The organism is Sphingomonas dokdonensis (assembly GCF_002197685.1).
In the GTDB taxonomy this organism is placed as follows: Bacteria; Pseudomonadota; Alphaproteobacteria; order Sphingomonadales; family Sphingomonadaceae; genus Sphingomonas; species Sphingomonas dokdonensis.
Genome location: NZ_NBBI01000001.1, coordinates 280,780 through 334,413 on the forward strand (window position 1 = coordinate 280,780; position 53,634 = coordinate 334,413).

The window sequence follows — 53,634 nt, forward strand, 5'->3', positions numbered from 1 at the left end:
CGCCGCGATGCGACCGGCGTGGCGGTGTCGGAGGCAGAAATCGCTGCTGCGCAGCGTTGGGCGGCCGAGCGCCTGCGGCTGGTCGTCGAGCCGGGCGGGGCGGTGGGGCTTGCCGCCGTGCTGGCCGGGCATGTCGCGCCGGCACCGGGCCTCGCGGTGATCCTGTCGGGCGGGAACGTCGACATTGCGGCTTACGCCCTGGCAATCGCCGGCTGACGAACGCCGGCAGACAAACGGCGGAGGTCGCCGGCTTTGCCGATGCCGGCGTCGGCGCTAGAGCCGCGCCATGGATATGATCGCCAACGCCGCGCCAGCCATCGCCATGCTCGCTGCCTTCGCCTGCGTGCTGGGTGGCGGCTGGCTGATCCGCACCGGCAGCGATGCGAAGCGCGGCTGGCTGATGATCGTCATGGCGATCGTGCTGGTCGCCAATGTCATGATCTGGACGCTCTGACCGGCGAATTACTGACACAAGGGTAAGTTCGCTTCTTTCCCGACCTCTTTCGATGCGTTAGGCTCGCGCAAAAGAGAGGATCGTCCATGAGCGAGCATGTCGACGTTATCATCGTCGGGGCGGGGTTGTCCGGCATCGGCGCGGCGCATCATCTGCAACAGCGCTGCCCCGATCGCAGCTACCTGATCCTCGAGGCGCGGCAGGCGATCGGCGGCACCTGGGATCTCTTCCGCTATCCCGGCATCCGCTCGGACAGCGACATGCATACGCTGGGCTATAACTTCCGGCCGTGGACCAAGGCGAAAGCGATCGCCGACGGCCCCTCGATCAAGGAATATATCGAGGACACCGCGCGCGATGGCGCCATCGATCGCCACATCCGCTTCGGCCATCGCGTCGTCGGCATGGAATGGTCGACCCCCGATGCGCGCTGGACGGTCCGGGTGGACGGGCCTGACGGCGAGACCACCTTCACCTGCTCGTTCCTCCACATGTGTTCTGGCTATTACGATTACGAAAAAGGCCATACCCCGCACTTCGAAGGCCAAAACGTGTTCGAAGGCAGGCTGGTCCACCCGCAATTCTGGCCGGAGGATCTCGACTATTCGGGCAAGAACGTCGTCGTGATCGGCAGCGGCGCCACCGCCGTCACGTTGGTCCCCGAAATGGCAAAAACCGCCGCCAACGTCACCATGCTGCAGCGCTCGCCCACCTATGTCGTCTCCCGCCCAGGCCAGGACGCGCTCGCCAATTGGCTGCGCGCCAAGCTGCCGAGCAAGGCGGCCTACGGCGTAACGCGCTGGAAGAACGTGCTTTTCGGTATGATCTTCTATCGCATGACGCGGCGCCAGCCGGAAAAGGTGAAGCAGAAGCTGCTCGATGGCGTGCGCGAGCATCTCGGTCCCGACTACGACGTCGGCACTCATTTCACGCCGCGCTATAACCCTTGGGACCAGCGCCTCTGCCTGGTCCCCGACGCCGACCTGTTCGACACGATCAAGGCCGGCAAGGCGAGCGTCGTCACCGACACGATCGATCGCTTCACACCCGGCGGAATCCGCCTCGCGTCGGGCCAGGAACTGCCCGCGGATGTGGTCGTCACCGCCACCGGGCTTGAGGTGAAGCTGCTGAGCGGCATCGAGCCGATCGTCGACGGCGAGCAAAAGAACCTTGGCAAGGCCCTGCAATATAAGGGAATGATGTTCTCTGACATCCCGAACCTGTCGTTCACCTTCGGCTACACCAACGCCTCCTGGACGCTGAAGGCCGATCTTGTCGCGATGTACCTGTGCCGCCTGCTCAACACGATGAAGAAGCGCGGCATGCGCCAGATCACGCCGCGCGTCGGCGATGAGGCGATCACCGAAGAGCCCTTCGTCGACTTCAGCTCCGGCTACATCCAGCGCGTCGCCGACCGCCTGCCGAAACAGGGCAACAAGAAGCCCTGGCGCCTCAACCAGAACTACGCGCTCGACGTGATGGCGCTGCGTTTTGGCTCGGTCGACAACAGCCTGGAGTTCTCCAACCCCGAGGCGCGAGCACGCATCGCGGCCTGACGGCTCCCTCTTTCGCTCGGCGGCGAACACGCTATGGCGCGCGTCGTTGCAGCAAAGGAGAATGCCGCCGTGTCCGACGTGCTGATCCTCACCACCGGTGGGACGATCGACAAGCTCTATTTCGATGCGCTGAGCACCTATCAGATCGGCGAAAGCGTGGTGGATCGCGTGCTTCGCACCGCTCAGGTAAAGCTGCCGTATCGCGTGGCCGAGGTGCTACGAAAGGACAGTCTGGAACTGACCGATGACGACCGTGCGCTGATCGCTCAGACGGTGGCGGATGCGCCCGAGCGCCGCGTCATCATCACGCACGGCACCGATACGATGACGCATACGGCGCAGGCGCTGGCCGGGCTTCGGGGCAAGACGATCGTGCTGGTCGGTGCACTGGCGCCGGCGCGTTTCGCCGAGAGCGATGCGACCTTCAACCTCGGCATGGCGCTTGCGACGGCGCAAGTCGCCGCACCCGGCGTGTGGATCGCGATGAACGGGACGATCTTTGACGGACTGCGAGTGCGCAAAGATCGCGCGGCAAACGCCTTTGTGGCGGTAGACTAGGCGATCACGAGCGAGGGGGGCGGGCGCCCTGCACCCGCCGTTCTGAAAAGCGCGCGGTCTAGGCGGCTGGTGCGTATTCGCGCCGGCCGCAGCAGATCAGCGTTGCGCGAGGCTCACAGCGGCGATCGGCTCCGGGAAATCGAGTGCGCCACACTTTTTCGTCTGCCACTCGCCGCGCTTTGACCAGCAAACATTATCGAGGTTGGGCACGCGCGAGCTCGCATGGAACGAGCGCGGGAACAACTGCTCGCCCCATGGCGACAGGCTGTTGCGCAGCTCGCGCATCTTTTCCTGCGCCAGCGTGCCGAAGCTGCCGCGCGGCGTGTAGAGCGAAGCACGCCCGATCTTCGCCGCCGTCTGGCAGAAATTATACTGCGACGACACGGCGTTGAAGCTGGAATAGGTACGCGTACCGAACTGATCGAGCGCCGACTGGCCGGCCTTGGCGCTGGCGTTGGTGCGTTTGAAATAGGCGGTCAGCGTGTCGTAGGTGTCCTTCAACTCCGCGCGATGATCGGTCAGCACGGCGTTGTAATTGTCCACGGCAAGCAGCGTCGGCTCGAACTGGCATTGCAGCGCCGCGACGTTCAGCGCCGCGCGCAGCGTCCAGGCCAGCCCGGCCTTTACTTCCTTTTCGGTCGCGCCCGGCAGCGGCTGCGCGATGCCCGGTTCATCCCCGCGCACAACAGTGCCGGACAAATCCTTGGACTTCATGAAAAATTGTGCGGATGCAGGTGCCGATCCCACCATCGCGGCTGCTGCCAAGCCAAGCCCGACGAACCGCAACCCAACCATTCTCATGATATTCCCCCGACGCAACGTGCGGGATTCATACGCGTTTTCTCGGAATCCGCCAAGACCGTTCGTCATCTCGATCGCACATTCGGGCGCTACGACGAGCGGCAGACACGAAAAGGGCCGCCCGGTCGCCCGGGCAGCCCCTTGAACTCCGATAAATCGAAGCGACGATTACATCGCGTTCGTGGAGTTCATCATCATCATGTCGTTCGACATCATGGTGTCGTTCGCCATCATGCCGTCGTTCATTGCGCCGTCAACCGCCGTCATGTTGTCGGTCATGGTGTCCATGCCCTCGGTCGCGTTCATGTCGGTGATGGTGGTGTTGTCGACCGTGGTTTCGGTCTGCGAGCCGCAAGCCGAAACGGCGAGTGCAGCTGCGGCAATGGCCGAACCAGCCAGGATCTTCGAGATAGCACGCATGGAAAGCTCCCTAGAAAGTGGATTTGGACGGCGGACGGATCCTTAATACCCAAATCAGAGTGGATATTAGTCACAGAACGCCGCCCCCTCAAGCCTCGTTTTCACGCTCACAAGTAAGGCTATCGAGGAAAGCGCCGGACGTTAACGCCAGCGCGGCGTCAAAGGTTTCCATGGCATGGCTCGCGCCCAGCGCCTGCGCGCTTGTAACGGGGTATTCGGCGAGGCCGCACGGCACGATCCCGCCGAAGTGCGACAGGTCCGGCGACAGGTTCACCGAGAAGCCGTGCATGGTGATCCAGCGGCGCACGCGCACGCCGATCGCGCCGATCTTCGCCTCCTGCCCGCTTGCATCATGCGTCCAGATGCCGACGCGGCCCGGCGCGCGAAAAGCGGAAATGCCCATTTCGCCCAGCGCGGCGATCACCCAGCCTTCCAGCGCATGGACGTAGCAGCGCACGTCGCGCCCGCGCTTGGCGAGGTTCAGCACCAGATAGCCGATCCGCTGACCAGGCCCATGATAGGTGTACCGTCCGCCGCGTCCCGCCGCGACCACCGGAAAGCGCGGGTCGATCAGCTCCGCGCTATCGGCACTGGTGCCGGCGGTATAAACCGGCGGATGTTCCAGCAACCAGACCAGCTCGCCCGCACTGCCCGCCGAAACGGCGTTGGCCCGCGCCTCCATTTCGGCAAGCGCTGCGGCATAATCGGTCAGCCCAGGGCTCGTCCGCCATTCGATATCGTGGATGTCGGTCACCCAACGGCAGATGTGGCGGGCGGAGGCGATTGGCAAGCTGCCACCCGATCGGGTAGCGTCCCGGCCATGAAATATAGGCAAGATAGACCATGATCAGCATTGGCGAGATTTGGGATCGCACGATGCGCGTGATTGCAGGGCGGCTCGGCATCCTGCTGACCCTGGCGTTTCTGCTGATGATCGTCCCGCCGGTCGTCCAGGCGGCATTGGAGACGGTCGAGGGTACGTCATTCGGCCTGCGATCTGCGCAGCTGGCGGTGTCGCTGATCGTATTCCTCGCCGCGTCGATGGCGATGATCGCGATGACGGCGGTGGCGAGCGATCCGGCGGTCGATCGGGAGGCGGCGCTCGCCGCTGGGCGCGCCCGGCTCGGCCCGTTCATCGGCGTGTCGCTGGTCGTTGGCCTGGCATTTGGCTTGGCGGTTCTGCCCGGTGCGGTGCTGCTGGGCATGGCGCGCTTCGATCTGGCGCAGGCGCGACTGGCCGGTTCGCAGGAGGGCGTGAACCTCGTGCTGCTCGGCTTTGGCTTGCTGTATTTTCTGGTGCTGTTGCCCGTGATGCTGTGGGTTGCTGCACGGCTGGTGCCGCTGGGCGCGGTGATCGTGAACGAACGTCGCGGCGTCGGTGCGATCCGGCGATCGTTCGTCCTGACCCGCGGGACGGGCATGAAGCTGATGGGCGTGCTGATCCTTTACGTGGTGGTGTTCCTGGTGGTCCTGACGGCAGCGACGTCGGTGATCGGCATCGTCGCACGCTTGCTTGCCGGCAGTAACGGCGCAACGGTCGTGGCGCTGGCCGTTGCTTTGGCGACGGCGCTGGTCACCGCGGCGTTCAGCGTTCTACAGGCGGTCTTTGCGGCACAATTCTACCTCGCCGCGCAAGAGGCGCACGACCCGGCATGACCATTACCTTTGCCCGCCTGCTGGCGGATGGCTGGGCCGTCTTCCGGCGGGAGGCCGAACTCGTGCTCGCGCTGGCCGGCGCGCTGATTTTCTTGCCGGCACTTGCGGTCCAGCTGCTGTGCGATCCCATGCCGCCGCTGCCCGCGCAGCCGTCCGACGAAGCGGTGATGACACGTTGGGTGGAGGCGGTGTCGATCTGGGGGCAGGGCAACGCCATCTGGTATTTGCTGGCGGATGTGGTCGGCATGGTGGGCCTCGCCGCCATCGCCGTGCTGCTCGTGGTGCCCGGCCGCCTGACGGTGAACGAAAGCCTCGCCGTGGTGATGCGCCGTCTTGGGCGGTTCGTCCTGCTCAACCTGCTCGTCGCCATTCCGGTGGGCCTTGGCATGTGGCTTTTCATCCTGCCCGGCCTGTATCTGCAGGCGCGGCTGATCGCGGCCGTGCCGGTCGTGGCAGGGGAGAGCGCGCAGAGCGCCGCACGCGCACTCGGCCGCAGCTGGCGGTTGACGGCGCCGGTCGGTTGGGCGGCGCTGGGCGCGGTGGTGATGCTGTTTATGGCGCAATGGCTGGCGATCAGCCCGCTGTTCTCGTTCGATGCCTGGCTGCGTCAGCCCGGGCACGACAATCCGTTCCTGATCGCGCTGGTCGCGGCGCTCCTGTCGGGCGCCGGTACGATCTACAATGTCGGATTGCTGATGCTCGGCGTAGCGACTTACCGGCGGTTCGCCAGCAAGGGGATGTGAGGCGCGAGATCAGCCGGCAGCAACCCGGCGATCCGCGGATCGGCAAACGTCTCGACCGTGCGCTTGATCGCGACAAATCCCTGTGCACGATAGAAGTTTAGCGCCGACGGATGGTCCAGCGTGCAGGTATGCACCACGACGCGCGCTACGCCGGGGCGCCAGCAGCGCGCCATCGCCTCGCTCATCAGCCAGCGCCCGTGGCCATGCCCCGCCAGCTCGGGGATCAGGCCGAAATAGGATAGCTCGCACGCAGCGTCATGACGAAAGTCGAGCTCCACCATGCCCACCTCGATCCCCCTCGGATCGGTGGCGGCATAGATCTCGATCGCCGGATCGTGGATGATCGCCAGCAAGTCATCCTCCGGCATCGCCAGCCGCGAAAACCACAGCCACGGCGCGCCGATCCGGCGGAACAAGGCGCGGTACGCGTCGGCGCTCGGCCGTGCCCAGCGGTTCAGCCGAAAGGGCGAGGGCGGCAGCGGCCGCAACGGCGGCTTGCGGGTCATCTCCAGCGTGGTGACGATCGTCGCCAGCTGGTCGTCGGGAACCGCGGTCAGGCCCATGTCGCGACTGGGGGCAGGCTCATCAGGATCGCATCGATGTTGCCGCCCGTCTTCAGACCGAACAACGTGCCCCGATCATACACCAGGTTGAATTCGGCATAGCGCCCGCGCCATTCGTTGCGCTGCGCGATATCCTGATCGGTGAAGGGCATGTTCATGCGCCGACGCACGATTCGCGGATAAGCGTCGAGAAACGCACGCCCGACATCCTGGGTGAAGGCAAAGTTATCGGCGAAGTCACCCTCGAGGTGATCGTAGAAAATGCCGCCGACACCGCGATGCACCTTGCGATGCGGAATGTAGAAATACTCGTCCGCCCATTCCTTGAACCGCGGGTAATGTGCGGCATCATGCGCGTCGCAGGCGTTTTTCAGCGTGGCGTGAAAGTCGTCCGTGTCCTCGTCGATCGGCAGCGGCGGGTTCAGATCCGCCCCGCCGCCGAACCACCGCTTGGTAGTCGCCAAGAACCGCGTGTTCATGTGCACCGCCGGCACATGCGGGTTCGCCATATGCGCGACCAGGCTGATCCCGGTGGCAAAGAAGCTGGGATCCTCGGCCGCGCCGTGAATTGTCTTGCCGAACTCGCCCTCGAACCGGCCGCCCACCGTGGACACGTTGACGCCGACCTTCTCGAAGACGCGACCCTTCATCACCCCGCGCACGCCGCCGCCGCCGGGCGCGCCCGAACTGTCGTGGCGGTCCCACGGCGTATACACGAACGCGGCCGTCGACCCGGCCTCGCGCTCGATCGCCTCGAACTCGGCGCAGATGCGATCGCGCAGTTCCTCGAACCAGGTGCGGGCGACGGTTTGCTCGGTGTCCAGCGTGATCATGGCGGGCTGATACGGGCTGGCAGGTCCGGCTGTCGAGATGCCGATCGCCGCTACGTCAGCCTCGGCCTCTCACGGGATCGCTCGCATGCCGCTTGTCTGTCGAAGTGATTCGGCCAGCATGATGCCCGCGCTCACCGCGACGTTGAGCGAGCGAAAGCCCGGTTGAAGCGGGATGCGCACCGCCAGATCCGCCGCGGCATGGACATGGTCGGGCACGCCGGCGCTCTCGCTGCCGAACAGCAGAACGTCATCGGGCTGAAAGCGTGCCGCCCACAGATCAACGGCGCCGCGCGTGGTAGCGAGAATCAGCCGGCCGTGCCGCGCGGCATTGAAAGCCTGCCAGTCGGCGTGGCGGGTAACCTGCGCTGAGCCGGCATAATCCATCGCCGATCGACGAAATGCACGGTCGCTCCAGGGGAAGCCCATCGGCTCGATCAGGTCGACGGGGGTGCCGAAACATGTGGCTGTTCGCACGATGGTTCCGACGTTTCCGGCGATGTCCGGCTCAAACAAAGCGATGCGCATCGGTGCCCTTTATCCTGCCCGAGCATCGCCAACGGGATGAAGGCTGGATGAACCAAGGCAAAAATCACCATTGGCAGGGCGGGGGTGCGCAGCTATCAACCCGCCGACCCCGCGGGTAAAGGGGGGTTTTCAGGCGGGCGTCGGGGGAGGCTCTTTCCATTTGCGCTCCCCGCCGGGGCCGGTTGGACAAGGGTTGGTGAATGGCGACGGTCGACAACACAGTTACTCCGGGCGATTATCCCGCCCGTCATGAAGAGGACGGGCATGATCCCCGTCGCCGCGATTTCATCAATATCGCTGCCGTGGCCTGGGCCGGTGTCGGCGCAGGCGTCATCGTTCTGCCGCTCATCAATCAGATGAACCCGTCGGCGGACGTGCTCGCGCTATCCACGACCGAGGTCGACATCAGCAAGATCGAGCCGGGGCAGGCGATCAAATCCACCTTCCGCAAGCAGCCGCTGTTTGTGCGCAATCTGACGCCCAAGGAGATTGCGGAGGCCGATGCGGTGCCGGTCAGCTCGCTGCGCGATCCGCAGACGCTGGAAGAGCGCACCAAGGTCGGCAAGAAGAACTGGCTCATCACGCTGGGCGTCTGCACCCACCTCGGCTGCGTGCCGCTGGGCGCGGGCGAGGGCGAGAACAAGGGGCCGTTCGGCGGTTATTTCTGCCCGTGCCACGGGTCGGCCTATGATACGGCCGGTCGCATTCGCCAGGGTCCTGCACCGAGCAACCTGCACGTTCCCGATTACGCATTCACGTCCGACACTGTCGTGACGGTCGGTTGAGGTAGCACGAGATGAGCTTTCCCTGGGCCAAGCATTATGAGCCAAAGCAGCCGCTGATGCGGTGGATGGACGAGAAGCTGCCGCTGCCGCGCCTCGTCTACAACGCTGTCGGCGCCGGCTATCCGGTGCCGCGCAACCTCAACTATTTCTGGAACTTCGGCGTGCTCGCCGGCGTCGCACTGGTGTGCCAGATCGTCACCGGCATCGTGCTGGCGATGCATTATGGCGCCAACGCGCTGGTCGCGTTCGGCTCGGTCGAGCACATCATGCGCGACGTGAACGGCGGCTGGTTCCTGCGTTATGCGCACGCCAACGGCGCCTCCATGTTCCTCGCCGTGGTGTATATCCACATCGGTCGCGGCCTTTATTACGGCTCGTACAAGGCGCCGCGCGAGATGGTGTGGCTGCTCGGCGTTGTGATCTTCCTGCTCATGATGGCCACCGCCTTCATGGGGTACGTGCTGCCGTGGGGCCAGATGAGCTTCTGGGGCGCGCAGGTGATCACTGGCTTCTTCTCGGCCATTCCGTTGGTTGGCGAGCCGATCCGCATCCTGTTGCTGGGCGGCTATGCGCCGGACAATGCCGCGCTGAACCGCTTCTTCTCGCTGCACTATCTGCTGCCGTTCGTGATCGCAGGTGTCATCATCCTGCACATCTGGGCGCTGCACATCCCGGGTTCGAACAACCCGACCGGCGTTGACGTGAAGGGCGAACAGGACACGGTGCCGTTCCACCCGTATTACACGGCCAAGGACGGTGTCGGCGTTGCGGTGTTCTTCCTGATCTTCGCCGCGCTGATCTTCTTCTCGCCGAACCTGCTGGGTCACCCGGACAATTACATCGAGGCGAATCCGCTCTCGACGCCTGCGCACATCGTGCCCGAATGGTACTTCCTGCCGTTCTACGCGATCCTGAAGAGCTTCACCGCGGATTTCATCCTGACGGGCAAGCTGTGGGGCGTGCTGGCGATGTTCGGCTCGATCCTGCTGCTGTTCTTCCTGCCGTGGTTGGACTCGTCGCCGGTGCGTTCGGCCAACTATCGCCCGACCTATCGCTGGTTCCTCGTCGTCCTGCTCGTCGACGTGCTGATCCTGGGGTATATCGGTGGTGCAGAGGCATCGGCACGCAACGTCATCATCGGTCAGATCGCGACGGCATATTACTTCGCGCACTTCCTGATCATCCTGCCGCTCGTTTCGCGTACGGAGCGTCCGCGCCCGCTGCCGAATTCGATCACCGAAGCGGTGCTCGCCAAGCATGGCGGGACGTCGCCTGCCCAAACCGCGCTGGCGCACTGAGCCGATACGGGGAAATAGAAGAAAATGGTTCGTACCATCGCACTCCTGATCGGCGCGGGTTTCGTGTTCGTGCTCGGCATCGCGCTGTTCGGGACGGTTTCGACCGCGATCTCCGATCCGGCGCCGGAAACCGCGGAACACGAGTTCCACTTGCATCCCAAGGACGCCCACCTTCCGTCGGCGGGCCTGGTCGGCAAGTTCGATCGCCAGCAGCTGCAGCGTGGCCTCAAGGTGTATCAGGAGGTTTGCGCCGCCTGCCACAGCCTGAAGTTCGTATCGTTCCGCGACTTCGAGCAGCTCGGTTACAGCGAGGGCCAGGTGAAGGCGCTCGCTCAGGCTTGGCCGATCGAGCAGCCGAGCGTGAACCCGGACACGGGCGAAGCCGCGACGCGCAAGAACATTCCGTCGGATCGCGTGCCGAGCCCGTATCCGAACGAAGTGGCCGCACGCGCCGCGAACAACAACGCGCTGCCGCCCGATCTGTCGCTGATGACCAAGGCACGTCACGATGGCGCGAACTACGTCGCTTCGCTGCTGACCGGTTATCAGAACCAGCCGGCCGAGCTGCTGCGCAAGTTCCCGGACGCCAAGACGCCGACGGGGCTGCACTACAACCCGTATTTCGCCAACCTCAACATCGCCATGCCGCCGCCGCTCACGTCGGACGGGCAGGTGACCTATGACGATGGTACGCAGCCGACCAAGCAGCAGATGGCGAACGACGTTGCCGCCTTCCTCACCTGGACAGCCGAACCGAACCTCGAATCGCGTCACGGCGCGGGTCTGGCGACGGTGATCTTCCTCGCGATCTTCGTCTTCCTGACGATCGGGGCGTATCGCAACGTGTGGCGGGGCGTGAAGCACTGATCGCCCGCACGTCGATCTGACGGCTTAGAACAAGGCCCCGTTCGCAGCCCGCGAGCGGGGCCTTTTCGTTGCGCCTCACTCGCGTGGTGGTTTCCAGCCGACGTGGTTGCCCGGCACGGGCTCGCAGGGCATGACCCATTCCATGACCAGCAGCGACAGCCAGCCGCCTCACACGGCACGCGACGATCTTGGCCACGCCAACGAGGATCTGAAGGCACTCATCCGGACCATCCCGGACTTTCCCAAGCCAGGTATCGAATTTCGCGACATCACCACGCTGCTGCTCGATGCAAAAGGCTTGGCAACCGCGATCGAGCGTATGGCGGCTGCGACGCACGGACCGGTGGATCTCGTCGCCGGCATCGAGGCGCGCGGCTTCCTCTTCGCTGCGGCGCTGGCGGTGCCGCTGAAGGCCGGTGTCCTGCTTATCCGCAAGGATGGCAAGTTGCCGGGCGCCACGATCGCAGAGGATTATACGCTGGAATATGGCACCGATCGTATCGCCATCCATGCCGATGCGTGCGCGCCCGGGGCGACCATCCTGTTGGTCGACGATCTGATCGCGACCGGCGGCACGGCACGCGCCGCCATCCGCTTGTTGCGCAAAGCCGGCGCAACAGTGACGCAAGCGCAGTTCGTCGTCGACCTGCCGGATCTTGGCGGTGCTGACCGGCTGCGCGAAGACGGTATAGAGGTAAGCGCGCTGGTTTCGTTCCAGGGCCATTAAGGAACTTCGCTTTATTGATCTCGTTCTGAAAACACCGCGGCGCGTAACGGCCGCTTCTCCATTGTGCGGGAGTTGGACGATGATCTTCAAGCGCCTCGGACTGATCTCTTTACTCGGCGGCCTCGCCTTCGGCACCGCGGCCTGCACCGATGGCTACGGCTATGGCGGCGCTTCGCTTGGCTACGGCTCGGGCTATTATGCCGATCCTTATTATGCCGACGCCGGCTGGGGCGGCTATGGCTATGGCGCGCCGGGATACGGCGGCGTTGGCTTTGGCAACACCTTCGGCTGGTATAACGACTTCTATTATCCCGGCACCGGCGTGTACGTGTACGACCGGTTCCGTCGACCGCATCGCTGGAACAACGCGCAGCAGCGCTATTGGCAGTCGCGCCCCGGCTGGAACCGCCCGGGCGCGCGCGCCAACTGGAACGACTTCCGCCGCGATTATCGTGCCGAGCGTCGTGACTATCGCGGCGACCTGCGCGATAACCGCCGGGACTATCGCAATGGTGCGATCAACCGCGAGCAGTTCCGCGAAGGGCGGCGCGACGCCCGCCGCGAGTTCCGTCGTGACGTCCGGCAGGACTATCGCGACCTTCGCCGAGAGAACCGCGCCGACGGCATCCGTACGCCACGCCAGCCGCGCGCCACGCGTATGCCGGGCGTGAACCGCAACCCCGGCTTCAACCGTGGTGGTGGCTTTAACCGTGGTGGTGGCTTTAACCGCAGCGGCGGCCGCGGCGCAGAACCGCGCGGCAACAACCGCCCGCGGTAATAGCAGGCTGAGCGTTGCTCGGCCGGCCTAGCTGGTCGGCCGAGTGGCGATCAGCCCGTTCGAGATCATCGACATGACGGCCACGTTGTCCTGGTTGAACACCGTCATGCGGCTTTTGAAGATTCCCATCTCGGGCCGCGACTGCGACTGGCGCTTCTCGATCACCTCGGTTTCGCAGCGCAGCGTATCGCCCGGATATACCGGTTTCAGCCAGCGGAGTTCATCGACACCCGGTGAACCAAGGCCCGCCTGCTTGTTGTTCTTCAAATTGGCGACGATCATCGACATCACCATCGCGCAGGTATGCCACCCGCTTGCCGAGATGCGGCCGAAATGCGTCTGCGCCGCCGCCTCGTCCGACAGGTGAAAGGGCTGGGGATCGTAGCGCGAGGCGAAGTCCATCACCTCCTCGCGCGTCACATGATAGCTACCGAAGCTCGCCTTCGCCCCAACGGCGATATCTTCGAAATATTGCATGCTCTCTCCCCTTATCGGCGCAGCACGGGTCGAAACACCGCGTCCGTTCCGTCCAGCCTAGGGTCGCCCGGCAGGCCGAGCAATGTGCGAAGCAGCGGCGTCACCGCAACATTGTCGAAAACCGGCAGCTGGCGTCCGTGCGCGAATGCCGGACCATTGGCGATGAATAGCGCCCGCATGCTGGGGCCGAGTGGATCAAAGCCGTGGGTGCCGCGCGCATAGCTTTGGGTCGGCGCGGTCTTCAGCAGCTCCCAGCCATCTTCGGCGAGGCACAAAAAGGCCGGGATGCGCGGATTAGTGCCGTAATGAAACCGGACAGGGATATTCTCCTTGCGCCAGCATTCCATGTGCGGGTGCGGCTTCAGCAGCGCCGCCGCGACCGCCCCCTCGCGCCCCGGCAGCGGTTCGAAGGTGGCATAAGGTCCGCTCTCGACGATCCGCGCGTCGCTTGCCGAGACGATCCGATCCAGCGGCACAACCCGCTCGCTGGAGGTGGCGGCCATGCCATGGTCGGCGACGATCACCAGATTGGCCGGCTGGCGCAGGTCGGCGAGACCCGCCACCAGTTCGCCGATCTGGCGATCGACCTCGGCGATCGCCGCCTGCACTTCGGGCGAATCCGGCCCGGCGCGATGCCCCTCGGTATCCACCACGTCGAAATAGGTGGTGACGAAGCGCGGGCGGATCGCCGTCGGTCGGCGCAGCCAGTCGATCACCTGCCGCACGCGGTTCTCGCCTGGCATCTGCTGGCTGAATGCCTGCCAATCGCTCGGCCGCGTGCCACCGGTGATCGTGTTCGGCCATTCCGCCGCGCGCGTACCGCCCCAGGCAACGGTGGAGCCCGGCCAGTACATCGATGCGGTGCGGATGCCCGCGCGCTCGGCGCTCACCCAGATCGGCTCGGCGGCGTTCCACCAGAAGGGATCTTCGGTGGCCATGGTGAAGGTTTCGCCGGGACGGGCGGGATCCTCCATCGAATTGGCGGTTATACCGTGGCGATCGGGACGCAGCCCCGTCACCAGCGTCCAGTGATTAGGGAACGTCTTGGACGGAAAGGACGGCCGCATCGGCCCCGACACGCCGCCCGCGGCCAGCCGCGACAGGTTCGGCGTTATCCCGCGCGTCAGATAGTCCCAGCGGAACCCGTCGATGCTGACCAGGATCGTGACCGGCGCCCGCGCCTCCGTTTGCGCGCTCGCCGCCGCATAGGGCGCCGGCGCCGTGGCGGGCGGCAGGGCAGGGGGCGTTGCGGGATACGCGGCGCAAGCGGCAAGCGACAGCGCCGCGCACGAAGCGGCGGCAAGAGCGGGAATCAGGCGACCAAACATGGCGCCCAATTAGCGATCTGATTGCCCGGTGTCGCCGCCTTCATTGTCTCGGCAGCGAGAGGTAGGGGGCGCCCCACATCGCCTGTGCCGCGGCAAGCCAATCAGCGCGCCGGTGTCGCCGCCGCAGCCGCCGGCGTGGCGGGCTGCGTCGGGGTCACCCGCCAGATCACGTTGCCGACATCGTCCGCCACCAGCATCGCGCCGGTCTTGTCACCGATCACGCCCACCGGACGGCCTTGCGCCTCGCCATCGGCATTGAGGAAGCCAGTGAGAACGTCGATCGTTTTCGCTCCCGGCTGCGGCCAGCCCTTTTCCGTAAACGGCACGAAAACGACCTTGTAGCCCGACGGCGGCACGCGATTCCACGACCCATGCTCACCGATGAACGCGCCAGTGGCGAACCGATCGCCCAGCTTCACGTCACCGGCGAAGGTGAGCCCCAGTGCGGCGACGTGCGGCCCCAGCGCATAATCGGGGCGCTTCGAATATTGCTGGAGCTGCGGATTGGCCGGCTCCACCCGCTTGTCGGGATAGCCGCCCCAATAATACCAGGGCCAGCCGAAATGGTCGCCCAGCTCGATCGCGGTCAGGTAATCGGGCACGATATCCGAACCCAGCATGTCGCGCTCGTTCACCACCGTCCACAGTTGCTTGGACTGCGGGTTGATCGCCATGCCGTTGGGATTGCGCAGGCCCGCGGCATAGACGCGCGAATTTTTGTCGTTGGGCCAGACCTGCAGGATGTTCGCGCGCCGACGCTCCAGATCGAGGCCCTTCTCGCCGATGTTCGAGGCCGAGCCGACCGATACGTACAGCGTGCGCCCGTCCTCGGCCGCGATCACGTTGCGCGCCCAATGGTTCTCGCCGCCCGGCAGCTTGATCACTTCCTCGGGCTTGGCGTCGATCTTGGTCGCGCCTTCGGTGTAGGGTACGCGCACCAGCGCATCGGTGTTGCCGATGTAAAGCTGCCCGTCGAACAACGTCATGCCGAACGGCGAGTTGAGCCCGGTCATGAAGACCGAGCGGAACTCGGCGCGGCCATCGCCATCGGCATCGCGTAGCAGCGTGATGCGATTGGCAGACGGCACGCCGGCACCGGCGCGGCCCATCAGATAGCCCATCACCCGGTCGACGAAGCTGCGCCCGCGCGGCGGCGAGTTGGTTTCCGCCACCAGCACGTCGCCATTGGGCAGGCGATACATCCAGCGCGGGTGATCGAGGCCATCGGCAAAGCGTGCCACGGTCAGCCCGGCGGCGGCCTGCGGCTTGCCCCCGGCGGGCCAGCCCACCGCATCGGCGACGTTTACGGTCGGGATCATCTGGCTACGCGGGCTGGTGATCTTGGGCCGCTGCCCGGTAACTTCCGCCACGTCGAGCCGTGCCTTGTCCGGCCAGCTGAGCCAGACGAAGATACCGATGCCGACCAGCACGATCAGGCCAAGCACGATCAGGATGTGTTTGCGCATGATCGAAGAGATAGCCATGAGCGGGCGGCGGGGGAAGGGTCGTTAGCGCGCCGCCACCCACGCACCTGTCCCATGCTGGTCGCCGGCGGCAGATCAGGCCAACAGCGTATCCGCGAGCAGCAACAGCAGCTTGACGTCCATCGCCAATCCTTCGGCCCGCTTCTGCGCCACAAAGGCGGGCAGGTCGGCCCGTGGCACGACATGCACCACGATGTCCTCCTCCGCATCGCCGCCGCCCGGCCCCACCTTCACCAGGTCGCGCGCGCGCACCAGCGTGAAGCCCTCGCTCACCATCCCTGGCGAGGAATGGAAGATCCCCAGCGGCTCGATCACGCCTGCGCGATAGCCGGTTTCCTCCTCCAGCTCACGCCGCGCGGCGTCCTGCAACGGCTCGCCCGCCTCGACGTCGCCGATCAGCCCGGCCGGCAGCTCCAGGCACGCGCGCCCCAGCGGCACGCGATATTGCTGCACCAGAATCACCTCGTCGGCATCGGTGATCGCCACGATTACCGCCGCACCGATCCCCCGGCACCGCGAGGCATATTCCCACTTGCCCTGCTTCACCATTTTGATGAAGCGGCCCTCCCACATCGTCTCGGCCGCGGTCGTCTCGTCGGTCATAGCTCGATCAGCCGGTCGGGCAGTTCGTTGGGGTTGCCGGCGCTGCGCGGAAAATGCTCGGCCAGCACGACGCCGATCTCCGCCACCGCCGCCGCCATGCCGTCACCCGGCCGGCGGTCCTTCACCGCCTCCAGCAGCGCAGCCATCGCATGGCCCCATACGTCGGCGGAGACGCGGCCGTGGATGCCCGCCTCCGCCACGATCTCGGCGCGATGTTCATCGAGGCTGAGGTACAAGAGCACGCCGGTCGCCGCCGCCGTGCGATGCTCCGCGGCGGCACGAAACAGCGTCAGCGCGCGCGCATGTACGCGCCGCGTCTTGGTCGCCCCCGGTGTCAGCGCCATGCGCAGCGCCGGAATCGCGAGCAGGTAGCGGACCAGCAGAAACGTCACCGCTGACAGCATTGTCGCCACCGTCAGTGCGACGCCGGTGGAGACATGCTCATTCCACTCCCCGCCGGTCAGCAGGTGCACGGCGTCCACCGCACCGGGAAAGGTCGCCAGCAGCGCCAGCACCAGCAGCATCGCCAGCACCGCCCAGTGCAGCCCCACGTCATGGTAAGCGTCCGACCGGCGCGCGACGATCGTCACGATCTCGCCGTCGGTGTGTCGCTCCGCCGCCGCCACCGCCGCGGCGACCTTGGCATGATCCTCCTTGGACAGGCGCATTACCAGCTCCCCGAGGCGCCGCCGCCCCCAAAGGAGCCGCCACCACCGCCGGAAAAGCCGCCGCCGCCCCAGCCACCGCCGCCGGAGCCGCCGCCCCAGCCGCCACCGCCGCCCCAATCGTCGTCATCGCGGTTGTGCAACGCCGCGCTCGCGATGTTCGCGGCAACGTTCCACAGGATCACCGATCCCAGGCCGCTGCCGCCACCACCGCGATACCGCTGGCCCTTGGCCCCGCCGCGCCGGGCGAGCGACAGAAACACGAACAGCGCCACCATGCCCCAGAACACGAGGCCTAGCGGAATGCCGCCGCCTCCGCTGCGCCGTTGCCGCGGCTGGCTCGCGTCGAACTCCTTGATCGCCGCCTCCAGTCGCGCCTGCGCCTCCTCCGGCGAGGCGCGCAACTGCGCCTCCAGCGCGTCCGCGCCCACCACCACGCCTCCCGCCATGTCGCCAGCCTTGAAACGCGGCAGGATCTGCTGGTTGATGATCACGCTGGTCAGCGCATCGGTCAGGATGGGTTCGAGGCCATAGCCCACCTCCACCCGAACCTTGCGATCGTTCGGCGCCACCAGCAGGATCGCGCCGTTGTTCACGTCCTTCAGGCCGACGCCCCAGGCGCGGCCCAGCTTGTAGCCATATTCCTCGATCGGATAGCCTTCGAGGCTCGGCACCGTGGCGACCACTAATTGCCGCTTCGTATCGCGCTGCACCGTCTCGAGCTTGCTGGTAAGCTGCGCCTCGACCTCGGGCGGCAGGATATTGGCCGCATCCACTACGAAGCCAGTGAACTTGGGAAAGGTCTGCGCACCCGCAGGCACGGCGAGCGCCAGCAGCAAGGGCAGCGCAATCAGCAAGGCAACAAGCCATGCCCGCCACCATGCGGTACGGTCGAGCGGCTGCGCGATGCGAGCCGCCCTGACGTCCGTCGAAGCGCGCATCGCGACGATCAGCTGCCGAAATCCACCTTGGGCGCGGTATCGGCGCCCGGCGTCGTCGCCTCGAACGGGACCTTCGGTTCCGCGCCATAGAAGATCTTGGCGCCGATCGCGTCGGGGAAGGTGCGGATCCGCGTGTTATATGCCTGCACTGCCGAATTGTAATCGTTGCGCGCGATGGTGATCCGGTTCTCCGTGCCCTCCAGCTGGCTCATCAGCGTCGTGTAATTCGCCTGACTCTTCAGCTCGGGATAGGCCTCCTGCAGCCGCTGCAGCGACAGGGTCAGCCCCGCCTGCGCCCGCTGATACGCCTGCATCTTGGCCGGATCGTCCAAGTCGTCGCCCGACACCTGCACCTGCGTGGCGGAGGCGCGTGCCTGCGTCACCTCGGTCAGGATCTCCTTCTCCTGCGCGCCCGCCGCCTTCACGGTGGACACCAGATTGGGGATCAGGTCCGCGCGGCGCTGATACTGGTTCTGCACATCGGCCCAGCGCGCCTTCACGTTTTCCTCGGCGGTCGGCACGCTGTTGATGCCGCAGCCGGCAAGGCTGGCGGACAGCGCAAGGAGGACAACAGGGCGAAACGTCATGGGCTTGGCTCTCCAGTTACTGTGTCACGCATATAGGACAGTTGCGCCGCTTGGCGAAGGGGCAATCCGCGATTACGCTGCCCGTCAACAGAAAGGGATGGGCGGTGTTCAAGGAATTCAGGGCATTTATCGCGCGTGGCAACGTGCTCGATCTCGCCGTTGCGGTGATAATCGGGGCGGCATTCGGCAAGATCGTCACGTCCTTGACCGAGGATGTGCTGATGCCGGTGATCGGCACCCTTTTCGGCGGTCTGGACTTCTCCAGCTACTTCATCGTGTTGGGCGAGGTGCCGGCCAAGCTGCAAGGCTCCACCGATTATGTCGCGCTGAAAAAGGCCGGCGTGCCGCTGCTCGGCTATGGCGCCTTCATCACCCAGGCGGTCAATTTCGTGATTGTCGCCTTTATCATCTTCATGCTGATCCGCACGGTGAACCGCGCCGTTGCGCTGTTCGAACATGAAAAGGCGCAGGCGGCCGAGGAGCCCAAGGCAGAGCCGACCGACATCGCGCTGCTCCGCGAGATCCGCGACGAGCTGAAAGCGCGCCCTAAGGTTTGACGCGCATCTTTTCTGTAAATGGCGGCTCAGGCGGCCGCCATTTCCTCCGCCGTCGCATCTGCCAGGCTGGTGCCGTCGAGGATGCGTGCCGTTTCGTCGCGCACCCGCGCCATGGCATGGCGGATCGCGCAATCCGCCTCGCTCTTGCAATCCTTGCACGGGCGATAGGCGGTGCGGCTGACGCAAGGGACCAGCGCCAGCGGCCCCTCGATCACCCGGATCACTTCGCCCAGCGAAATAAGATGCGCCGGCCGCGAAAGGACATAGCCGCCCATCTTGCCGCGCTGGCTGTGCAGCAGGCCGGCATCGCGCAGATCGGCCAGGATCAGTTCCAGGAACTTGCGCGGCACGTTTGCCTCGGCCGCGATGCGGTTCATCGGAATGGGTGGGCCACCAGCGGGCATGGTGGCGAGGAAGATCATCGAGCGGAGGGCATAACGGGAACGCTGGGTAAGCATGATACTCTGTTATATGCACCCGCATTATGGCGACTGAAAGGCGCCCCTTTCAACTTTCTGCGCGCGCGCCTATATCGGTCGGGCTCGCGGGGCTTGCCCCACGGCTATGGCGATAAACGCCGGTGAAGAATAGGCACAGCGGACCCGGGGGCAGTACCCGGCGGCTCCACCATCGCTTCTGCTTTCAGCAGGATCGTTGACGGGGCCGAACCAGGATCGACGTGTGTTGAAAGACACTGGCTTTTGCTCGGAATGGGACCACCGCGACGGCCCATACACAAGTGCCAACGATAACGAAGCACTCGCGATTGCGGCGTAACCTGACGGCTTAACGGCCTAAGGTTATCCCAAAATAGCGCGGTTGGACCGCACCGGGCAACAGAAGCGGATTCCAGCGGCACGGGGAGCGCCGGGCAACAGAAGCTCCCCACCTTCGCACGGCTCGACGAGCGAGGGTGGGGCAGGGCGCAAGACCTTGTCTTCCGCGCCAGCGCGCGCAAATAGGCCCGCATGGCGATCTCCAGCGTTCCCGGTCACCCATCCGATCACCGCGCCCGGCTCGGCAGCGCAGTGGCAGCCCGCCTCGATGCGGACTCGCGCGCGATCAAGCTCCCGACCGATCAGGCCGCGGCGTGGAAGATCCCCAACTATCTCGATGTCGCGACGTGCAAGCGGCTGGTGGCGATGATCGATGCGAACCGTCGCCCCTCGACGCTTCTCTCCGACCATGGCGACACCACCTTTCGCACCTCCGAAAGCTGCGACATGAACCGCCGCGCGCCCGATATCCGTCCGATCGACGAAGGGCTGGCGCACCTGCTCGGGCTAGACCCGGATTGGGGCGAGACGATGCAAGGTCAGCGCTATGCCCCCGGCCAGTATTTCAAGGCGCATCACGATTACTTCCACGAAGGCGAGACCTATTGGCCGGCGATGAAGGCGTCGGGCGGGCAGCGCGTGTGGACCGCGATGATCTTCCTCAACGACGTGGAGGAGGGCGGCGCGACCTGGTTCCCGCAGGCCGGCGTGCGCGTGAAGCCCAAGCGCGGCACCTTGCTCGCCTGGAACAACATGAACGCTGACGGTAGCCCGAACACCGCGACGCTGCACGAGGGAACGGCGGTCAGCGAAGGCGTGAAGTACATCATCACCAAATGGTTTCGCGAGGCGCCCTGGACGCCGGGCATGGCGGAATGATGCACGTTCTGGGCGTCGAACGCTCGATCCTCGGCCAGCCGTGGCGATGGCGCGCGACCGCTGCGGACAATTTGGCGCCACACGATCTCGTCACGCAATTGCTGCTCGCGCGCGGCTGCACGCGCGAGGCGCTGGACGATCACCGCACCCCCTCGATCCGGGCCTTCATGCCCGATCCGTCGATCTTCCGCGACATGGATACCGCCGCCGATCGGCTGGCCGACGCGGTCGAGCGGCGCGAGAGCATCGCGATCTTCGGCGACTATGACGTCGACGGCGCCACCTCGGCGGCGCTGATGATCCTGCTGCTGCGCGCGCTCGGAGTAGAGGCGCGGGGCTACATCCCCGATCGCCTGCTCGAAGGCTATGGCCCGACCGCTGCCGCCATGACGCGGCTGGCGCATGAGGGCGCCTCGCTGATCGTCACGGTGGATTGTGGTGCACAGGCATTCGACGCACTCGCCGCGGCGCGCGCCGCGCCGGTCGACGTGATCGTCGTCGATCACCACCAATGCGCCAGTGAGTTGCCGCTGGCGCATGCCGTGGTGAACCCCAATCGTCTAGACGAGGGGGAGGGCGCCGCGCACGGCCACCTCGCCGCGGTCGGGGTCGCCTTCCTGCTCGGCGCCGCGCTGCTGCGCACCTTGCGCCGTCGCGGCTTCTTTGCCGCCCGCCCAGAGCCCAAGCTGCTCGACCTCCTCGATCTCGTCGCGCTCGGCACGGTCGCCGATGTCGCGCAGCTGCGCGGACTCAACCGCGCCTTCGTGGCGCAGGGGCTGAAGGTCATGGCGGCCCGCCGCAACATAGGCCTTGCCGCACTGATCGAGGCTGCGCGGCTCACCCGCGCGCCGACCGCGACCGATCTCGGCTTCGCGCTCGGCCCGCGCATCAACGCCGGCGGCCGCGTCGGCCAGGCCGACCTCGGCCTGCGCCTGCTCACCACGCGCGATCCGGCCGAAGCACGCCGCATCGCCGCCGAGCTCGACCGGCTGAACGAGGAGCGCCGCGCGATCGAGGCCGCGGTGCAGGCCGAGGCGGAGGCGAGCGACGCCTCCGGCCGCCGCGTCACCGTGGTTGCCGGCCAGTCATGGCACCCCGGCGTCATCGGCATCGTCGCGGGCCGACTGAAGGAAAAGCTTGGCCAGCCCGCCATCGTGATCGCGATTGATGAGGCCGGCGTCGGCAAGGGCTCCGGCCGCTCGATCCCCGGCGTCGATCTCGGGCAGGCGGTGCTCGCCGCCAAGGAAGCCGGGCTGCTCGTGGCCGGCGGCGGTCACGCCATGGCCGCCGGACTCACGATTGCGGCCGAACAGGTGCCGGCTTTCGCCGATTTCCTCGAGAACCTGCTCGGCGATCGCGTGACAGCGGCGGTGGCGGACCGCGCGTTGCTGGTCGATTCCGTCCACGCCCCCGGCGGCGTCACCCCCGATCTGGTCACCGCGATGGAGACGGGCGGCCCCTATGGCATGGGTTGGCCAAGCCCGCGCGTCGCGATCGGACCGGTGCGGCCGATCAAGGTCGACGTGGTCGGCAACGGCCATGTCCGTGCGATCGTCGCGGGCGATGACGGTTGCAGCCTGAAGGCGATGGCATTCCGCGCCGCCGACACGCCGCTTGGCGTCGCGCTGCTCGGCGCCGCCTCGCACCGCAAGCTGTGGCTCGCTGGTCGCGCCAAGATCGACGATTGGGCACAGCGCCCCTCCGCCGAGCTTCACATCGACGATGCGGCCTGGGCCGACTGACGCCCAAGTAGCGGAAAAGAAAAAGCGGCGAAGCGGCGCCGCGGCGATTGACAGCTGCCAAGACCCCCTCTAGCAGCACCCCCCGCTGGCCCCTTCGTCTAGCGGTTAGGACGCGGCCCTTTCACGGCTGAAACACGGGTTCGATTCCCGTAGGGGTCACCAGCTTTCGCCCGATCGCACCGTTCGGCGCCACAGGGCGCAAGAACGGGCAATCGGGGAGGATGCGTGGCTTTCGATCTTAGCGGGCGCACCGCGCTCATCACCGGCGCATCGTCGGGCCTCGGCGCTCATTTCGCGGAAATCTTTGTTGCTGCCGGCGCGCAGGTCGTGATCGGCGCACGCCGTGTCGATCGGGTGGAAGCACTCGCGGCTAAGCTGGGTGACAAGGCGCTGCCAATCGCCATCGACGTCACCGACGAAGCCTCGATCGCCGCAGCCTTTGATGCCGCCGAGGCGCATTTCGGCACCGTCGATACCGTCATCGCCAACGCCGGCGTCGCAAACGGCGGCCGCACCGTCGATGTCGAGCCCGCGAAGCTGCGCCAGACGATCGACACCAATTTCACCGGCGTGCTGCTGACGGCGCGCGAAGGCGCCCGGCGCATGATCGCCGCTGGGTCACGCGACAGCGGCCGCGGCCGCGTCGTGCTGGTCGGCTCGATCACCGCACACGTCACCGGCCATGGCGACAGCGCCTATGCCGCCTCCAAGGCTGCCGTCGCGCACCTCGGCCGCAATCTGGCCCGCGAGTGGGTGCGGCAGGGAATCAACGTCAACGTGATCCAACCCGGCTACATTCAAACGGAAATTGCCGGCGACTGGTTCGAAAGCGAGGGCGGCGCCAAGCAGATCGCCGGCTGGCACCGCCGCCGCTTCATGCCGATCGACGTGCTCGACCCGCAGCTTCTGTATTTCGCCTCCGATGCAAGCGCGATGGTGACCGGCTCGGTGATCGACATCGACGACGGCCAGTCGCTCTGACGCGCGCCCGCGCTTGAACAGGCGGGGCACGAGCCGCTAGGCCGGCGCGCATGGCAACGATCGATCTCAACGCCGATCTGGGCGAAGGCTTCGGCCCGTGGACGATGGGTGACGACGCCGCGATGTTCGCGCTCGTCACCAGCGCCAATGTCGCGTGCGGCGGCCACGCCAGCGATCCCGAGACGATGTTCCGCACATTGTCGTTGGCGCGCGAGAACGGCGTCAGCGTCGGCGCACACCCCAGCTACCCCGATCTCGCCGGCTTCGGCCGCCGCCGCATGCCTGCCACGACCACCGAGGTCGAGCGTTTCGTCGCGGCGCAAACCGGCGCGCTGCTCGCTATTGCCGCGCTCGCCGATCACCCCGTGCGCTACGTGAAGCCGCATGGCGCGCTCGCCAATGTCGCCGCTGCCGAGCCGGACGTCGCGGCGGCGATCGCCCGTGCGGTGCGCGCCATCGACCGCGACCTGGCCGTGCTCGCCATCTCTGGCACCTGTCTACAGCAAGCGGCCGACGATGCAGGGCTGCGCGTCTTCAGCGAGATCTACGCCGATCGCGGCTACACACCTGCCGGCCAACTCGCCCCGCGCGGCACGCCCGGCGCGGTCATCCACGACGCTGATGCGGCTGCCGAGCGCCTCATCACGTTCTTCGACAGTGGCCTAATGCCGACGATCGACGGCGGCGCGATCCGCCTCGCCGTTGATTCGATCTGCGTCCACGGCGACAATCCCGCCGCCGTCGCAATGGCGCAGCGCGTGCGGTCCGCGTTGGAGGCGCGTGGCCTGACGATTGCGCCCTTTATCGCACCCGCATGACTGCCCCCACGTTCCGCCCCGTTGGCAGCGGCGCCGTGCTGGCGGATTTCGGCGGCGCGATTGACGACGACATATTCGCCCGCGTGATCGCGCTCGACCGGGCCTTGTCTGCGCAGCCACCCGTGGGGCTGCTCGAGACGACGCCAGCCTATACCAGCCTCTTGATCGTCTTCGATCCACTCCTAACCGATCACACCGCCGTCGCGCAGCACCTCCAATCGCTTGACGTCCCACCCGCCGACCTTGCCGCGGCCACTACGCACGCCATCCCGGTCTGCTATGAAGGCAACGCGGCCCCGGACATCGACGCCGTCGCCGCCACGCTCGGCCTGTCGACCGAGGCGGTGATCGCCGCGCATCTCGCCGGAGACTATCGCGTCTTCATGTACGGCTTCGCGCCGGGTTACGCCTATCTCGGCGGCGTGCCGGACGCGCTGCAACTCCCGCGCAAGGCGACAGCGGTGCGCGGCCACAAGATCGGCAGCGTGATGGTCGCCGGTCCGCAATGCCTGATCACGACGCTGGAGATGCCCACCGGCTGGTGGGTGATCGGCCAGACGCCCGCGCGCGTGCTCGACGCCGGATCCGAAAAGCCTTTCCTGTTCGAACCCGGCGACCGCGTCCGCTTCACCCGCATCAGCGAGGCAGCGCTCCATGGCTGAGGCGCGGCTGCGGATCGAGGCCGCCGGGCCGCTCACCAGCCTGCAGGACGCCGGCCGACCCGGCTGGCGGCGCTTCGGCGTGCCGCCCTCCGGCCCCGTAGATCGCCGTGCCTATGCGGCAGCGGTCGCCGCCACCAGCGGCCACGCCACCGCGATCGAATGTTCGCTTGGCGGCATGACGCTGGTTGCCGAAGGCCAGCCGCTGTCGATCGCGATCACCGGCGCGGTTACCGCAGAGGTCGACGGCGTGGAGATCGGCGGCTGGTGCGCGGTGACGCTGCCGCCCGGCGCGCGCTGCCGCATCCGCGAGGCGGGTGGCAACTGGGGCTATGTCGCCGTCGCCGGGCTGATCGAGGCGCCCGCGTGGCTCGGCAGCACCGCAACGCACTTCCTCGCCGGCCTCGGCGGCGGTCGGATCGCGGCAGGCATGTCGCTCGTCGTGCAAGACGCGCGCGGTGACCTCGCCTCCTTCACCATTCCTCAGCCACCCGAGGCGCAGCCGATCCACGTCGCGCGCGCGATCCTCGGGCCGCAGCACCGCTTCTTCGCGCCCGACAAGCTCGGCCAGCTCGACACCGCGCGCTTCGCCGCCAGCGCGCGCTTCGATCGGATGGGGCTTGTGCTCGACGGCCCGCCGCTGCCACCGCTCAGGGTCGATATGCCGAGCGAACCGGCGGTTCGCGGCGCGCTCCAGATCGATGGCGATGGCCGAATGAGCCTGCTCACCGCCGACCATCAGACCACCGGCGGGTATCCAAGGATTGCTGTCGTGATCGATCCAGACATCGATCGCGTGGCGCAGCTACCGGCCGGCGCGCCGATCCGACTGGCCTTGATAACGGCCGAGGAGAGCGTGTCGCTCACCCGCGCCGCGCACGATGCGACCGCGCGATGGCTGGCGCAGGTGCAATCGCAGGTCCGCCCGCGACCACCTTTGCTCGCCGCCAATCTCGTCGATGGCGTGGTGGCCACGCGCTAGAACGCTGCGCGCAGCGATCAGGCAGGCGCGCAGCGTAACGAACGGCGCCCGATCAGCCCGGCTTCTTCGCCACACCCACCAGCGACGGGCGCAGCAGGCGATCGCGGATCATCCAGCCGGACTGCATTTCCTGCACGATCGTGCCCGGCTCCGCGTCCGACGGCATTTCCACCATCGCCTGATGGCGATTAGGATCGAGCATCTGGCCCATCGCCTCGATCTTGGTGAGGCCGTGGCGCTGGAACACGCTGGTCAGCTCGCGGCCGGTGGCTTCCAGGCCGGTCACCAACCCCTTGAACTTGTCGTCCTCGCGCAGCTCGGCGGGGATCGCCGCCAGTGCGCGCTCCAGATTGTCGTTCACGCTCAGCACGTCGCGCGCGAACGACGTCGCGGCATAGGCACGCGCGTCGGCGGCGTCCTTTTCGGCGCGTCGGCGCACGTTCTGGATCTCGGCCTGCGCATACAGCGTCTGCTGCTTGGCCTCGGCCAGCTGGCCTTCCAGCTCGGCCACGCGGTCATGCTCGGCCACCTCGGGGGCGCTAGCGGCGGTTTCCTCGCGCAGATCCTCGCCGCCGTTGGTGCCGGGGGTGTTCGCTTCGGTATCGGTCATCGTTTCCCTGTCATTGCTGGCCGCTCAACCCATCAGCCGGGCGAGCGTTGCGGCCGTGAAATCCACCATGGGCACGACACGGGCGTAGTTCAACCGCGTCGGCCCGATCACCCCCACCACGCCGACCACCCGCCCGTCGCTGCCGCGAAAGGGCTTGGCAATGACGGAGGAGCCCGAAAGCGCGAACAATTTGTTCTCCGCGCCAATGAAAATGCGCGTCGCATCGCCCGCGCGCGCCGAATCGAGCAGCGCCGCCACCTCCTGCCTCCCATCAAGGTCGTCGAGCAGGTCGCGTACCCGGTCGAGGTCCGCCGCCGCGGCATCGTCCAGCAGCCGCGCCTGGCCGCGTACGATCAGCACCGGGCGCCGTTCGCCATCCTCGCTCCACACGGCGATGCCACGCTCGATCAGCGCGCGCGCCGCGCTGTCCACCGCTGCGCGGCCCTGCGCCAGCTCGCGATCGATCCGCGCCCGCGCCGCCGCCAGCGTCAGCCCGGACAAGGTCGCCGACATGTAATTGCCCGCCTCTATCAGCGCGCTCGGCCCGACGCCCGGCGGCAGATCGACGACGCGGTTCTCCACTCCGCCGTCCTCGCTCACCAGCACGGCCAGCGCCTGGCCGTGCGACAGCGGCACGAAGCCGATCGAGCGCAGCACCTGTTCGTGCTTGGGCACCATCACCAGCCCCGCGCAGGCGGACAGGCCGGACAGCGCAGCGGTCGTGGCCGCCAGCGCTTCCTCCACCGGGCCGCCGAGGCCGGCGCGCGACTCGATCGTCGCGCGCTCCTCCGCGGAGGGCTCTAGCGCCTGCATCATGCCATCCACGAAAAGGCGAAGGCCAAGCTCGGTCGGCATTCGCCCCGCCGAGGTATGCGGCGCGGCGAGCAGCCCGGCGTCCTCCAGCTGCGCCAGCACGCTGCGGATCGAGGCGGGGGAAAGGTTCAGCCCCGCCTGCGCCAGCGTCTTGGAGCCGACCGGCAGCCCGCTCGCCAGATAGCCATCGACGACGCGGCGAAAGATGTCGCGCGCCCGGTCGGACATTTCGGTTATCGGCGGGGAAGCGGTCACGGCTCAAATCTAGGCTGCGCATACTGGCGCGGCAATCATCCAGCGGCTACGGCCGGCAGAAATCAACGCAACTCGCCGGGGTGTCATCCGGATGATTGCCACGCGCCTGCAAAAAAGCGCGTGGCGCTTTCCGGTTCCCGCCGAGCGGCATCAGGAGTCACTATCATGCGTCCCAGCGGCCGTGCGCCCGATCAGATGCGCGCCATCACCATCGAGCCGAACTTCACCCGCCACGCCGAAGGCTCGGTGCTGATCGGCTTTGGCGATACCAAGGTACTCGTCACCGCCAGCGTCGAGGAACGGGTGCCGCCGTTCCTGCGCGGCAAGGGGCAGGGCTGGGTCACCGCCGAATATGGCATGCTTCCGCGCGCCACCCACACCCGCGGCAGCCGCGAGGCGGCGAAGGGCAAGCAGTCGGGCCGGACGCAGGAAATCCAGCGCCTGATCGGCCGCTCGCTGCGCGCAGTCACCGACATGGCAGCGCTGGGCGAGCGCCAGATCGTGCTCGATTGCGACGTTATCCAGGCCGATGGCGGCACGCGCACCGCCTCGATCTCGGGCGCCTGGGTCGCGCTGCGCCTCGCCGTGAACGGGCTGATGCAGGCGGGCAAGATCGAGAAGGATCCGATCGCGCAAAAGGTCGCCGCGATCAGCTGCGGCATCTTCCAGGGCAATCCGGTGCTTGACCTCGACTATGACGAGGACTCAAACGCCGACGCCGACGGCAATTTCGTGCTGCTCGAAAACGGCAACATTGCCGAGGCGCAGGCCACCGCCGAGCACGCGACCTATGACGAGGAAGCGCTGCTTCGCCTCCTTCGCCTCGCCCGGATCGGCTGCACCGAGATCTTCGCGGCGCAGGAACGGGCGATCCGCGCATGAGCGGCGAGGGCAGCGAGCCGCAGGCGATCCGTAAGCTCCAACCGGGCAAGCTGGTGATCGCCAGCCACAATCCCGGCAAGGTGCGCGAAATCGCCGCCCTGCTTGAAGGGCACGGGCTGGATGTTGTCTCCGCCAAGGAACTCGATCTGCCTGAGCCGGAGGAGACCGGTACCACCTTCGTCATGAACGCGGAGCTGAAGGCGCGCGCCGCGGCGGACCTCTCGGGCCTGCCGGCGCTCGCCGACGACAGCGGGCTGTGCGTCGAGGCGCTGAACGGCGATCCGGGCATCTTTTCCGCGCGCTGGGCGGGCGAGAGCAAGGATTTCGGCCTCGCCATGCAGCTGGTGAACGACAAGGTCGCCGCGATCGACGACGCATCTCGCGACGCGCACTTCGTCTGCGCTCTGGCCTTGGCGTGGCCCGACGGCCATGTCGAATGGTTCGAAGGCCGCGTCGACGGCACGCTCGTCTGGCCGCCGCGCGGCGACAAGGGCTTCGGCTACGATCCGATGTTCCTGCCCAACGGCCGCAGCGAAACCTTCGGCGAAATGGATCAGGACGAGAAGCACACCATCAGCCACCGCGCCGACGCGTTCAATCAGATGGTCGCCGCGGTCTTCTGACAAGCATCTTCTAACTAGGCTGGCGAGCGGACTGCCTCAGAGCGTGCGCTCGCCCACCACATTGCCGGCGGGGCTGTAGCGGCACACCAGATAATCGTCGCGCCGGTTGGATGCGATGGCGCAGCCCACCCGCGTGGTCCGGCGCCAGATCATCTGGGTGTAATGCGACACGTCCTGCCATTTGCCGGTGCGGCTGAACGCGGGCGTCACGCCATTGACGAAGTCGCGCCCCTCCGCCGCCCAATGGCCCAGCATTTCCTCGAAGCGATAGGCGCCGCGCGTGCCGGTCCACAGATTCTCGCCCTCGCGCGTCGGCCCATGCGGCTGCTCGGCGTGGGCAAAGCGACGGGTCCGCGCCATCTCCTCGGCATAGGCCCGCGCGCTGGCGACCAGCGCCTCGTCCCATTGCAGCGGCGCGACGCCCGCCTCGGCGCGTACGCGGTTCTGCCCGTCAAGCATCACCTGCCGCAGCAGCGCCGATCCGCGCGGCGCCGGCACGGTCGTCGGACTCTGCTCTACCACCCGCTCGGGCCCTTGCGCGCAAGCCGATAGCAACAGGGTGAGAGCGAGGAGGTGGCGTCGCAGCGTCATCGCCGCCATATCGGCACGATCATGATCCCCGACAATCCTCTGGCGCTTTACGTCCACTGGCCGTTCTGTGTCTCGAAATGCCCGTATTGCGATTTCAACAGCCATGTCCGCACCAGCGTCGATCAGCAGCTCTGGCGCGACTCGCTGCTGGCAGACCTCGCACACGAGGCGTCAGTGCTGCCCGGCCACCGGCTGACCTCGATCTTCTTCGGCGGCGGCACGCCCTCGCTGATGCCGCCCGAAACCGTCGCAGCGGTGCTGAACGCGGCGAAACGCCACTGGGGCTTCGCGCCCGGCATCGAGATCACGCTGGAGGCCAACCCGTCGTCGGTCGAGGCCGCCTGCTTCGCCGATCTGGCCGCCGCCGGCGTGAACCGCGTCTCGCTTGGGCTGCAGGCGCTCGACAATGACGCGCTCCGCTTCCTCGGCCGCGCGCATGACGTGGACGAAAGCCTCGCCGCGCTGGCGATCGCGCAGCGAGTCTTTCCGCGCGTCAGCTTCGACCTGATCTACGCCCGCCCCGATCAGTCACTCGCCGACTGGACCGCCGAGCTGGAGCGCGCGCTCGCCTTCGGCACCGAACATCTGTCGCTCTACCAGCTGACGATCGAGCCCGGCACGCGTTTCCATACCGAGGCCGCGGCCGGCCGCCTGACCATCCCCGACGGCGACACCGCCGCCGACCTGTTCGAGGCGACCCGCGCGATCACCGCCGCCGCCGGGCTGCCCGCGTACGAGATCAGCAACCACGCTCGTCCCGGCGCGGAAAGCCGCCACAATCTCGCGTACTGGCGCTACCAGACCTACGCCGGCGTCGGGCCGGGCGCGCACGGCCGTCGCGGTGGGCTCGCCACCGTGCGCCGCAAGAAGCCGGAAAACTGGCTCGCCGCCGTCGAGCGCAACGGCCACGGGCTGGAGGCGGAGGAGCCGCTCGCGCCCGAGATGCAGGCGTCGGAGGCGTTGCTGATGGGGCTGCGCCTGCGCGAAGGCGTCGATCTCGCGCGCATCGCCGCGCTCGCGGGCACGACGCCCGATGCGCTGGTGGATAGCCGTGCGGTCGCGCGCTTGCCCGATCTGATCCGGCGCGAGGGCGATCGGCTGCGCGTCACCGAGCAGGGGATGCTGCTGCTCGACGCCATCCTCCCCGAGGTCGTGAAGGTCGCCGTGCCCGCGTGATCGCGGTCAGGCGCCCCACCAGAACAGCAGCATCGTGACGAGCGCGATCGCGACAAAGATCAGGTGTCGCCCGCTGGCGGGATCGCGCTCCGGTCGATCGACGAACACCGCGGGGGCATCGGGATCCGGCATGCCCGGCGGCAGTGGCTCCAGCGGCGGTTCGCGCCTGTCGGTCAAGGTCATCTCCTGTTGCACGCCACCAACGGTCAGATGATAGCCGCCGTTGCATCGCGCAGCCAGCGGGTCACCGCCTGAACGCGCGGCGCATTGTGGCCGTCGGCATGCGTGACCAGCCAGAAGGCGCGCGCCAGCATCACCTCCGGCAGCACCGGCACCAGCCCCGGGTCCTTTGCCGCAACGAAATCGGGCAGGATGCCGATCCCCGCGCCCGATCGGACCATCGCATGCTGCACGTTGATGCTGGTCGACCTGAGCCGGGCGACCAGCCCGTCATGCACCTCCGACAGATAATCGAGCTCGGGCGCATGAATATGCTCGGGCACGTAGCCGATCAGCACATGCTGCTTCAGCGCCTGTGCCGTGGCCGGCGTGCCGTGCTGCGCCAGATGGGCCGGCGCGGCGTAGAGGCGCAGGCGGTAGTCGGTAAGGCGGGTGGCGATCAGCTGCCGGTTGCGTGGACGGGCGAGCATCACGGCGATGTCCGCCTCGCGCTTGGACGGATCGAGGAAGCCCGACGCGGTGATGAGGTCCAGCCGGATCAGCGGATTCGCCGCCGTGAAATCGTCGAGTCGCGGCGCCAGCACGTTGGTCGCCAGTCCCTCGGCGACGCTCAGCCGTACATGGCCTGCCACCCCGCCACTGTGCTCGCCCTCGGAGGCGGCAAGGATCGCCGCGTGGACGGTTTCGGCATGATCGAGCAGCTTCTGCCCCGCATCGCTCAGCCGCCGTTCGCCCGCGACCGATTCGAACAGTGGCTGGCCGATTGCCGCTTCCAGCCGCTGCAGCCGCCGGCCGACGGTGGTCGTGTCGATGCCTAAGGCACGCGCGGCCGCGGCGACCCGCCCGGCATGCGCGACGGCCAGAAAGATGCGCAGGTCGTCCCAATTCTGCATGGCGCGCCAATCCTCGCACGAACGATTGATGCATGCAAAATCGCAGCTCGCGGCTGCGAATTCGCGCCCTTGTATGCAGAAACACCATGAGCGTAAAAGCCGCGCAACTTATCCGGAGAGTGAGCATGCGCGTCATCGATCATCATATCGTCGGAACGGGCGGGGCAGGCGGCCGCAGCAGCGACGTGTTCGATCCAAACACTGGCAAGGTTCAGGCGCGCGTGACGCTGGGCACCCAGGCCGATCTCGATCGCGCGGTGGCCGCGGCGCAGGCGGCACAGCCGGGCTGGGCGGCGACCAACCCGCAGCGCCGCGCCCGCGTGATGTTCGCGTTCAAGGCGCTGGTCGAAGCGAACATGGACGAGCTTGCGCATCTCCTCTCGTCCGAACACGGCAAGGTGATCGCCGACGCAAAGGGCGACATTCAGCGCGGGCTTGAGGTCGTCGAGTTCGCCTGCGGCATCCCGCATGTGCTGAAGGGCGAATATACGCAGGGCGCCGGCCCCGGCATCGACGTCTATTCGACCCGTCAGCCGATCGGCATCGGTGCGGGCATCACGCCGTTCAACTTCCCGGCGATGATCCCGCTGTGGATGGGCGCGGTGGCGACGGCCTGCGGCAACGCCTTCATCCTGAAGCCGTCGGAGCGCGATCCGTCGGTGCCGGTGCGCCTTGCCGAGCTGATGCGCGAAGCGGGCATGCCGGAGGGGATCTTCCAGGTCGTCAACGGCGACAAGGAAATGGTTGACGCGATCCTCGATCACCCGGCGATCGGCGCGATCAGCTTCGTCGGTTCGTCGGACATCGCGCATTACGTCTACAATCGCGGGGTCGCCGCCGGAAAGCGCGTTCAGGCGATGGGCGGCGCGAAGAACCACGGCATCGTCATGCCGGATGCCGATCTCGACCAGGTCGTCGCTGATCTGTCGGGCGCTGCCTTCGGCTCCGCTGGCGAGCGCTGCATGGCGCTCCCCGTTGTCGTGCCGGTTGGCGAGAAGACCGCGGTGGCGCTGCGCGAAAAGCTGCTGCCGGCGATCGAGGCGCTGCGTGTTGGCGTCTCCACTGATGCCGAGGCGCATTACGGCCCGGTCATCAACGCCGCGCATAAGGCACGCGTCGAGCAGTGGATCCAGACCGGTGTGGACGAAGGCGCGGAGCTCGTCGTCGACGGTCGCGGCTTCAAGTTGCAGGGGCATGAGGACGGCTTCTTCGTCGGCCCGTCGCTGTTCGATCACGTCACGCCCGACATGCAGAGCTACAAGGAAGAGATCTTCGGCCCGGTCCTCCAGATCGTCCGCGCCAAGGATTTCGACGAGGCGGTCCGCCTGCCGAGCCAGCATCAATACGGCAATGGCGTCGCGATCTTCACGCGCAACGGCCACGCCGCGCGCGAATTCGCCGCGCGCGTCAACGTCGGCATGGTCGGCATCAACGTGCCGATTCCGGTGCCGGTCGCCTATCACACCTTTGGCGGCTGGAAGCGCTCGGCGTTTGGCGACACCAACCAGCACGGCATGGAAGGCGTGAAGTTTTGGACCAAGGTGAAGACGATCACCCAGCGCTGGCCCGATGGCTCGGCGGACCTGCCGCGCGGCAGCGAGGATGGCGGCCCCAGCCGCATCCAGGATGCGTTCGTCATCCCGACCATGGGATGATGCCCATGCGATCGGCAAGGCACCTATCCCCGCGCGGCGCGCTCCGGTATCAGAGGGCCGCCGCGTGATGGCAGAGCAAAGCTGGATCCTCACCTTCTCGTGCCAGGATCGCGCGGGGATCGTCGCGGCGGTTACCGGGCGTCTGGCCGAGGCCGGCGGGTTCATCCTCGACAGCCAGCAATATGCCGATCTCGACACCGCGCGCTTCTTCATGCGGCTGGTGTTCACCGGCCCCGATCTGCGGGAGCGCCTGAGCGAGGTCGCGCAAGCCTTCGGCTTCGACTGGACGTTGGTGCCCGCCGATTACCGGCCCAAGGTGGTGATCGCCTGCTCCAACACGTCGCATTGCCTGAACGATCTGCTGCACCGCTGGTCGATCGGTGCGCTGCCGATCGATCCAGTCGCCGTCGTCTCCAATCACGAAACGTTGCGCGGCCTCGCGGAATGGCACGGGCTGCCGTTCCACCACCTGCCGGTATCCGCCGCGAACCGCGCGGCGCAGGAGCGGCAGATCGTTGACCTGTTCCGATCCACCGGCGCCGAGCTCATGGTGCTCGCGCGCTACATGCAGGTGCTCTCGCCCGACCTCGTTGCCGCGCTCGCCGGGCGCTGCGTCAACATCCACCACAGCTTCCTGCCCAGCTTCAAGGGCGCCAAGCCCTATCACCAGGCGCATGCCCGCGGGGTGAAGCTGATCGGCGCCACCGCGCACTTCGTAACCACCGACCTCGACGAGGGGCCGATCATCGAACAGGCCGCCGAGCGCGTCGATCATCGCGCCACTGTCGAGGAGCTGATCGCGATCGGCCGCGATATCGAGGCGCAGGTTCTGGCGCGCGCCGTGCGCTGGATCGCCGAGCGCCGCGTCCTCGCCAATGGTGCGCGCACCGTCGTCTTCCGTTAAGGCCCTTCCGATGACTGACCAGTTCGACCTCACATCCGACCAGCGCGAGATCCAGGAGCTCGCCCGGCGCTTCACCGCGGACCAGATCACGCCGTTCGCCGCCGAATGGGACGAAAAGCACATCTTTCCGCGCGAGACGATCAAGGCCGCCGCCGAGCTTGGCTTTGCGGCGATCTACGTCAGTGAGGAAAGCGGCGGCATCAATCTTGGCCGGCTCGAAGCGGCGCTGATCATGGAGGCGATGGCCTATGGCTGCCCCGCCACCAGCGCCTTCATCTCGATCCACAACATGGCGTCGTGGATGATCGACCGCTTCGGCTCGGACGATCTCAAGGGCCGTTATCTCCCCAGCCTCGTCACCATGGACAAGATGGCGAGCTATTGCCTGACGGAGCCGGGCTCCGGGTCCGACGCGGCGGCGCTGAAGACCAGCGCGCGGCTCGAGGGCGATCACTACATCGTCAACGGGTCGAAGCAGTTCATCTCCGGCGCCGGGGAGAACGAAGTCTACGTGACGATGGTGCGCACCGGCGCGGAGGGGCCCAAGGGCATCTCCTGCCTCGTCATCGACAAGGACATGCCCGGCGTCTCGTTCGGCGCCAACGAGCGCAAGCTCGGCTGGCATGCGCAGCCCACGCGCCAAGTGCTGTTCGATAACGTGAAGGTGCCGGTCGCCAACCGCGTCGGGCAGGAGGGCGAGGGCTTCCGCTTCGCGATGATGGGCCTCGACGGCGGCCGCCTGAACATCGGCGCCTGCTCGCTCGGGGGCGCACAGCGCTGCCTCGACGAGGCGATCGCCTATACCAAGGATCGCCAGCAGTTCGGAAAGCCGATCGCGGATTTCCAGAATACCCAATTCACGCTCGCCGACATGGATACCGAGCTTCAGGCCGCCCGCTACCTGCTCTACGTCGCCGCGGCGAAGGTGACGGCCAATGCGCCGGACAAGACGCGCTTTGCCGCCATGGCGAAGCGGTTGTCGACCGACACCGGATCCTCGGTGGTCGATCGCGCGCTGCAGCTCCACGGCGGCTACGGCTATCTGATGGATTACCCGATCGAGCGCTTCTGGCGCGACCTGCGCGTGCATTCGATCCTTGAAGGCACCAATCAGGTTATGCGGATGATCGTCGGCCGCGAACTGACGCGCCAGTAACTGTCCTACACGCGGCTCATGTGAGAGAAGATAGGATCGCCTGCGAAACGACCGTCTTTATCTTCTCTCATGTGCGTGAGTTTCGGGAATTTTGCGAATGACCAGTGACCTCCTGACCAGCGTCGAAGGCCCGATCGGCCGCATCCGGCTGAACCGCCCGAAGGCGATCCACGCGCTCACCACGCCCATGTGCGTCGGCGTGCTGGAGGCACTCGAAACATGGCGCAGCGACGACAATGTGCGCGCGATCATCATCGATCACGCGGAGGGTCGAGGCTTCTGCGCCGGCGGTGACATCCGCATGCTGGCCGAGAGCGGCGCCAAGGACGGGGCGGAGGCGCGCCAGTTCTTCCACACCGAATATCGCATGAACCACCGGCTGTTCACCTACGCCAAGCAGATCGTGGCGTTCATGGACGGCATCACCATGGGCGGCGGCGTCGGTCTCTCGCAGCCGTGCACCTATCGCGTCGCCACCGAGAACACGAAGTTCGCCATGCCCGAGACCGGCATCGGCCTGTTCCCCGATGTCGGCGGCGGTTGGTATCTTTCGCGCCTGCCGGGGCGGATGGGCCAATATCTGGCGCTGACCGGCCATCGACTCGACGGCGCGGAAACGTTCGCGCTCGGTCTCGCCACGCACTATTTGCCGGCGGATCAGGTCGAGGAGGCGAAGCGCCGCATCACCGCCGACCCCGCCGCGATCGCCGAGGCGCTGGACGCGCTGTCCACCAAGCCGGGCGCGGCCGCACTGCTCGACAAGCAGGCCGAGATCGACCGCCTGTTCGCCTTCGACAGGCTGGAGGATATCTACGCCGCGCTTGAGGCGGACGGCGGAGAGTTCGCCGACGCCACGCTCGCGACGCTCAAGACCAAGTCGCCGCAAACGATGAAGGTCAGCCTCAAGCTCTTGCTCGACGGCAAGTCGATGCCGACCTTCGAGGACGAGATGCGCCAGGAATATGCCGTCGGCGCACGGGTGGTGCAGCGCCACGATTTTCTTGAAGGCGTGCGCGCGGTGATCGTCGACAAGGACAATGCACCCAAGTGGGATCCCGCAACGCCGGACGGCGTCAGCGACCATGTGATCGACCAGATCTTCGCGCCGCTCCCCGAAGCCGAGGCATGGACGCCCGCCTGATCAACACCACATCGTCACGCCGGACCAGCGCCCGCGACCACGAACGGAGAGACTGATGACCGAATATGCCAACATCCTCGTCGAGCAGCGCGGTGCCGTCACGCTCGTCACGCTCAATCGCCCACAGTCGCTGAATGCGCTGAACAGCGACGTGCTCGCCGATCTGTCTGCGGCGTTCGGCAAGTACGACAAGGACGATGGCCAGCGCTGCCTCGTCCTCACCGGCTCGGGCGAAAAGGCATTCGCCGCCGGCGCGGACATCAAGCAGATGGCCGACATGGCGGCGGCCGACTTCTTTTTGCAGGATTTCTTCGCCGGCTGGCAGACCGGCGTGGTGGCGACGCGCAAGCCGTGGATCGCGGCGGTCAACGGTTTCGCGCTGGGTGGCGGCTGCGAGCTCGCGATGATGGCGGACTTCATCTACGCCGCCGATACCGCGAAGTTTGGCCAGCCGGAGATCAAGCTGGGCGTCGCACCCGGCATGGGCGGCTCGCAGCGGCTGACCCGCGCCATCGGCAAGGCAAAGGCGATGGAAATGTGCCTCACCGGCCGTATGATGGACGCGGCCGAGGCCGAACGCTCGGGCCTCGTCGCCAAGGTGGTGCCGCTCGCCTCGTTGCTCGAAGAGACGCTGAAGACTGCCGAACTTATCGCCGGCATGCCGCCGATGGCCGCGATGGTGAACAAGGAAATGGTCAACGCCGCGTTCGAGACGAACCTCGCGCAGGGCATCCTGACCGAGCGTCGCCTGTTCCAGATCTTGACGGCGACCGAGGACAAGGCCGAGGGCATGGCCGCCTTCATCGAGAAGCGTCCCGGCGTCTGGAAGGGCCGGTAATCCAGGGCCCTAGCCGCTCCCCTTCCGGGGAGGGGTAGGGGTGGGAGGCGATCCGCGGGGTGGCCGCTTCGATCGGTAGTCTTGGTGAGACTGAGACATCCCACCCCCAACCCCTCCGCTGAAGGTGGAGGGGCTTCAAGGAGAAGAACATGGCACGAGTTGCATTCATCGGTCTGGGCAATATGGGCGGGGGTATGGCCGCGAACCTTGCCAAGGCGGGGCATGACGTGCGCGCCTTTGATCTCAGCCAGGACGCGCTCGATCGTGCGAAAAAGGCGGGCTGCCTGCCGGTCGCTGATGCCGCAGAGGCAATCGAGGGTGCCGAGGCGATCATCACCATGCTGCCCGCCGGCAAGCATGTCGCACAGGTCTATGCCGATGCCGTGTTCGGCAAGGCAGCGCCCGGCGCGATCCTGATCGATTGCTCGACCATCGACGTCGCCACCGCGCGCCAGCTCGCCAGCGATGCGCAGGCCCGCGGCCTGGAGGCGGTCGACGCACCCGTCTCGGGCGGGATCGCCGCGGCGAACGGCGGCACGCTCACCTTCATGGTCGGCGGCACGGAGTCGGGGTTTGCCGCCGCGCAGCCGTTTCTGGAAGACATGGGCAAGGCCGTGATCCACGCCGGCGCCAGCGGCGCGGGGCAGGCGGTCAAGATGTGCAACAACCTGATTCTTGCCGGCACGATGATCGCGACCTGCGAAGGCTTTGCGCTCGCCGAGAAGCTTGGGCTCGATCCGCAGGTGTTCTACGACATTTCCAGCAAGGCGACCGGCCAGAGCTGGTCGATGACCAGCTATTGTCCGCTGCCCGGCGTTGGCCCGGAAAGCCCGGCGGATCGCGATTACCAGGGCGGGTTCGCCGCCGCGCTGATGCTGAAGGATCTGCGCCTTGCCATGGCCGCTGCGGCCGAAGCGGGCGCCAACCTGCCGCTCGGCACCCGCTCGACCGAACTTTACGAAGCGTTCGCCGCCGAGCACGGCAGTCTCGATTTCTCCGCCATCATCAAGACCGCGCAGGCATCCGGGCAGGGCGGGTCGTGAGCGTCGCCTTCCGCCGTGAGAGCGATGAGGAACACAAGGAGCCGCGCTTCGAGGTGCCGCTGCCGGCCGGGCCCAATCTCGTCACCCCGCGCGGCCGTGCGCTGATCGACGAGAAAATTGCCGCGTTGCAGGCTGACCTCGCCGCCGCGGACGAGCTTGGCCGCGAGGACATCGCGCGTTGGCTGCGCTACTGGAAAACGCGGCGCGCTACCGCGATCCTTGCGCCCGAGCCGCCCGAGGATGAGGTGGCGTTCGGCACCCGCGTGCGTTTCCGCCTGAATGGCACAGTTAAGGAAATCGGCATCGTCGGCGATGACGAGGCCGATCCGGCCGCCGGGCAGCTCGCCTTTTCCGCGCCCCTGGTCCGCGCAATGATGGGTGCGACGACGGCCGAGTTCGTTGCCTTCAATGGCCGCGCCGACGCGATCGAGATTATCGATATAGCTCCGCTCTGATCGTCGGCACCATTGCGCGCATCTGGCGTTTGCCCATCACCATCCATCAACGGGAGTAGTGATGTGAGTATCTTTGGCGCCATTAAGAAGGCGATCTTCGGCGATCGTGGGCCGCTCGGCGGGCAGTTCTCCGGCAAGCCTGCGCCGCAAGCGGCACCTGCTCCCGGCGCCGCGCCGCGTCCGACCCCGACGGCAACGCCTGCGGCGCCTCCGTCGGTACAGGCGCCCGCTGCCGCCCCTGCCGCAGCGCCGGTCGATGTGGAAAAGGTGCTGTCCGAGCGCGCCGAGAAGCAGGGGCAGACGCTCAACTGGCGCACGTCGATCGTCGACTTGATGAAGCTGCTCGACATCGATTCCAGCCTAGCGAACCGCAAGGAACTGGCGACCGAACTCGGCTACACCGGCGCCAAGGACGGCTCGGCCGAAATGAACATCTGGCTTCACAAGGCGGTGATGCGCGAGCTTGAGAAGAATGGCGGCATCGTCCCCGCTGGCCTGAAGGACTGATGCGCTTACCCGTGCCGCGCGTCGCTTTGGCGCGCGGCACGGGACAAGGCGGCGGGTGATGGTGGCGCAAGCGAGGCGCGGCCGCTATCCGGCGGCGGATGAACGGACCCAATCGCCTGCGGCTCGATGGCGCCGCACTTGTCGAGAACTGGCGAACCCTGGCCCGCCTCAGCGGCCGCGCAGCGTGCGGCGCGGCGGTCAAGGCGGATGGCTATGGACTGGGCGCAGACGCGGTAGTCACGCGGTTGGCGGACGCAGGCTGCCGCGACTTCTTCGTCGCCACCTGGGCGGAGGCGGCTTCGCTCGACCGGTCCGACATCTCGGTTTCGGTGCTGCATGGCGTTCGCGATGCCGACATGCCGATGGTGCATCAGCTCGCGGCGCGTCCCGTGTTGAGCACGACGGCGCAGGTGCAGCGCTGGCGCACGGCAGGCGCCGGGCTGTGCCACGTCATGGTGGATACCGGCATGAACCGGCTAGGCATCGCGCCGGAGGATATCGCCGCGGGGCTGCTCGCGGGACTCCCGGTCGATGTGCTGATGAGTCACCTCGCTTCCGCCGAAGAGCAGAGTGCGCCGATCAACGGACAGCAACGCGCCACCCTCGCATCGATCGCCGAACGATCGGGCGCGCGCCGGGTCAGCCTCGCCAATTCAGCCGGGATTGCGCTCGGCCCCGACTTCGCCTTTGATCTCACTCGGCCGGGCGTTGCCCTCTACGGCGCCGTTCCAAGCGAAGGGTTGGCGGGGCTGATCCGCCCCGTGGTGACGATCGAAGCCGAGGTGCTGCAGCGTCGCCGCGTTCCGGCCGGCGGCCGAGTCGGCTACAATCTCACGTGGACGGCGCAGCGGGATAGCGATGTCGCGGTCGTCAACCTCGGCTATGCCGATGGCTACCGCCGCGCCTTCTCCAATCGTGGTACGGCCTTCGTCGGCAACGTCGCCGTACCCGTCATCGGCCGTGTGTCGATGGATCTGACCGCATTGGACGTCACCGGCGTGGACATAGCGGAGGGCGAGTGGGTCGCCTTCGATCCCGACCTGCCGCGCGCGTCGGCTGCGTCGGATGTCTCGCAATATGAGCTGCTGACCGGTCTCGGCCGCCGCTTCGATCGCGTCTGGCGCTAGGGTCAGGGTAGGGCGGCGAGCCAGTCGCGCAGTGGCGCCCAGAGCTGCTCCTGCGCGCGGCTGCCGACGATCATGCCGACGTGGCCAGCACCCAGGTCGCGTCGATCGGCAAGTCCGACCGCGGTTGCCGCGGGAACGATCCGATCGTTCAAGGAGACGAACTCGATCGTCGGGCAGGCAAGCGCCAGCGGATCGATCGTGCGACCCGCCACCTGCCAGCGTCCTTCCCCCGGTGCATTAGCCAGCAGCATGCCCTCGAACAGTTCCGCGCCTGCCGCATAGGTCAGCGGCGCGCCGCCGTTCGCCCAATCCTCCATCGCGACGAACATCGCCGCCGCATCGTCGGGCATCGTGGCGAATGCTTCGAACTTGGCGATCGTGCGCGCCGGATCGAGCCGCCAGAAGCCGGTCTGCAGGACCTCCATCGGCACGAGCCCGAGCTCGGCGCACGCAGGCTTCGCCGCATCCCAAAGGGCGCCGATATCGCGGCGTGCCGCGCCATAGCCGTCGAACTGCCAAGGCGACGCGATCGTTGCCACGCCGGCGCAATCGCTGACTGCCGCCGCCGCGATGCTCAGGATGCCCCCCAGGCAATAACCGACCAGCACCGGCGGCTGTGGAAAGCGGCGCAGCAGCGGGAGCAGGAGTTGCGCAACGTGATTGGCGACATCCATCGCCCGGTCCGCCGGTTGCGGCTCGCCCCAGTCGAGCAGCCAGACGTGAAAGCCCTGCTGCGCCATCCACCGCACCAGTGAGCGGTTAGACATCAGGTCAAGGATGAAGGGTGGATTGATCAAAGACGGAACGAAGATCACCGGCCGACCCGCGCCGCCATAATCGCGCAATCGCGCCCGGCCTTGGCGCCGCGCAGCCTTCGCCATCCTTCGGCCGACCCGCGGCGCCTCCTGATAGCGTCGCAGGCCTGCCAAGGTCTGCGCCCGTCGCAGCTCAGATGCTGCGGTTTCGCTGCGCAGCATGTCGAGGAACAGGGGGAGGGGCCGCGGGCCGTGTTGCGGCGCCGAAACAGATGCTGTAGCGCGGGATGAAATCATAAGCGGGGCATCGCGATGAAGAAGCAGCACACGGGAGAGGGCGCGATCATCATCAAGAAATACGCCAATCGCCGCCTCTATAATACCGAAAGCTCATCCTACATCACGCTCGAGCATCTCGCCGCGATGACGCGCGAGGGACGTGAGTTCAAGGTCGTCGACGCCAAGACCGACGAGGATATTACCCACAGCATCCTCACGCAGATCATCATGGAAGAAGAGGGGCGCGGCGACCAGCCGATGCTGCCCGTTAATTTCCTCCGTCAGCTCATCGCCATGTACGGCGATTCGATGCAGGCGATGGTGCCCGGCTACCTCGAAGCATCGATGGACAGCTTCCGGCACAATCAGGCGCAGTTCAAATCCGCGGTCGAGGGCGCCTTTGCCGGCTCTCCGTTCGCCGAGATGGCCAAGCGCAACATGGCCGTATTCGAAGCGGCGACCAGCGCGTTCAAGCCCGCCACGCCTACGGCACCTGCCGCCGCCGGCGGCAGCAAGGATGACGAGATCGCGTCGCTCAAGGCGGAACTGGCGCGGCTGCAGGACAAGGTGAACAAACTCGCGGGCTGACGGTGCTGCTAGCCGCATCGCGCAGGGCGAGGCGGCAGCGATCAGGCGCGAACGGTACCCAGCGCCCGCTCGTCGGCCCGCAGGGTGAGCACCTCGACGCCGTCATGCGTCACCGCAACCGTATGTTCGAACTGCGCCGATAGCTTGCGATCAGCGGTGACGACCGTCCAGCTATCGGCCTCGGTCGTGACCTTGCGGCTGCCCTGATTGATCATCGGCTCGACGGTGAAGGTCATGCCTTCGCGCAGCATCGGGCCCGTGCCGGGCTTGCCGAAATTCAGCACCTGCGGCTCTTCGTGCATTTCGCGGCCGATGCCGTGGCCGCAATATTCGCGCACCACGGAATAGCCGTTCTTCTTGGCATGCCGCTCGATCGCGGCGCCGATATCTCCGACATGGGCGCCGGGTCGCACCGAGCGAATGCCCTTCCACATCGCCTCTTGCGCCACCCGTACCAGCCGGCGCGCAGCAGGTGCTATCTCACCAACCATGTACGTCTTGCTCGAATCGGCGATGAAGCCGTTCTTTTCGAGCGTGATGTCCAGGTTGATGATGTCCCCGTCGCGGATGATCTCGTTCTCGTCGGGAACGCCATGGCACACCACATGATTGATCGAGCAGTTCAGCACGAAGCCATAGCCATATTGGCCCTTGCTCGCCGGTCGGGCGTCCAGCGTATCGGTGATGAAATGCTCGACGAGATCGTTGACCGCTAGCGTCGACAGCCCGGCCAGCGGTTGCGTGTCGAGCATCTCGAACACGGACGCCAGCAGCCGGCCGGACTCGCGCATGAGGTCCATCTCGTCGGCCGTCTTCACTACCGCGCCGTGCCTCACTTGGTCTTGACGAACTTCAGCGTGAAGCGGTCGCTTTCGCCGATCGCGGCATATTTGGTCCGATCGGCATCCTTTTGCGCAAAGGTCGGCGGCAGGGTCCACACGCCGGCCGGATGATCGTGCGTGTCCTTCGGATTGGCGTTCACCGCACTTTCGCCGACCAGCTTGAAGCCGGCCGCCTGCGCCAGCCGAACGACCGTTGACCGCTTGCTGTAGCCGCTCTTCTTCTCCAGCGCGGTGTCCATCGTCTCGGGCAAGCGATGGTCGACGACGCCCAGCGTGCCACCGGGCTTCAGCATGGTGTGAAACGCAGCAAAGGTGCGCGCGGCCACTGCCGGATCATCGCCCATCAGCAGGTTGTGCACGTTCCGAAACGTCAGCACCACATCGGCGCTGCCCGCCGGCACATTGCTCTTGCCCGTTGCGCCATCGATCGTTGCGACCGTCGTCGGGCCGAACCATGCCTGCTTGCTTGCCAGCATCTTCTCCGCGCCTGCCTTGCCGCGTTCGTTCACCAGCGCGACATAGCGGCCCTTGCCCTTGACCAGCGGGGCCAGGATCTCGGTGTACCATCCGCCGCCGGGGCTGAACTCCACCACCGTGTCGGTGGGCTTCACGCCAAAGAACGCGAGAGTCTCGGCCGGATGGCGATACTCGTCGCGCTGCCGGTTCACGTCGCTGCGTTGGGCACTACGCACCGCCGCCGTGATCGCGGCGGAGGGCTTGGGCTGCGCCTGCATCGCGGGCTGGGCGCTTACCGCTGCGGCGGAAACGATCAGAACGGTCGCAAAGCCGATGGTGCGCATTATCTCTCTCCCTTGGGGCACGTCATGGGTGCGGGTGTGGAGGCAGAAGAATGGCAACGCAAGCGATGCTGGTCGGGGCGGCAGCATCTTGCGCGATGGCCGCCGCCGGCGCGGCGTGGCGCGATCACCGGCGGACCCGGCGGCACGATCCCGACGCGGTCGGGCTGATTGATTGGCGAACGGTGCAGCTCGCCGCGATTGTCGGGACCTTGGTTCTGGCTGCGCTGGCAATCCGCGGGTGAAACTGGGTCCATTTCGAATGTGCTAGCCGCGGCGCGCCCGGTCTTTCCGCTATCAGCGGGCAGGCAGGAGCGGGGGACGGCGATGTTGAGCGTGGCGGCACGGGCCATGGAACGGGCAAGGATCTGGCGTTGGCAGCGCGATCCGTTCACCAGCCAGCCGTTGCGCCGCTGGTTCCGTGAGCGGCATCGGGTCGACGTCGGCCTGTACAGCTACGGCTGCTTCGATCAGTGGCGCATGCCGGGGCCGCTGGTCGTCGGTCGCTATTGTTCGATCGCGAAGACCGCGCGATCCGCGCCGATCAACCACCCGATCGAGGCGATCACCACCCACCCGGCCCTGTACGAGCGCAAGTTCGGCGTGGTGGATGCCGACATCCATTATGAAGATCCACAAGTGATCGAGGACGATGTCTGGATCGGGCACCACGCCATCATCCTTCCAGGCTGCCGCCGCATCGGACGCGGCAGTATCATCGGCGCGGGTGCGATCGTCACGCGCGACGTGCCGCGCTATGCCGTGGTTGCCGGCAACCCGGCCCGCGTGCTGCGCGAACGCTTCCCGCGCGACGTGCAGGCGGCGCTGGAGCAGAGCCGCTGGTGGGAGCTCGATCTGGTCGCCCTGCGCACACTGGTCAGGGACAATCCGGCGCTCGCCTATCATCCGACCAGCGGGTCGCTGCGCGCGTGGACCAGCATGGCGGCGGCAGCCTGAGCGCGATGCCAAACGTCAGCGTCATCATCCCGCATTTCAACGATCTTGCCGGGCTGGATCGATGCCTCGCCGCGCTGGAGGCGCAGTCCTTTCCACGCGAGCGTTTCGAGATCGTCGTGGCGGACAACATGAGCCCGTGCGGCGAGGCGGCGGTGCGCGCGACCATCGCTGGACGAGCACGTTTGGTGATCGCGGCCGCGCGCGGCGCCGGCCCCGCACGCAACGCCGCCGTAGCGGCGTCGCGCGGGGCATTGCTCGCCTTCACCGATGCCGATTGCGTGCCTGGCCCGGCTTGGCTCACCAACGGCGTCGCTGCGCTCGACCATCACGATCTCGTCGGCGGCGCGGTGACGTTGCTGTTCGCCGGCAGCGGCAAATCGGGGGCGGAAGCGTATGAAGCGGTCTTCGCCTTCAACAATCGCCGCTACGTGGAGCGCGAGGGCTTTTCCGTCACCGCCAATCTCTTCTGCCATCGCGCCGTGCATGCCGCGACCGGCCCGTTTCACGTCGGTATGTCGGAGGATCGCGATTGGTGCCTGCGGGCGCGCGCGCTCGGCTATGTCATCGGCTATGCGCCAGGGGCACAGGTCGCCCATCCGGCGCGGGCGGACTGGGGGGCGCTGCTCGTCAAATGGCAGCGGCTGAACGCGGAGCTTTATGCCAACATGCTGATGACGCCGCGCGGTCGGTTTCGCTGGCTGCTCGCGACGGCTGCGATGCCGGCATCGATCCTGATCCATGCCCCGCGGATCATCGCCAGTCCGACCCTGGCCGGCGCACTGGAGCGGGCACGCGGCGTCGCGACGCTCGCGCGGCTGCGGCTCTGGCGCTTCGGCGATGGCCTGCGCCGCCTCGTGAGCGCACGCGCGTGACGCCGATCGCGGTTTGCATCGTATCCTTTCGCGATCCCGCATTGATCGCGCGCTGCCTCGATGCCGTCGGCAGATCCAGCTTCACCGAGTTCGAGGTCGTGCTTTGTGAGAATGGCGGCGACGCCGCGCGCGCGCGCCTGGCGCATTCGCTCCCGGCAACGCTGCCAGGCGGGCAGGCGGTGACGCTGCTCGATCAGAGTGCCAACCTTGGCTATGCCGGCGGCCTCAACGCCTGTATCGCGGCGCGCCCGCATGCCGCGGCATGGTGGGTTCTGAACCCCGATGCCGCGCCGGAGCCCGCCGCGCTGCAGGCGCTGGTCGATCGGCTCGCGCGCGGCGATTGCGACGCGGTAGGCGGCACGCTCTATCATCCCGATGGCCGTATCCAGGCTTTGGGCGGCCGCTGGAACCCGTGGCTCGCGCGCGCCGAATCGATCGGCATCGGCACGGCACTGGACGCGCCGGTCGATCCCCGACGCGTCGAGGCGCTTACCAACTATCTGCTCGGTGCGTGCATGTTGATCGGGCCGCGTTTCCTCGCCGTCGCGGGGCCGATGCGCGACGATTATTTCCTGTACGCGGAGGAGATCGAATGGTGCCTGCGCGCCCGCAGCCGCGGCATGCGCCTTGGCTTCGCGTCGGGCGCGCGAATATGCCACGGCCAGGGCGGCACCACCGGCTCAGCCGCCCGGATCCATCATCGGCCGCGGCTGCCGGTCTATCTCGATGAGCGCAACAAGCTCCATGTCGTGCGCGATACGGCGCCGGCGCGCCTGCTCGTCGCCGCTCCGCTTGCCTTTCTGCTCGCGTGGGCGCGCTTCGGGCGCCGCGGCGCTCATGCCCAGTGGAAGGCCGCCATGGCCGGTTGGTGGGCTGGAATCCGCAATCAGCGCGGGATGCCGGACTGGCTATCCTGAGTCGTTAACTGACGGATCGGCCCGGCCGGTGGCAGGCCGCTTCGTACCAGCCGAAGCTAGCGCGATAGCGCTCCGGCGCGCCTGCAACCGCCCGATTGTGCCACAGGAAAGAAAAAGCATACCGCTCGGTACGAAAAGCGGTTGACGCTCTGCTGCTGCGCCAATATACCATCTGGTATAGAAAGCGGCAGCCACGGAATGCGGTGCCGCGATCGCTGGTTCGGGCGCAGCGGTGATCCCGATCACCCACGGTACTCGCCATGAAAATCATCGCGTGTCTTCGCGGGTAGTCGTGTCATGCGATTCCTCGCTGCGGGGGCGTGCGCAACGGAAAGGGAGCAGCATGGCCTATCTCAACTTCGACCCCCTCGCCGAAAGCCTGCCTGCCGGTGCGGCGCTTGCCCCCGTGGCGCCGCCGGTCAGCACCGCCGCCGACGACAGCCACGCCGCTGCCGGTCGGCTCAGCGCGCTCGAATGGTCGGTGGTCGCCCTGGCGCGCAACGATAGTCTATCCTCGCTCCGTGCGCCTGGCCGCTTGTCGAGCGCGATGGCGGTGCTGTTCCGCCAGAGCAATCGCCGGCTTGCCGACACCCGGCTCGAGGCGCTGCGGCGCATGGCCGTGCTCGCCTGGCACCACAGCTTTCAGGTGCCGACCAGCGAGCTTCGCGCATTCTTCGCGGCCGGCTTCAGCACCGGCCAGTATGAAACGATGATGGCAAGCATCTCCGGCGCCCTTTCGCGCGATCGCAACCGCCCGCGCCGGCGGTAGGGCGCACAGGAAAAGGGCGATCGACACGCGGAAACTCTGATTTCCGGTTAACTTGCATCATAGTGACCGGAACGGACGCGCGACCGGCATCGTTGGAGGGCCATTCATCAGGAGGATGAAATGGCCGAGACGATCGATCCCGTGCGCGCGGACGATGCGCCGCTCTCCACATCGAAACATCACGCCGCTGCGATCGACGCGGCGACGCAGCACTATGACACACCCGAGCAGGGCGACCCCGATCAACTGATCGGCCGTACCGTCACCATCAACCGCCCCCGCGCCGAGCTTTACGCCTTCTGGCGCGACTTCGCGAACCTGCCCAGCTTCATGGACAATGTGGAGCGGATCGACGTGCTCGACGACCGCCGCTCGCATTGGACGGTGAAGGCACCGGGCGGCACGCATGTCGAATGGACGGCGGCGATCACCGACGAAGCCGAGGGCGAATTCATCGCCTGGGCCTCCGAAGAGGGCGCCAGCGTGCCCAACAGCGGCCGCATCGACTTTCGCGATGCGCAGGGTGACCGCGGCACGATCGTCACCGCCACGATCCTCTACGATCCACCCGCCGGCCTCATCGGAAAGGTGATCGCCAAGATGTTCCAGCGCGAACCCGCGATCCAGGCGCGCCGCGACCTGCGCCGCTTCAAGCAATTGATGGAAACCGGCGAGGTCGCCACCGGCGCCCGCAACCGCCGCGAGCGGGAAGAGAGGAAGAACTGATGCGCGCGCTCACTTGGCACGGCAAGCATGACGTGCGCGTCGACACGGTCGACGATCCCGAGATCCTCAATCCGCGAGACGCGATCATCAAGATAACGTCCACCGCGATCTGCGGCTCGGACCTGCACCTGTACGACGGCTACATTCCGACCATGAAGTCGGGCGACATCCTGGGCCACGAATTCATGGGTGAGGTGGTCGAGGTCGGCGCCAAGTCGACGCTCAAGAAGGGCCAGCGCGTCGTCGTGCCGTTCACCATCTCGTGCGGTTCCTGCTACCATTGCGGCAAGCATCAATATTCGGCCTGCGACAATGGCTTGCCGGCCGACAATCAGGACATCGCCCAGACCTTGTACGGCCAACCCATGGCCGGCTTGTTCGGCTACAGCCACATGACCGGCGGCTATGCGGGCGGGCAGGCGGAATATGTCCGCGTGCCATTCAGCGACGTCGGCCCGATCGTCGTTCCCGATGGTGTCGAGGACGACAAGGTCCTGTTCCTTTCGGACATCCTGCCCACCGGCTGGATGGCGGCGGAAAATGCCGAGATCGAGCCGGGCGACACCGTCGCGGTCTGGGGCTGCGGCCCGGTCGGGTTGTTCGCCGTCCAGTCCGCCTTTCTGATGGGCGCCGCGCGTGTCATCGCGATCGACCATTTTCCCCGCCGGCTGGAGCTCGCGCGCCGCTTCGGCGCCGAGACGATCAATTTCGAGGAAACCGCCACCTACGAGGCGTTGCTTGAGATGACCGGCGGCATCGGCCCCGATGCCTGCATCGACGCGGTCGGGCTGGAGGCGCACGGCTTCTTCGTCGACAATGTGGTCGATCAGATCAAGGCCTCGCTGTTCCTCGGCACCGATCGCACCCATTCGATCCGCCAGGCAATCCTAGCCTGCCGCAAGGGCGGGCGGGTCTCGATGCCCGCGGTGTACGGCGGCTTCGTCGACAAATTCCCGCTTGGCGCGTTCATGGAAAAGGGGCTGACGCTCAAAACAGGCCAGACCCATGTGCAGCATTATCTGCCCGGGCTGCTCAATGCGATCATGGAAGGGAAGATCGATACGACCTTCCTCATCAGCCACACCTTGCCGCTCGAAAACGCGCCGGACGGCTATCGCATGTTCCACGACAAGCAGAACGAAGTGACCAAGGTGGTGCTGAAGCCCGGCCTTGAGCGCGTCGAACTCGACATCTGAGGAGAGACGGACATGGCAGGCAAACTCGCCATCGTAACGGGCGCATCGACCGGTATCGGCTTTGAGCTCGCCACCATCGCCGCGCGCGAGGGCTATGATCTGATTGTCGTCGCCGACGAGCCGCTGATCGACGCCGCCGCGCGCGACTTCAAGCAATTCGGCACCGACGTGCAATCGGTCGAGGCGGACTTGTCCACCATCGACGGGGTCGACCGGATGCTCGCCGCCGCGAACGGCCGCCAGATCGATCTGGTGTGCGCCAACGCCGGCATCAGCAAGGGCGGCCCGTTCCTCGACGAAAGCGTGGCCGACTGGCGCCACTCGGTGGACACCAACGTCACTGGCACGGTGTATCTGCTGCAAAAGGTGCTGCGTGACATGGTGGCGCGCGACAGCGGCAAGGTGCTCGTGACCGGTTCGATCGTCGGCTACATCCCCGGTGCCTTCAACGCGATCTACAATGCGACCAAGGCGTTCATCGATAACTTCACCGAGGCGCTGCGAAACGAGCTGAAGGACGCGGACGGCGTCACGCTGACCACGCTGATGCCCGGCGCGACCGAGACCGAGTTCTTTGCCCGCGCCGACATGCTCGACACGTCGGTGGGGCAAAGCAAGAAGGCCGATCCGGCCAAGGTTGCGCAGGATGGCTGGGACGCGCTGATGGCCGGCAAGGGCCACATCGTTTCCGGCGTCGCCAACAAGCTGCAGGTGCTGGCCTCTGGCGTCGTGCCGCAATCGACGCTGGCGCAGCTTCACCGCGGCATGGCGGAGCCGGGCAGCGGCGACGCGAAGGAATAGTTCGTCGATATAGCGCCCGCTCTGCCGGTCCGCAGAGCGGGCGCTCGGATCACCAATGCCGATCAGGCATCGATCGGCCTTGAACCCGTTATTAGAACGGCAGCGCTCGACAGCGCCGCCACCGTGCTCACCCTCCATTCTCAAGCCGCCGCATCGGTGCCCAGGCGCGCGGGCCCTGGCACAGGTGTCAGGATTTACCCTTAGCCAGCGCTGATACAGCGGATCCGACACGCACCGCGCCTGTCGAAAATCGTTGGAATGCTGGCAACGGCGATGCCAACATGACGCGGATTAGGTCGGCGGAACGCGCGAAAAGAACGCGACTGCCGCCGCACAGCGTCGAGGATAGAGAGAGGGGCCATAGCAGCATGACCGACTTGCCGACGACCTTCGGCGACGCGCTCGCCCGGCACGCGGCGGAGCGCCCGCAGCAGGTCGCGCTCCGCTTCGAGGATCGCGTCACCGATTACGCGACCTTTGACCGACATGCGACGCAGATCGCCAACGGCCTCCTCGCCATGGGGCTGAAGAAGGGTGACCGCGTCGCCTATCTTGGCAAGAACAGCGACTGGGCGGTGGAGCTCGCGCTCGGCAGCGCGCGCGCCGGCATGGTGCTGGTGCCGGTGATCTGGCGGCTCGCACCAGCCGAGGTGGATGCCATCCTCAACGATTCCGCGGCCGGCGTTCTTTTCGTTGACCCCGCCTTTGTGCGCCCGTTCGCGGCCGAGCAGGTGATCGTCATGGATGACGGCTTCGCCCGTTGGCGCGACGCGCAGAGCGACGCACCGCCACCCGTCAGCGTCAGCGATGACGATGTGGTGCTCCAGCTCTACACCTCGGGCACCACCGGCGCACCGAAGGGCGTGATGCTCAGCCACGGGAACGGCATCCGCCAGCGCAAGAACCAGATCGAGGCGAACATCGAATGGCTGCTCGCCAATCCCGGCGACACCACGATCATCGCCATGCCGTACGGCCATATCGGCGGCGTCGGCGTGGCGCTCGGCGCGGTGAATAGCGGGCAGGAGCTGATCATCCACGCCGAGTATGACGCCGGCGCCGTGATGGACGCGATCGCTGCGCATCGCGTCCGCCGCCTGTTCCTGGTCCCCGCTGCGATCGGCCTGATGCTGCAGCACCCCAAAGCAGCGACCGCCGATTTCTCCTCGATCGAAACCCTGTCTTACGGCGCCAGCCCGATCCCGCTCCCGCTGCTGCAACAGGCGGTCGATCGCATGGGATGCGGCTTCGTGCAGGTCTATGGCATGACCGAGACATGGGGCTCGATCGTCGCGCTGCCGCCCGAGGACCACCTGCCGGGCCGCGAGCACAAGATGACGGCGGCGGGCAAGGCGCTACCCGGCGTCGAGCTGAAGATCATCGACGAAGACGGCAACACCTTGCCCCCCGGCCAGATCGGCGAGGTCGCGATCCGCAGCCCCAACAACACGCGCGGTTACTGGAACAAGCCCGAGGAGACCGCCAAGGCGCTGATCGGTGACGGCTGGCTGCGCACCGGCGACGCCGGCATTCTGGACGAGGACGGCTATCTCTTCATCCAGGATCGCATCAAGGACATGATCATCACCGGCGCGGAGAACGTCTATCCCGCCGAGGTGGAAAGCGCGATCTACGGCCATCCTGCGGTGGCCGACGTCGCGGTGATCGGCGTGCCCGATCCCAAATGGGGTGAGGCGGTAAAGGCGATGGTGGTGCTGAAGCCCGACGCCACGTGCGACGAGGCGTCGATCATCACCCATGCGCGTGAGCGGATCGCCGGCTTCAAATGTCCGAAGTCCGTCGAATTTATCGCAGAGCTGCCGCGCAATCCGTCGGGCAAGATCCTGCGCCGCACCCTGCGCGAGCCCTTCTGGGCGGGCCACGAACGGAGAGTGAATTGACCAGCTTCGCACGCACCGACGAGCAGCGGATGCTCGCCGAAATGCTCGATTCTACTTTATCGGACGACACCGACTGGCAGGGCGCGGTCGATGCGACCGGCCTCGTCGCGCTCGGTATCCCGGCTGAAGAAGAGGGGCTCGGCAGCGACCTGCGCGATGCCGCAGTCGTCGCGGCAGCGCTCGGCCGCGCCAATGTCGTTATGCCCTGGGCGGAGCATTGGGTCGCAACCCGGCTCGGCGCCCGCGGTGAGGCGGGGCCGCGCGCCGAAGCCCCGGCAGCGGCGCTGACTGGCGCGCAAGATGATGAAGAGCGCGCCTGGGCCGAGGACGCGCTCACGGTGCTGCATTGTGCCGAGATCGTCGGTCTGTGCCGCACCATGCTGCGCGATGCGGCGCTGTTCTCGAAGGAGCGCAAGCAGTTCGGCGTGGCGATCGCCTCCTTCCAGGCGCTGCGCCACCGCATGGCCGACATGGCGATGATCCTGGAACAGGCCGACGCGATCACCGATCTAGCGATCGTCGCCTTTGACGACGATGCAGCCGCCCGCACCCGCGCGGTATCTGCGGCCCGTGTCATCTGCGACGATGCCGCACGGCTGGTGGGAGAGGGCGCCGTCCAAATCCACGGCGCGATGGGCCTCACCGCCGAGCTGCGCCTCGGCGGCTATTTCCGCCGCGCCCGCGTGCTCGCGCAGGGCGACGGCACCGCACGCGCCCATCTGCGCCGCTACGCCGCGTAACGGCTCGTCGACAGCGGCCGTCGGCTCAGTAATTCCACTGCAATTGCGTGCGGATCACCTGGCCCTCCGCCCGGCCGATCCGTCGCTCGTCCGCCTCGCGCCGCGTCATGTCGGCAAAGGCGATCGTCAGCTCCAGCGGGTCGATCGGCTGGAATTCGATGCCGATCTCCCATTCGTCGGTTTCCAGCCGCGGCGCGTTGGTGATCGCCTTCCACCCGCCGCGATATCGCTGCCATCGCACATACGGCATGAAGGGCCCGAGCGGGCTGTTGCGCACCCGCGCCATGCCCTGCACATAGCCGCCGTCGAGATCGCGCGTGGTGATCGCGCCGATCAGCGGATCGAACTCCGGGCCGCGGCCCCAATTCCACTCAGCCTGCACACCGACCGGCTGCGGATACAGGATGGCGTGAACGCCGACGCGGTCGTCCTTGAAGCTTGCGGCACTTACGCCGCCGGTCCGCACCTCCGGCCGCACCCGATTGCGCATCACCGCACCGCCCACTTCCAGCACCTGCCCGCGAAACGCGCTGCCCAGCTCATCCAGTGCGAACGGCCACGTACCCGTCGCCACGGTCATCAGCCCGTTGTTACGCTCGGGC

At 66.7% G+C, this 53,634-nt stretch carries 64 protein-coding genes, 1 tRNA gene and 1 other RNA gene (2 of these 66 cut by a window edge); 43 read left to right on the forward strand and 23 right to left on the reverse strand.

What is annotated here, in order from left to right; genetic code table 11:
* The 4 genes from SPDO_RS01305 to SPDO_RS01315 form a co-directional block, all read left to right on the forward strand.
* A protein-coding gene (locus SPDO_RS01305; RefSeq protein ID WP_211279969.1) for a threonine ammonia-lyase crosses the window boundary here: on the forward strand, positions 1-216 show its 3' end. The gene continues 747 nt to the left of window position 1, outside the view; the window shows 216 of its 963 coding nt (coding positions 748-963); its start codon lies beyond the left edge, outside the window; its stop codon occupies positions 214-216.
* Between the two features lie 70 nt (positions 217-286).
* Positions 287-454: a hypothetical protein gene (locus SPDO_RS16895; RefSeq protein ID WP_169716228.1), complete on the forward strand. Its 168-nt coding sequence runs from the start codon at positions 287-289 to the stop codon at positions 452-454.
* An 86-nt stretch (positions 455-540) separates the two neighbouring features.
* Positions 541-2,010, forward strand: coding sequence for a flavin-containing monooxygenase (locus SPDO_RS01310; protein ID WP_088365650.1), 1,470 nt, complete (start codon positions 541-543; stop codon positions 2,008-2,010).
* A 33-nt stretch (positions 2,011-2,043) separates the two neighbouring features.
* Positions 2,044-2,568 carry an asparaginase domain-containing protein gene (locus SPDO_RS01315; protein ID WP_088365651.1) on the forward strand — a complete coding sequence of 175 codons (525 nt, stop codon included), beginning with the start codon at positions 2,044-2,046 and terminating at the stop codon, positions 2,566-2,568.
* A 96-nt stretch (positions 2,569-2,664) separates the two neighbouring features.
* On the opposite strand, the gene SPDO_RS01320 is transcribed toward SPDO_RS01315, so the two are convergent.
* The 3 genes from SPDO_RS01320 to lipB form a co-directional block, all read right to left on the reverse strand.
* Complete coding sequence (locus tag SPDO_RS01320; protein ID WP_088365652.1) at positions 2,665-3,363, reverse strand: hypothetical protein; 699 nt, start codon at positions 3,361-3,363, stop codon at positions 2,665-2,667.
* Positions 3,364-3,537: 174 nt separating this feature from the next.
* Positions 3,538-3,789, reverse strand: a complete 252-nt coding sequence (locus SPDO_RS01325; protein WP_088365653.1) for a hypothetical protein — start codon at positions 3,787-3,789, stop codon at positions 3,538-3,540.
* Between the two features lie 88 nt (positions 3,790-3,877).
* Entirely contained in the window at positions 3,878-4,543 is a 666-nt protein-coding gene (gene lipB, locus SPDO_RS01330) for a lipoyl(octanoyl) transferase LipB (protein ID WP_088365654.1), read from the reverse strand.
* 89 nt (positions 4,544-4,632) lie between these two features.
* Here lipB and SPDO_RS01335 point away from each other — a divergent pair, with 89 nt between their 5' ends.
* Both SPDO_RS01335 and SPDO_RS01340 read left to right on the forward strand, forming a co-directional pair.
* Positions 4,633-5,445: a hypothetical protein gene (locus tag SPDO_RS01335; protein ID WP_088365655.1), complete on the forward strand. Its 813-nt coding sequence runs from the start codon at positions 4,633-4,635 to the stop codon at positions 5,443-5,445.
* Positions 5,442-6,188, forward strand: a complete 747-nt coding sequence (locus SPDO_RS01340; RefSeq protein WP_088365656.1) for a hypothetical protein — start codon at positions 5,442-5,444, stop codon at positions 6,186-6,188. The genes SPDO_RS01335 and SPDO_RS01340 overlap by 4 nt, the downstream gene beginning before the upstream one ends.
* Here SPDO_RS01340 and SPDO_RS01345 read toward each other — a convergent pair.
* The 3 genes from SPDO_RS01345 to SPDO_RS01355 form a co-directional block, all read right to left on the reverse strand.
* On the reverse strand, positions 6,158-6,751 hold the full coding sequence (locus SPDO_RS01345) for a GNAT family N-acetyltransferase (protein WP_088365657.1): 594 nt from the start codon (positions 6,749-6,751) through the stop codon (positions 6,158-6,160). The genes SPDO_RS01340 and SPDO_RS01345 overlap by 31 nt on opposite strands.
* On the reverse strand, positions 6,742-7,584 hold the full coding sequence (gene hemF / locus SPDO_RS01350; protein ID WP_088365658.1) for an oxygen-dependent coproporphyrinogen oxidase: 843 nt from the start codon (positions 7,582-7,584) through the stop codon (positions 6,742-6,744). The genes SPDO_RS01345 and hemF overlap by 10 nt, the downstream gene beginning before the upstream one ends.
* A gap of 69 nt (positions 7,585-7,653) precedes the next feature.
* Positions 7,654-8,109, reverse strand: coding sequence for a tRNA (cytidine(34)-2'-O)-methyltransferase (locus SPDO_RS01355; RefSeq protein ID WP_088365659.1), 456 nt, complete (start codon positions 8,107-8,109; stop codon positions 7,654-7,656).
* Between the two features lie 200 nt (positions 8,110-8,309).
* Between SPDO_RS01355 and petA the strand changes: the two genes are divergently transcribed.
* The 5 genes from petA (at position 8,310) to SPDO_RS01380 (ending at position 12,564) form a co-directional block, all read left to right on the forward strand.
* Positions 8,310-8,894, forward strand: coding sequence for a ubiquinol-cytochrome c reductase iron-sulfur subunit (gene petA / locus SPDO_RS01360; RefSeq protein WP_088365660.1), 585 nt, complete (start codon positions 8,310-8,312; stop codon positions 8,892-8,894).
* A gap of 11 nt (positions 8,895-8,905) precedes the next feature.
* Positions 8,906-10,192, forward strand: a complete 1,287-nt coding sequence (locus tag SPDO_RS01365) for a cytochrome b (protein WP_088365661.1) — start codon at positions 8,906-8,908, stop codon at positions 10,190-10,192.
* Between the two features lie 24 nt (positions 10,193-10,216).
* Positions 10,217-11,059: a cytochrome c1 gene (locus SPDO_RS01370; protein WP_088365662.1), complete on the forward strand. Its 843-nt coding sequence runs from the start codon at positions 10,217-10,219 to the stop codon at positions 11,057-11,059.
* Between the two features lie 142 nt (positions 11,060-11,201).
* The gene (locus SPDO_RS01375; RefSeq protein WP_088365663.1) at positions 11,202-11,786 is read left to right on the forward strand and encodes an adenine phosphoribosyltransferase; all 585 of its coding nucleotides are present in this window, start codon (positions 11,202-11,204) and stop codon (positions 11,784-11,786) included.
* A gap of 79 nt (positions 11,787-11,865) precedes the next feature.
* Positions 11,866-12,564 carry a hypothetical protein gene (locus SPDO_RS01380; protein WP_088365664.1) on the forward strand — a complete coding sequence of 233 codons (699 nt, stop codon included), beginning with the start codon at positions 11,866-11,868 and terminating at the stop codon, positions 12,562-12,564.
* 27 nt (positions 12,565-12,591) lie between these two features.
* Here the strand turns inward: SPDO_RS01380 and SPDO_RS01385 are convergent, their stop codons facing one another.
* From SPDO_RS01385 to SPDO_RS01415, 7 genes are all read right to left on the reverse strand, one after another.
* Positions 12,592-13,041 (reverse strand): MaoC family dehydratase, encoded by a 450-nt coding sequence (locus SPDO_RS01385; RefSeq protein WP_088365665.1) that lies wholly within the window; start codon positions 13,039-13,041, stop codon positions 12,592-12,594.
* An 11-nt stretch (positions 13,042-13,052) separates the two neighbouring features.
* Entirely contained in the window at positions 13,053-14,369 is a 1,317-nt protein-coding gene (locus SPDO_RS01390; protein WP_088365666.1) for an alkaline phosphatase family protein, read from the reverse strand.
* A 101-nt stretch (positions 14,370-14,470) separates the two neighbouring features.
* Positions 14,471-15,835 carry a PQQ-dependent sugar dehydrogenase gene (locus tag SPDO_RS01395; RefSeq protein WP_088365667.1) on the reverse strand — a complete coding sequence of 455 codons (1,365 nt, stop codon included), beginning with the start codon at positions 15,833-15,835 and terminating at the stop codon, positions 14,471-14,473.
* 93 nt (positions 15,836-15,928) lie between these two features.
* Positions 15,929-16,456, reverse strand: a complete 528-nt coding sequence (locus tag SPDO_RS01400) for an NUDIX hydrolase (RefSeq protein WP_088365668.1) — start codon at positions 16,454-16,456, stop codon at positions 15,929-15,931.
* Entirely contained in the window at positions 16,453-17,124 is a 672-nt protein-coding gene (locus SPDO_RS01405; protein WP_088365669.1) for a TPM domain-containing protein, read from the reverse strand. Before SPDO_RS01405 ends, SPDO_RS01400 begins: the two co-directional genes overlap by 4 nt.
* Complete coding sequence (locus SPDO_RS01410; protein WP_088365670.1) at positions 17,124-18,062, reverse strand: TPM domain-containing protein; 939 nt, start codon at positions 18,060-18,062, stop codon at positions 17,124-17,126. Before SPDO_RS01410 ends, SPDO_RS01405 begins: the two co-directional genes overlap by 1 nt.
* An 8-nt stretch (positions 18,063-18,070) precedes the next feature.
* Positions 18,071-18,649 (reverse strand): LemA family protein, encoded by a 579-nt coding sequence (locus SPDO_RS01415; protein WP_088365671.1) that lies wholly within the window; start codon positions 18,647-18,649, stop codon positions 18,071-18,073.
* A 104-nt stretch (positions 18,650-18,753) separates the two neighbouring features.
* On the opposite strand from SPDO_RS01415, the gene mscL reads away from it, so the two are divergent.
* Positions 18,754-19,206 carry a large conductance mechanosensitive channel protein MscL gene (mscL, locus tag SPDO_RS01420; RefSeq protein WP_088366300.1) on the forward strand — a complete coding sequence of 151 codons (453 nt, stop codon included), beginning with the start codon at positions 18,754-18,756 and terminating at the stop codon, positions 19,204-19,206.
* Positions 19,207-19,232: 26 nt separating this feature from the next.
* On the opposite strand, the gene SPDO_RS01425 is transcribed toward mscL, so the two are convergent.
* Positions 19,233-19,664 carry an RrF2 family transcriptional regulator gene (locus tag SPDO_RS01425; protein ID WP_088365672.1) on the reverse strand — a complete coding sequence of 144 codons (432 nt, stop codon included), beginning with the start codon at positions 19,662-19,664 and terminating at the stop codon, positions 19,233-19,235.
* A gap of 43 nt (positions 19,665-19,707) precedes the next feature.
* On the opposite strand from SPDO_RS01425, the gene ssrA reads away from it, so the two are divergent.
* From ssrA to SPDO_RS01465, 8 genes are all read left to right on the forward strand, one after another.
* Positions 19,708-20,057, forward strand: a transfer-messenger RNA (tmRNA) gene (gene ssrA, locus SPDO_RS01430).
* A gap of 117 nt (positions 20,058-20,174) precedes the next feature.
* Positions 20,175-20,861 (forward strand): prolyl hydroxylase family protein, encoded by a 687-nt coding sequence (locus SPDO_RS01435; protein ID WP_088365673.1) that lies wholly within the window; start codon positions 20,175-20,177, stop codon positions 20,859-20,861.
* Complete coding sequence (gene recJ / locus SPDO_RS01440) at positions 20,858-22,603, forward strand: single-stranded-DNA-specific exonuclease RecJ (RefSeq protein ID WP_088365674.1); 1,746 nt, start codon at positions 20,858-20,860, stop codon at positions 22,601-22,603. Before SPDO_RS01435 ends, recJ begins: the two co-directional genes overlap by 4 nt.
* 87 nt (positions 22,604-22,690) lie before the next feature.
* Positions 22,691-22,765, forward strand: a tRNA-Glu gene (locus SPDO_RS01445).
* Positions 22,766-22,828: 63 nt separating this feature from the next.
* Entirely contained in the window at positions 22,829-23,584 is a 756-nt protein-coding gene (locus SPDO_RS01450; protein WP_088365675.1) for an SDR family NAD(P)-dependent oxidoreductase, read from the forward strand.
* Positions 23,585-23,634: 50 nt separating this feature from the next.
* On the forward strand, positions 23,635-24,402 hold the full coding sequence (locus tag SPDO_RS01455) for a LamB/YcsF family protein (RefSeq protein ID WP_088365676.1): 768 nt from the start codon (positions 23,635-23,637) through the stop codon (positions 24,400-24,402).
* Positions 24,399-25,064 carry a 5-oxoprolinase subunit B family protein gene (locus SPDO_RS01460; protein ID WP_088365677.1) on the forward strand — a complete coding sequence of 222 codons (666 nt, stop codon included), beginning with the start codon at positions 24,399-24,401 and terminating at the stop codon, positions 25,062-25,064. Before SPDO_RS01455 ends, SPDO_RS01460 begins: the two co-directional genes overlap by 4 nt.
* A complete protein-coding gene (locus SPDO_RS01465) occupies positions 25,057-26,043 on the forward strand; it encodes a 5-oxoprolinase subunit C family protein (RefSeq protein ID WP_088365678.1) in 987 nt (328 codons plus the stop codon). The genes SPDO_RS01460 and SPDO_RS01465 overlap by 8 nt, the downstream gene beginning before the upstream one ends.
* A 52-nt stretch (positions 26,044-26,095) precedes the next feature.
* Here the strand turns inward: SPDO_RS01465 and grpE are convergent, their stop codons facing one another.
* Both grpE and hrcA read right to left on the reverse strand, forming a co-directional pair.
* Positions 26,096-26,653, reverse strand: a complete 558-nt coding sequence (gene grpE / locus SPDO_RS01470) for a nucleotide exchange factor GrpE (protein WP_088365679.1) — start codon at positions 26,651-26,653, stop codon at positions 26,096-26,098.
* 24 nt (positions 26,654-26,677) lie between these two features.
* Complete coding sequence (hrcA, locus tag SPDO_RS01475) at positions 26,678-27,694, reverse strand: heat-inducible transcriptional repressor HrcA (RefSeq protein ID WP_088365680.1); 1,017 nt, start codon at positions 27,692-27,694, stop codon at positions 26,678-26,680.
* A gap of 192 nt (positions 27,695-27,886) precedes the next feature.
* Here hrcA and rph point away from each other — a divergent pair, with 192 nt between their 5' ends.
* A complete protein-coding gene (gene rph / locus SPDO_RS01480; protein ID WP_088365681.1) occupies positions 27,887-28,603 on the forward strand; it encodes a ribonuclease PH in 717 nt (238 codons plus the stop codon).
* Positions 28,600-29,226, forward strand: a complete 627-nt coding sequence (gene rdgB / locus SPDO_RS01485; protein ID WP_088365682.1) for an RdgB/HAM1 family non-canonical purine NTP pyrophosphatase — start codon at positions 28,600-28,602, stop codon at positions 29,224-29,226. The genes rph and rdgB overlap by 4 nt, the downstream gene beginning before the upstream one ends.
* 36 nt (positions 29,227-29,262) lie before the next feature.
* Here the strand turns inward: rdgB and SPDO_RS01490 are convergent, their stop codons facing one another.
* A complete protein-coding gene (locus tag SPDO_RS01490; RefSeq protein WP_088365683.1) occupies positions 29,263-29,826 on the reverse strand; it encodes a CAP domain-containing protein in 564 nt (187 codons plus the stop codon).
* A gap of 12 nt (positions 29,827-29,838) precedes the next feature.
* Here SPDO_RS01490 and hemW point away from each other — a divergent pair, with 12 nt between their 5' ends.
* Entirely contained in the window at positions 29,839-30,993 is a 1,155-nt protein-coding gene (hemW, locus tag SPDO_RS01495; RefSeq protein WP_088366301.1) for a radical SAM family heme chaperone HemW, read from the forward strand.
* Positions 30,994-30,999: 6 nt separating this feature from the next.
* On the opposite strand, the gene SPDO_RS16765 is transcribed toward hemW, so the two are convergent.
* Positions 31,000-31,170: a hypothetical protein gene (locus tag SPDO_RS16765; protein ID WP_158212128.1), complete on the reverse strand. Its 171-nt coding sequence runs from the start codon at positions 31,168-31,170 to the stop codon at positions 31,000-31,002.
* Between the two features lie 29 nt (positions 31,171-31,199).
* Positions 31,200-32,066 carry a LysR substrate-binding domain-containing protein gene (locus tag SPDO_RS01500; RefSeq protein ID WP_088365684.1) on the reverse strand — a complete coding sequence of 289 codons (867 nt, stop codon included), beginning with the start codon at positions 32,064-32,066 and terminating at the stop codon, positions 31,200-31,202.
* Between the two features lie 125 nt (positions 32,067-32,191).
* Between SPDO_RS01500 and SPDO_RS01505 the strand changes: the two genes are divergently transcribed.
* From SPDO_RS01505 to alr, 9 genes are all read left to right on the forward strand, one after another.
* Complete coding sequence (locus SPDO_RS01505; RefSeq protein WP_088366302.1) at positions 32,192-33,721, forward strand: CoA-acylating methylmalonate-semialdehyde dehydrogenase; 1,530 nt, start codon at positions 32,192-32,194, stop codon at positions 33,719-33,721.
* Positions 33,722-33,788: 67 nt separating this feature from the next.
* Positions 33,789-34,625, forward strand: a complete 837-nt coding sequence (purU, locus tag SPDO_RS01510) for a formyltetrahydrofolate deformylase (RefSeq protein WP_088365685.1) — start codon at positions 33,789-33,791, stop codon at positions 34,623-34,625.
* 10 nt (positions 34,626-34,635) lie between these two features.
* The gene (locus SPDO_RS01515; protein ID WP_088365686.1) at positions 34,636-35,781 is read left to right on the forward strand and encodes an acyl-CoA dehydrogenase family protein; all 1,146 of its coding nucleotides are present in this window, start codon (positions 34,636-34,638) and stop codon (positions 35,779-35,781) included.
* 97 nt (positions 35,782-35,878) lie between these two features.
* Complete coding sequence (locus tag SPDO_RS01520) at positions 35,879-36,922, forward strand: enoyl-CoA hydratase/isomerase family protein (protein WP_088365687.1); 1,044 nt, start codon at positions 35,879-35,881, stop codon at positions 36,920-36,922.
* A gap of 55 nt (positions 36,923-36,977) precedes the next feature.
* Positions 36,978-37,760, forward strand: coding sequence for an enoyl-CoA hydratase-related protein (locus tag SPDO_RS01525; protein ID WP_088365688.1), 783 nt, complete (start codon positions 36,978-36,980; stop codon positions 37,758-37,760).
* A 149-nt stretch (positions 37,761-37,909) separates the two neighbouring features.
* Positions 37,910-38,803, forward strand: a complete 894-nt coding sequence (gene mmsB, locus SPDO_RS01530; RefSeq protein WP_088365689.1) for a 3-hydroxyisobutyrate dehydrogenase — start codon at positions 37,910-37,912, stop codon at positions 38,801-38,803.
* A complete protein-coding gene (locus tag SPDO_RS01535) occupies positions 38,800-39,258 on the forward strand; it encodes a GreA/GreB family elongation factor (protein WP_088365690.1) in 459 nt (152 codons plus the stop codon). Before mmsB ends, SPDO_RS01535 begins: the two co-directional genes overlap by 4 nt.
* Positions 39,259-39,321: 63 nt before the next feature.
* Positions 39,322-39,765: a DUF3597 domain-containing protein gene (locus tag SPDO_RS01540; RefSeq protein ID WP_088365691.1), complete on the forward strand. Its 444-nt coding sequence runs from the start codon at positions 39,322-39,324 to the stop codon at positions 39,763-39,765.
* Positions 39,766-39,863: 98 nt separating this feature from the next.
* Complete coding sequence (alr, locus tag SPDO_RS01545) at positions 39,864-40,892, forward strand: alanine racemase (RefSeq protein WP_088365692.1); 1,029 nt, start codon at positions 39,864-39,866, stop codon at positions 40,890-40,892.
* Positions 40,893-40,894: 2 nt separating this feature from the next.
* Here the strand turns inward: alr and SPDO_RS01550 are convergent, their stop codons facing one another.
* Positions 40,895-41,659 carry an alpha/beta fold hydrolase gene (locus SPDO_RS01550; protein ID WP_342746646.1) on the reverse strand — a complete coding sequence of 255 codons (765 nt, stop codon included), beginning with the start codon at positions 41,657-41,659 and terminating at the stop codon, positions 40,895-40,897.
* A gap of 300 nt (positions 41,660-41,959) precedes the next feature.
* Here SPDO_RS01550 and phaR point away from each other — a divergent pair, with 300 nt between their 5' ends.
* Positions 41,960-42,514, forward strand: coding sequence for a polyhydroxyalkanoate synthesis repressor PhaR (gene phaR, locus SPDO_RS01555; RefSeq protein WP_088365694.1), 555 nt, complete (start codon positions 41,960-41,962; stop codon positions 42,512-42,514).
* Between the two features lie 41 nt (positions 42,515-42,555).
* On the opposite strand, the gene map is transcribed toward phaR, so the two are convergent.
* Both map and SPDO_RS01565 read right to left on the reverse strand, forming a co-directional pair.
* Positions 42,556-43,332, reverse strand: a complete 777-nt coding sequence (gene map / locus SPDO_RS01560; protein ID WP_281252542.1) for a type I methionyl aminopeptidase — start codon at positions 43,330-43,332, stop codon at positions 42,556-42,558.
* Positions 43,333-43,346: 14 nt separating this feature from the next.
* Positions 43,347-44,156 (reverse strand): class I SAM-dependent methyltransferase, encoded by an 810-nt coding sequence (locus SPDO_RS01565; RefSeq protein WP_088365695.1) that lies wholly within the window; start codon positions 44,154-44,156, stop codon positions 43,347-43,349.
* Between the two features lie 50 nt (positions 44,157-44,206).
* On the opposite strand from SPDO_RS01565, the gene SPDO_RS01570 reads away from it, so the two are divergent.
* The 10 genes from SPDO_RS01570 (at position 44,207) to SPDO_RS01615 (ending at position 53,032) form a co-directional block, all read left to right on the forward strand.
* Positions 44,207-44,398 (forward strand): hypothetical protein, encoded by a 192-nt coding sequence (locus tag SPDO_RS01570; RefSeq protein ID WP_088365696.1) that lies wholly within the window; start codon positions 44,207-44,209, stop codon positions 44,396-44,398.
* A 106-nt stretch (positions 44,399-44,504) separates the two neighbouring features.
* Positions 44,505-45,110, forward strand: a complete 606-nt coding sequence (locus tag SPDO_RS17345; protein WP_088365697.1) for a CatB-related O-acetyltransferase — start codon at positions 44,505-44,507, stop codon at positions 45,108-45,110.
* A complete protein-coding gene (locus SPDO_RS01580) occupies positions 45,083-45,982 on the forward strand; it encodes a glycosyltransferase family 2 protein (protein WP_245828978.1) in 900 nt (299 codons plus the stop codon). Before SPDO_RS17345 ends, SPDO_RS01580 begins: the two co-directional genes overlap by 28 nt.
* Positions 45,979-46,899, forward strand: coding sequence for a glycosyltransferase family 2 protein (locus SPDO_RS01585; protein WP_245828981.1), 921 nt, complete (start codon positions 45,979-45,981; stop codon positions 46,897-46,899). Before SPDO_RS01580 ends, SPDO_RS01585 begins: the two co-directional genes overlap by 4 nt.
* A gap of 343 nt (positions 46,900-47,242) precedes the next feature.
* Positions 47,243-47,668, forward strand: a complete 426-nt coding sequence (locus SPDO_RS01590) for a hypothetical protein (RefSeq protein WP_245828984.1) — start codon at positions 47,243-47,245, stop codon at positions 47,666-47,668.
* Between the two features lie 120 nt (positions 47,669-47,788).
* Positions 47,789-48,394 carry an SRPBCC family protein gene (locus SPDO_RS01595; RefSeq protein ID WP_088365698.1) on the forward strand — a complete coding sequence of 202 codons (606 nt, stop codon included), beginning with the start codon at positions 47,789-47,791 and terminating at the stop codon, positions 48,392-48,394.
* The gene (locus SPDO_RS01600; RefSeq protein WP_088365699.1) at positions 48,394-49,590 is read left to right on the forward strand and encodes a zinc-dependent alcohol dehydrogenase; all 1,197 of its coding nucleotides are present in this window, start codon (positions 48,394-48,396) and stop codon (positions 49,588-49,590) included. Before SPDO_RS01595 ends, SPDO_RS01600 begins: the two co-directional genes overlap by 1 nt.
* 12 nt (positions 49,591-49,602) lie before the next feature.
* Complete coding sequence (locus tag SPDO_RS01605; protein WP_088365700.1) at positions 49,603-50,391, forward strand: SDR family NAD(P)-dependent oxidoreductase; 789 nt, start codon at positions 49,603-49,605, stop codon at positions 50,389-50,391.
* Between the two features lie 368 nt (positions 50,392-50,759).
* Positions 50,760-52,292, forward strand: coding sequence for a fatty acid--CoA ligase (locus SPDO_RS01610; RefSeq protein WP_088365701.1), 1,533 nt, complete (start codon positions 50,760-50,762; stop codon positions 52,290-52,292).
* A complete protein-coding gene (locus SPDO_RS01615) occupies positions 52,289-53,032 on the forward strand; it encodes an acyl-CoA dehydrogenase family protein (protein WP_158212130.1) in 744 nt (247 codons plus the stop codon). The genes SPDO_RS01610 and SPDO_RS01615 overlap by 4 nt, the downstream gene beginning before the upstream one ends.
* A gap of 25 nt (positions 53,033-53,057) precedes the next feature.
* Here the strand turns inward: SPDO_RS01615 and SPDO_RS01620 are convergent, their stop codons facing one another.
* Positions 53,058-53,634, reverse strand: the end of a protein-coding gene (locus tag SPDO_RS01620; protein WP_088366308.1) for a porin. 863 nt of this gene lie beyond the right edge of the window; only the last 577 of its 1,440 coding nucleotides appear in the window; its start codon lies off the right edge, out of view; its stop codon occupies positions 53,058-53,060.

Bases quoted from the DNA above. Each gene is read 5' to 3' on its own strand.
- SPDO_RS01385 (WP_088365665.1), bottom strand. From the start codon at position 13,041: ATGCAATATTTCGAAGATATCGCCGTTGGGGCGAAGGCGAGCTTCGGT.
- SPDO_RS01550 (WP_342746646.1), bottom strand. From the start codon at position 41,659: ATGTCTAACCGCTCACTGGTGCGGTGGATGGCGCAGCAGGGCTTTCAC.
- SPDO_RS01595 (WP_088365698.1), top strand. From the start codon at position 47,789: ATGGCCGAGACGATCGATCCCGTGCGCGCGGACGATGCGCCGCTCTCC.
- SPDO_RS01610 (WP_088365701.1), top strand. From the start codon at position 50,760: ATGACCGACTTGCCGACGACCTTCGGCGACGCGCTCGCCCGGCACGCG.
- SPDO_RS01590 (WP_245828984.1), top strand. From the start codon at position 47,243: ATGGCCTATCTCAACTTCGACCCCCTCGCCGAAAGCCTGCCTGCCGGT.
- SPDO_RS01600 (WP_088365699.1), top strand. From the start codon at position 48,394: ATGCGCGCGCTCACTTGGCACGGCAAGCATGACGTGCGCGTCGACACG.
- SPDO_RS01490 (WP_088365683.1), bottom strand. From the start codon at position 29,826: ATGGCGGCGATGACGCTGCGACGCCACCTCCTCGCTCTCACCCTGTTG.
- rdgB (WP_088365682.1), top strand. From the start codon at position 28,600: ATGAGCGGCGAGGGCAGCGAGCCGCAGGCGATCCGTAAGCTCCAACCG.
- hrcA (WP_088365680.1), bottom strand. From the start codon at position 27,694: ATGTCCGACCGGGCGCGCGACATCTTTCGCCGCGTCGTCGATGGCTAT.
- SPDO_RS01340 (WP_088365656.1), top strand. From the start codon at position 5,442: ATGACCATTACCTTTGCCCGCCTGCTGGCGGATGGCTGGGCCGTCTTC.
- SPDO_RS01390 (WP_088365666.1), bottom strand. From the start codon at position 14,369: ATGTTTGGTCGCCTGATTCCCGCTCTTGCCGCCGCTTCGTGCGCGGCG.
- SPDO_RS17345 (WP_088365697.1), top strand. From the start codon at position 44,505: ATGGAACGGGCAAGGATCTGGCGTTGGCAGCGCGATCCGTTCACCAGC.
- SPDO_RS01320 (WP_088365652.1), bottom strand. From the start codon at position 3,363: ATGGTTGGGTTGCGGTTCGTCGGGCTTGGCTTGGCAGCAGCCGCGATG.
- SPDO_RS01400 (WP_088365668.1), bottom strand. From the start codon at position 16,456: ATGACCGACGAGACGACCGCGGCCGAGACGATGTGGGAGGGCCGCTTC.
- SPDO_RS01505 (WP_088366302.1), top strand. From the start codon at position 32,192: ATGCGCGTCATCGATCATCATATCGTCGGAACGGGCGGGGCAGGCGGC.
- SPDO_RS01405 (WP_088365669.1), bottom strand. From the start codon at position 17,124: ATGCGCCTGTCCAAGGAGGATCATGCCAAGGTCGCCGCGGCGGTGGCG.
- SPDO_RS01375 (WP_088365663.1), top strand. From the start codon at position 11,202: ATGACCAGCAGCGACAGCCAGCCGCCTCACACGGCACGCGACGATCTT.
- SPDO_RS01345 (WP_088365657.1), bottom strand. From the start codon at position 6,751: ATGGGCCTGACCGCGGTTCCCGACGACCAGCTGGCGACGATCGTCACC.
- SPDO_RS01500 (WP_088365684.1), bottom strand. From the start codon at position 32,066: ATGCAGAATTGGGACGACCTGCGCATCTTTCTGGCCGTCGCGCATGCC.
- SPDO_RS01465 (WP_088365678.1), top strand. From the start codon at position 25,057: ATGGCTGAGGCGCGGCTGCGGATCGAGGCCGCCGGGCCGCTCACCAGC.
- SPDO_RS01335 (WP_088365655.1), top strand. From the start codon at position 4,633: ATGATCAGCATTGGCGAGATTTGGGATCGCACGATGCGCGTGATTGCA.
- SPDO_RS01380 (WP_088365664.1), top strand. From the start codon at position 11,866: ATGATCTTCAAGCGCCTCGGACTGATCTCTTTACTCGGCGGCCTCGCC.
- SPDO_RS01525 (WP_088365688.1), top strand. From the start codon at position 36,978: ATGACCGAATATGCCAACATCCTCGTCGAGCAGCGCGGTGCCGTCACG.
- SPDO_RS01315 (WP_088365651.1), top strand. From the start codon at position 2,044: ATGGCGCGCGTCGTTGCAGCAAAGGAGAATGCCGCCGTGTCCGACGTG.
- SPDO_RS01395 (WP_088365667.1), bottom strand. From the start codon at position 15,835: ATGCGCAAACACATCCTGATCGTGCTTGGCCTGATCGTGCTGGTCGGC.
- grpE (WP_088365679.1), bottom strand. From the start codon at position 26,653: ATGACCGATACCGAAGCGAACACCCCCGGCACCAACGGCGGCGAGGAT.
- hemW (WP_088366301.1), top strand. From the start codon at position 29,839: ATGATCCCCGACAATCCTCTGGCGCTTTACGTCCACTGGCCGTTCTGT.
- alr (WP_088365692.1), top strand. From the start codon at position 39,864: ATGAACGGACCCAATCGCCTGCGGCTCGATGGCGCCGCACTTGTCGAG.
- SPDO_RS16895 (WP_169716228.1), top strand. From the start codon at position 287: ATGGATATGATCGCCAACGCCGCGCCAGCCATCGCCATGCTCGCTGCC.
- hemF (WP_088365658.1), bottom strand. From the start codon at position 7,584: ATGATCACGCTGGACACCGAGCAAACCGTCGCCCGCACCTGGTTCGAG.
- SPDO_RS01370 (WP_088365662.1), top strand. From the start codon at position 10,217: ATGGTTCGTACCATCGCACTCCTGATCGGCGCGGGTTTCGTGTTCGTG.
- SPDO_RS01605 (WP_088365700.1), top strand. From the start codon at position 49,603: ATGGCAGGCAAACTCGCCATCGTAACGGGCGCATCGACCGGTATCGGC.
- SPDO_RS01310 (WP_088365650.1), top strand. From the start codon at position 541: ATGAGCGAGCATGTCGACGTTATCATCGTCGGGGCGGGGTTGTCCGGC.
- SPDO_RS01520 (WP_088365687.1), top strand. From the start codon at position 35,879: ATGACCAGTGACCTCCTGACCAGCGTCGAAGGCCCGATCGGCCGCATC.
- petA (WP_088365660.1), top strand. From the start codon at position 8,310: ATGGCGACGGTCGACAACACAGTTACTCCGGGCGATTATCCCGCCCGT.
- SPDO_RS01365 (WP_088365661.1), top strand. From the start codon at position 8,906: ATGAGCTTTCCCTGGGCCAAGCATTATGAGCCAAAGCAGCCGCTGATG.
- phaR (WP_088365694.1), top strand. From the start codon at position 41,960: ATGAAGAAGCAGCACACGGGAGAGGGCGCGATCATCATCAAGAAATAC.
- SPDO_RS01410 (WP_088365670.1), bottom strand. From the start codon at position 18,062: ATGCGCGCTTCGACGGACGTCAGGGCGGCTCGCATCGCGCAGCCGCTC.
- purU (WP_088365685.1), top strand. From the start codon at position 33,789: ATGGCAGAGCAAAGCTGGATCCTCACCTTCTCGTGCCAGGATCGCGCG.
- SPDO_RS01565 (WP_088365695.1), bottom strand. From the start codon at position 44,156: ATGCGCACCATCGGCTTTGCGACCGTTCTGATCGTTTCCGCCGCAGCG.
- mmsB (WP_088365689.1), top strand. From the start codon at position 37,910: ATGGCACGAGTTGCATTCATCGGTCTGGGCAATATGGGCGGGGGTATG.
- SPDO_RS01425 (WP_088365672.1), bottom strand. From the start codon at position 19,664: ATGCTTACCCAGCGTTCCCGTTATGCCCTCCGCTCGATGATCTTCCTC.
- rph (WP_088365681.1), top strand. From the start codon at position 27,887: ATGCGTCCCAGCGGCCGTGCGCCCGATCAGATGCGCGCCATCACCATC.
- SPDO_RS01435 (WP_088365673.1), top strand. From the start codon at position 20,175: ATGGCGATCTCCAGCGTTCCCGGTCACCCATCCGATCACCGCGCCCGG.
- SPDO_RS01325 (WP_088365653.1), bottom strand. From the start codon at position 3,789: ATGCGTGCTATCTCGAAGATCCTGGCTGGTTCGGCCATTGCCGCAGCT.
- SPDO_RS01355 (WP_088365659.1), bottom strand. From the start codon at position 8,109: ATGCGCATCGCTTTGTTTGAGCCGGACATCGCCGGAAACGTCGGAACC.
- SPDO_RS01415 (WP_088365671.1), bottom strand. From the start codon at position 18,649: ATGACGTTTCGCCCTGTTGTCCTCCTTGCGCTGTCCGCCAGCCTTGCC.
- SPDO_RS01460 (WP_088365677.1), top strand. From the start codon at position 24,399: ATGACTGCCCCCACGTTCCGCCCCGTTGGCAGCGGCGCCGTGCTGGCG.
- SPDO_RS01570 (WP_088365696.1), top strand. From the start codon at position 44,207: ATGGCAACGCAAGCGATGCTGGTCGGGGCGGCAGCATCTTGCGCGATG.
- SPDO_RS01515 (WP_088365686.1), top strand. From the start codon at position 34,636: ATGACTGACCAGTTCGACCTCACATCCGACCAGCGCGAGATCCAGGAG.
- recJ (WP_088365674.1), top strand. From the start codon at position 20,858: ATGATGCACGTTCTGGGCGTCGAACGCTCGATCCTCGGCCAGCCGTGG.
- SPDO_RS01455 (WP_088365676.1), top strand. From the start codon at position 23,635: ATGGCAACGATCGATCTCAACGCCGATCTGGGCGAAGGCTTCGGCCCG.